The organism is Limosilactobacillus reuteri, assembly GCF_020785355.1.
In the GTDB taxonomy this organism is placed as follows: Bacteria; Bacillota; Bacilli; order Lactobacillales; family Lactobacillaceae; genus Limosilactobacillus; species Limosilactobacillus reuteri_I.
This window is the reverse complement of record NZ_JAJGVH010000084.1, coordinates 25,794-83,464: the sequence shown is the minus strand read 5'-3', so window position 1 is coordinate 83,464 and position 57,671 is coordinate 25,794. Positions and strand designations below refer to the sequence as shown.

Here is a 57,671-nt window from a genome sequence, read left to right as displayed (position 1 = left end):
ACTTCATAATTGGGGAATAATTCTTGTAAAACCGTCAAATGCTTCTTAGTTGGCCCATTCTTTGACAGCTTAGTCTCTTGAATGGCGATGACATCTGGCTTCATCGCTGCAATCTTTTTTAATACTTCCCGCGTTTCCCCTGCCCGTACGGAAGTTCCAGTTAGTGCTGCATTAATTGAATCAATGTTCCACGAAATAAATTTCACAGCTATTTCTCCTTTTTATTTCTTGATTTAAGGTCGCTTTCTTTGATGAATACCCCATCGGCAGTTGTCTTACCCGTTCGCTTTGCAATCTCTTGATAAGCTGCGGTAAGCGCTTGTTGATGGTCAACGCCCACTAATTTACAAAAGATTAGCAGTGCAATCTGTAAGTCACCGATGCTGTCGATAAGCTTGGTCCGATTTTCCTTATTATACGCACTAGAAAGTTCGCCAAGCTCTTCTGCCATCTTCATAAATTCGACACGTGGATCTGCGTGGTCAATCCCGCGTTCATGCGCCCACTCACCAATTTTTTGAAACAGCTCCTCGTAATTCATCACATGTCACCTCATCAAGTGATAATTCTAGTCTTAACTATAAAATAAAAGAACTAGCTACGCAATAAGAAAATTTCACGCAAGCCTTCTTAACAGTATTTATCAATCACCGCTGTTATAATTATTGCTAGAGAAGGGAAGTGAAACAAATGGACTTAACCAAGTATCGAATCGACCCTGCTAAGTTTGCTTTAGCTTGTGTGCAAAGTTCACCGGACCTTACTACTCAAGACAAATTAAGGGTTTACAAGGAAGCATACGAAGAAGCGCTTACTTTCTATCACCAAATTCAAACAGCCGTTATTAATAAAGGTCGTTCAAAAGAAGATCGCAGCCTTAAGGAAATGGGAGACTTTTTCGATTTAAAGAACTAAATCAATCACCGAACTCACTACCTATCAAAATCTCCCATCCCAATTGATGAAAAATGTTTTTTAAAATTAATTTACTTTGACTACTCACTGCAATCATGATTGTGGTGAGTTTTTTAATTTAAAACAAAAATAAAGGTGCCCTATTTGGACACCTTCAGTACCGGTCTTGGGACGCTTAAGGCGCTCTTTATTCATCAACTTAGTATCAGTTACGGATTAAGTAACGAACTGAATCCACTTTGCATGCCGGTAATTCTCATTCTGATATGTATATTATAGTATAAATAAATTATGGTACAATAGCTATTGCGTGTTGGGAGTAACGATCAAAACTTACGCACAAAAGGGGTTCTCCTATGAAGTTTGTACTTCTCATTCTGATCGTACCGAACGGGCTCGTTAAGCAACTGCTACATTTTGTAAAGGTTGCAATCAAAAAGGCTCTCAAACGCCTAATTGAGAAACTACTTGGTTATCCAAACGGTAAAAGCTGTAATTATTAGGGAGTAATTTTATGAGGAAAATAGGTCTTATTTGTATTACTGTTGTTGCTGGCCTATCGCTAGCAGGTTGTAGTCACTCTGCATCACAGAAAAATAATAAGCAAAACACTGAATCATCCAGCGTGAAAAAACATCATACTCACGACGAAGATCAAGATGATGATTTTTCATTAAATCTTGTAAGTTCAGATAATCAAGATACTGATTCGAATGATTTAGACATTAATGTTCCATCAGCTAACACTTCAACTAGCTCAGCGTCAAATATCCAAGTACCCCACTTTAATTCTAACGGTAGTGGTTCCTCTACTTCTGGTGGTGATCCAAAAGTTCAAGCTGAAACCGGTAGAATTCAACATGATTGGAACGTTAAACAAGGTATCGAAAATCCTGATGGCAGTGAAACACAAAACTTCCAAAATTGGGTAGCTAAGCGTGACCAAGCAGAAGCAAATGGACAAAGTATGCCCGACTATAATCAAAATCAACGATATTAAATGGGGGGAAGATTAATGAATACTGAAAGCAATAAGAAAGAACCACAATTTTGGAAAGGTGATCCTTCTGGTGGTTTTGCGACCGGATTAGTCGCTGATTCATCATTGGGCTAACCAATATTTGTTCATTCAATATTCCTTGGTTGGGAAGAATTTGTTTCATAGCGATTTGGCTCGTCATGCGGACACAACCCCGATTTAAGGACACATGTACACCAGAAGAAATCGCTAAGGATAAAGAAGAACGGGATCAAAAGTTTGAGGAAATAAGAGAACAAGCTAAAGCAAGAGAAGCTGAACGTCAAGCAACTAAAGAACAAAAACGTGAAGCAAAAATACAAAAGAATGAGCTGAAACTTCAAAAGAATCAACTTAAGATTCAAAAATATCAACTTAAAAATCGCAATAAAATAAAATGCCCCAAGTGTAGAAGTACAAACGTACAACCACTCGGGGTGCATAAAAAAAGTTTTTCGGTTGGAAAAGCCGTCGCTGGGACAGTTGTTACTGGTGGACTTAAAGTCGGTACCTTGGCCGGTTTTGCTGGCAAAGGATCAAAGAAAACAGATTTTGTATGTATGAACTGTGGGAAAACAATTTAAAAAATAACCTTGGGGATTTGATTTTATGAAAAATAAAGGATTAGGAACGATAATAGGTTTTGCTTTCGTTCTATTTATAATTATTTGGCTATTTAAAATATTAATGTTTCTAGGAATTATCGCTTCTATTGTAGCCATTATTTATTTTGGAGTTAAAGTTTATCAAGAAAATGACAACAGAAAGCACCTATTCTTAACAAGAATACTGCCATCATTAATTGCTCTTATAATCTTTAGTAGTCTATATGGTGCAGCTAATAATACAACTAAAGAAATATCACACTCTGCTAGTTCTGCTAAAGTATCGTCTAGTAGTAGCAAGAAAGATGAAGGCAGCAGTAACAAAGATGAATCAGCAGACGATGAAAGCAATATTAACTCATCAGATGATTATGATGACTCATCTACCGAGAATAATGATGATTCTGACACTAGTAATGAAGCTAGTTCAACCGCTACAAGCAACGATAGTAATGATACCGATTTTAATACAGTCAAAGGTGATATGGAAACTGACCAGCAGGGTACGATCGTTGGTAATTCACGCACGATGGTTTACCATACTCCAGACCAACAAGGCTACCGTATGAACTCAGCTAATGCAGTTTACTTTAATACAGAAGCCGAAGCACAAGCTGCTGGTTATCGTAAATCTGCAAGGTAAATAAAAGCTCTCTTCAAAGAAAGGATGAAATTTATTGCAAATAGATAAAGAATACGTTGATCAAATCGATGCCTCCCTCAATCCTCAACTAGGTATGAGTAAACCTATATCTATTTTAGCTTCAAATAATAAAAATTATTTTTTGAAAAGACAATATGTTATAGACCAAAACGGAGTTTCCCATAATGAAAATGCAGTTTTTATGCAAGAGCTCTTTGTTAGTCAAATAGCAAATTCTTTACAAATTCCTATCCCTAGTTGTGCTATTCTAAATTTAGAAAAGGAATTTCTTGAAGCAAATGAAGACTTAAGATTTCAATATCACCTTAAACCGGGTCTTTACTTTGGAAGTGAAATTTTAAATAATACCGAAAGCAATCTTGTCCCTCATTATATAGAAGCCATGCAACACGGTAAACCACAAATTATTCGCTCATGGAACTCTTTCTTTAGAAATGTTGAAAATCCCGAAGCATATGCCTCAATAATCGCGCTTGATTTATTAACTGCTAATTGTGATCGCTTTGGTAATGAAGGTAACATTATTATTACTAATCACCATAATAATAGGAAAGTATTTGCTTTAGATTTTGGACATTGCTTTTTATCTCCTTACTGGAATAAAGATAAAGTAAGATTTATGCAATCAATTCCGGATAAAGATCAGGATCCAAATAATTATATTGATTACTTTTTATGTAAGTTACTTCAGTCTACTAATAAGCCTCTTAATCCTTTAGGTACCATTTTTTCTGGAATGCAAAATAATATATTCTTTGAATCAGGTAATCCTTTTGCAAAAATAATATCTAAAATTGAATCTCTTAAATCAGAAGATTTAAGAATGTTTATAAATCAAATCCCCTCAGTTTGGGTTTCAGGAGATACTCTTCAACTAGATACTTACGTTAATTTTATAGAAAAAAGTAAATATCTAGTTAGGTATTTACTAGAAAGACTTTATGAATTAGGTGCATTTAATAATTCACTAGGAGGTAAATTAGAATGGCCAATCAGCGGCATAAATTATGGTATTCAATAATATCGTACATTCCCAATCTTATTACCTATGAAAGAGTAAATATCGGGATAATTATAGGAAATCCCAAAACTAATGAAATTACTTACAGTTTTCTTCCCGAGAAAAGTAAAAAATTTCGTTATTTCTTTTGGAATAATATTGATCGAAAAATTTACAAAAACTCAGTAGAATATCTTGAATTTCTATTAAAAAAAATCCAAGTAAATCCTACCATATTCCAAGTAGCACATTATGAAGCTGATGGAGACTGGAATAATTTTCTTGGAGGAAAGATTTCAGAAAATATTGTTTTTTCAAAAATTCATTTTGCCATCACCGATAATGATATTAATATTTTCAATAATCTAATTTCCACATATATAGGAGACGATTTTTTTCCAAAGCAAGATAGTAATATTATTACTTTAAAAAAGTATGTCTTTGAAACATTTGAATCTAAAAAATTAATTAATACTAAACTGAAATCTAATCTTAAAATAAAACCTTCTGCCGAACTACCGTTAAAATTCGAAATGGATTACACATACCTTACGCAAAATAATCAGGTATCTTTTATTCAAATTGGTCCTAAACAATCGCAAATTAATGAATGGTATAAAAATAATGTAACATTACTAAGCAAAAATTCTGACAACTTCAGTCTTAATATGATAATTAAGGAAAATGATTATGAAAAACCGAATCAAACATTTAAACCATTTCTACTTGATCTTGAATCAGATAAAAGAGTTAACCCAACCATAATTACGAATAAGGACTCACTATCAGAACTTGTAAAGAATGTTGATAAAGCTATTCCTATTAGTGAATGGAATACAGAAGATAAAAGTTATATTGCTTAACTTAAACCGGTCGAAATCGACCGGTTTAAAAAACACTACAAAAGAACGTATGTACGGAAAGGGCCACTCGCCATGAACAAAAATGAACTACTTGAATATATCAATAATACCTCTACTGCAATTACTATTTTTAAGGATAAGGTGCGAACAGAGCAAGAATCGAAAAATAAAAAGCGCCAACCTGCTAAACGCTGGAACGAAGCTAAGATTGAACGCACTGTGGATAAATTCACTGATGATTTTATTGGGAATGTTTACGATAAGCTATATAAAGGGATGAAGGCCAACAGAAACACCTCTAGTCAAAAATGGATTGCTTTTATTGAAACCAACGAAATCCTCGATGATTTAGAAGAATCTGTAAGTATGATGGAGATTGAAGGTAAATAATTATGTGGATGCAAGAACGCAATGGAAAGTTCCGCTTCTTTGAGCAATATAAAGATCCTCTAACTAATAAAACTAAAATCATCAGTATTAAAAGATCATAAAAAGAGTACTGCTAAGCAAGCTCAAATTATTCTAGATAATCGCATATCCAAAGCTTTATCAAAAGTCGGTATCGGAAAAACAATTCATGGAATTACACTCAAACAGTTACTTGATGAATATACTGAATATGAAAAGCCACGAATTAGGAGATCAACGTATTATAGCCATCAAACAATGGTTAATACCTTACTAGATATTTTTGGTAACGATGCCTTGGTTGAAAAATTTACTCCACTTATCATTACTGAAAAACTAGAAAGTCTAATGTATGGGGATAGAGAGTTGTCTAGTGGCTATGTATCACGATATAAGTACTATCTACACAAGTTATTTGATTATGCCGTAAAACACTCATATGCAAAAGATAACCCAGTTGATAACGTTAAAATTGATTATAAAGCCCCTGCTAATGGTCAACAAATTAAAGATAAGTTTCTTGAAGCTGACGAACTTAAAGCCGTACTCAAGTATCTATATAACAATACTAGGATCTACGGAGAACTTTGCGAATGGTTATATCTCACCGGGCTACGTTTTGGCGAAGCAGCCGCTTTAAGTTTTGATGATGTTTACCAAAAGGACAACCATTGGTTTGTAGATATAACCGGTACATTAGAGTATAAACGAATTAAAATCAAAGAACAAAAAAAGAGCGACACACCTAAAACATCATCCTCAGTCCGTAGCGTTGTACTACCAAAGAAAGCCGTTCAAATTTATCTTGATTTGAAGAAAAAATCTAATGGCAAAGGTTTTATCTTCGCAACTGAAAATGGTACACCGATTCAAACGGCATCAGTAAATACTGTTTTAAGATCAGCAAAAAAGAAACTTAAACTTAATAAACCATTAAGTACTCATGTATTTAGGCATACTCATATTTCAAAAATGGCTGAGTTAGGAATTCCGCTATATGTAATCCAACAAAGAGTTGGTCACTCCAGTAGTAAGATTACCTCCCAGATATATCTTCATGTGACACAAAAAGCAATTGAAAAGGAAGCGTCAAAACTTGATGAACTATAAAAAACTACCAAAAACCTACCATTTGCTTTGAAAAATTATTTTTACTCTTTCTTTTTTCTTAAAAATAATTTTAAAACAAAAAAAGAACCCTTGATACACAAGGGTTCTGCACTACTAGTTGTCGCGACGACGTTCAGCGATACGAGTAGCCTTACCAGTACGTTCACGTAAGTAGTAAAGCTTAGCACGACGTACACGACCGTAACGAAGAACATCAATCTTGTCAACACGTGGTGAGTGAACTGGGAAAGTACGTTCAACACCTACACCGTTACTGATCTTACGTACAGTGTAAGTAGCACTGATACCAGCACCGTGGCGCTTGATAACAACACCTTCGAACATCTGGATACGTTCACGTGAACCTTCAACGATACGAGCGTGAACACGAACAGTATCACCGGCACGGAATTCTGGAATATCATCCCGTAATTGACTAGCAGTAATCTTTTCGATTAACTTATTTTGACGCATAATATATTTCTTTCCTTTCGCCGACATTCATGTCCTGTATGACGGGCAGCGGAATACCGTTATTCACAGCTAAACAGCCAATAACTACTATACATTGTTTTCGGCTGTCTTTCAAGGGTAAATTAGTGGGTTTCTTTATTAATGATTGAATGACGAATTCCATAGATAAAGTAAATTAACAAGCCGATCACGAACCAACCAACCATTAAAATTTTTGCATCAGTATTTAGGCCCCAGAAGATCACAGCTGAAAAGATCGCCGAAATCGCTGGAAGTACTGGATATAATGGCATCTTAAACTGAGCTTCGGGCAAATCTACCCCTTCCCGCGGACGTAAGGCATAAATTCCCAGAGAAACAAAGATAAATGCGACCAGGGTTCCCGCAGAAACAAGGGTTGCCAAGAACGTAAATGGGAAAACAGAACCTAAGATCATGGCCAAGAAAGTAATCATCCATAATGCGTGATTAGGGACGTGCTTACCATCGATTTGTCCGAGTGATTTTGGTAGTAACCCGTCCCGTCCAAAGGCATAGATTAGTCGAGAGGAAGCTAAAAGAATTGCGATTAACGCAGAGAAAATACCAACAATCGCTACAACGGAAAGCAAGTTCGCCGTAATATAGTGTCCAGACTGTCTTAAAGCCCAGGCTGCTGGTTCTGCATTATTTGCATAACGGCTATATTTAAACATCCCCACTAATACGAGCGAAACCGCAATAAAGAAGCCTGTTCCTAGCAATAACGTCCCGATCAATCCTCGTGGCATTGTCTTTTGCGGATTAATCGTTTCAGCTGTATTAGCCGCAATCGCATCAAAGCCGACATAAGCAATAAAGATTTGCGCAGTCCCAGCTAAGATTCCCTGCCAGCCCCCAAAAGTGGTGCCTGGTTGATGAGCGGGGAGAAATGGGACATAGTTTTGGGGATGGATTGCAGTTGCCCCTACAACGATAAACATTAAAATTACTAGTAGTTTTACACTAACAATAATATTTTCAATCCGGCTAACCTGATGGACGCCGCGGGAAATTAAAATTCCAACAATTAGAATTGCAAAGGCGGCCAGAATATCAATATAAGACCCTGTATGTGGATCAAAACCACCAGTTAAGGCGTGTGGTAATTTAATCCCAAAACTCCCAAGAAATCCTTGCATATAAGCTGACCATCCAGACGCAACAAAAGCGACTGAAATAAAATACTCAGCTAAAAGCGCCCAGCCAGCAATCCAGCCAAAGAATTCACCAAACAAAACATTGATCCAGGAAAAAGCGGAACCAGCAAAAGGAAGGACTGAGGACGTTTCTGCATAGGCTAATGCCGATAATCCTGCGCCAATTGCGGCTACAATGAAGGCCAATGGAACCGCGGGACCAGTATGCTCAGCTGCCACAATCCCTGGCAAAGTAAAGATAGCCGTTCCCACGACCATCCCAGTTCCTAGTCCAATTAAGTCTCTTGTTCGCAAACTAGGGGTTAGTTGCGCATCCTTTTCTTCATAAACACGGGGGTTTTGCTTAAGAAATAATCGTTTAATTAATTTTTTCATTCACGTCACCTTAGTCTGGAACAGTTGGATCTTCATCCAGCTTAATATCTTCTAACATTAATTGCTGTTCCCGACTGAGCTTAGCGGTTTTTAAAAGGTCTGGTCGCCGGTGAAGAGTCCGCCGTAGCGATTCACGCATCCGCCATTCTTTAATTTTCTGGTGATTACCACTCGTAAGAACTTCCGGCACCTTCATCCCCCGAAAATCTGCCGGACGTGTATATTGAGGATATTCTAGCAAACCGTTACTAAATGAATCTCCCATTGGTGAAGACATGTTGCCGAGGACACCAGGAACAAAGCGGACGGTCGCATCAATCATCACCATCGCCGCTAATTCCCCGCCTGTTAACACATAGTCACCAAGAGATGCTTCATCGGTGACTAAATTACGGATTCGTTCATCATAACCTTCATAATGCCCGCAGATAAATGTTAAGTGATCTTCTTGGGCTAACTCTTTGGCGTAGGCTTGATCAAACTTTCGACCAGCGGGATCCATTAAAATAACCCGTCCCTTTGAATACTGATCTTTCGTTTGTTCATGAATTGCATCCATTGCGTCAAAAATCGGTTGCGCTTGAAGGAGCATCCCCGCTCCACCACCAAATGGAGCATCGTCAACATGATTATGCTTATCGGTAGTATATTGACGAAAATCGGTCACATTAATGTCGATAAATCCATTATCTTGTGCCTTACCGATAATGGATTCCCCCATTGTTGCTTGAAACATATTGGGGAATAAGCTTAAAATATCAATCCTCATTATTCAAGTCCTTCCATTAATTCGACTGTTACAAGATTCTTATCAAGATCAACGTTTTTAACAACATCATCAATCACCGGTAATAACAAATCTCGTTTTTCTGGGCGTTCAACAACCCACACATCATTCGCACCAGGAGACAGAATTTCCTTAATTTTCCCCAAGTGACGGCCATCTGTTGTTTCAACGTCTAATCCAATAATCTGGTGGTAGTAATATTGACCATCGTCTAAGGGTTGTTGATCATCAGCACTGACCATTAATTCATGGTCACGGAATTGTTCAACATCATTGATATTATCGTAGCCAACAAACTTAACAAGAACAAAGCCCTTATGTTGCCGTGTACTTTCAATCGTCAATGGTAAAGGCTCGCCTGATTGTTGTAGGTACAAGGTATTTCCCTTGGCAAATCGTTCATCAATAAAATCAGTAGTTGCTAATACGCGCACTTCTCCGCGAACACCATGAGTATTTACAATTTTACCAACATTATAATATTCCATAAATTCCTCCTGAAAAGACAAAAACTCCCACAGATTAGTGTGGGAGTTTTAAATTTAGTGACGATGGTCATTAATTAATAACCGGACTCGCTTAGAGTTAGCCCGTCGAGATTGAGTACCCTCGACTATTGTTCGCAATGCTGCGGCAACGTGTCCCTGTCGACCAATTAGACGGCCAACATCATTGGGAGCAACATCAATTATATAACGATGGTAACGTCCATCATCTTTTTGGGTAATTGACAATGCCTGTGGCTGCTTCAATAGCGGAATAACTAAACTACGAATTAACGACTCAATATCTGTCTCAGCCATGACTGATTATCACTACTTCTTAGCGTACTTTGCTTCGTGGTACTTCTTCATAACGCCAGCTGCTTGAAGCATGTTACGAACAGTATCTGAAGGTTGAGCACCCTTTTGTAACCATTCCATAACAGCGTCTTCATCAAACTTGACTTCCTTAGGAGTAGTCAATGGGTTGTAAGTACCTACTGAAGTAATAAAACGACCATCACGTGGGGCACGTGAGTCAGCTACAACGATCCGGTAGAATGGACGCTTCTTTGAACCCATGCGCTTTAAACGAATTTTAACAGACATTCTTTGCACCTCCCTGATTTCTTTTAACAGATAATAATATACCAGTGTTCAAATAGAATGTAAAGTATTTTTTCTTGACAGGCTTAAATTTTTTGAAATTATTTTTTCTTTCGTAATTTACGAAGCTTTTTAATGCGTTTTTGCTTGTCTTTTTTCATTTTTCGCGCCATACGGTTCATTGCCATTTGTCCCATCTTGCCACCTGGCATTTGTCCGCCAAACATATTTTGCATTCCATTGAAGTTACCGTTTGTAACCTGCTTCATCATCTTACGCATTTGATTAAATTGCTTAATCATTCGGTTAACTTCAACAATTGGGCGTCCCGCACCAGCTGCTAAACGACGACGACGACTAGGATTCATTAGATCAGGATTTTCACGTTCTTCTGGCGTCATTGAAAGAACAATGGCCCGGATATGAGCAAATTGCTTAGGATCCAAATTAAGATTCTTCAAGGCAGGGTTATTAGCCATCCCCGGCATCATCTTAATAATGTTTTCCAACGGCCCCATCTTGGTAACCTGATCCATTTGCGCCAAGAAATCATTATAGTCAAATGTGTTCTCACGCATTTTATCCATTGTTTCTTGGGCTTGTTCTTCATCAAAATTCTTTTGGGCCTTTTCAATCAGGGTCATCATGTCCCCCATACCCAAAATCCGTGAAGCCATCCGGTCAGGGTGGAAGACATCAAGATCCTCCATCTTTTCCCCTTCACCGACAAACTTAATTGGTTTACCTGTGACTGCCCGGATTGACATGGCAGCCCCACCACGAGTATCACCATCTAACTTGGTTAAGATAACCCCGGTGATATCAAGTTTATCATCGAATCCTTGAGCCGTATTAACCGCGTTTTGACCAGTCATCGAATCAATAACAAGCAAAATTTCATTTGGATTTACTAGCTCTTTAATATTCGCAAGCTCATCCATTAATTGTTCATCAATCTGAAGCCGACCAGCAGTATCAATAATGACATAATCATTATGATTTTTCTTGGCTACTTCCATCCCTTCGCGAACAATTTCCACTGGATCAACGTCTATCCCCTTTTCAAAAACAGGAACATCAATCTGGTCGGCTACTTGTTGTAACTGAGTAATAGCGGCGGGACGGTAAACGTCGGCCGCAATAAACATTGGCCGCGCGTGATTTTCATTCTTTAATCGTAAAGCCAATTTACCGGCAGTGGTCGTCTTACCTGCCCCTTGAAGACCAACCATCATGATAACAGTTGGAATGTGCGGTGCTTTGTTAAGCGGAACCGCTTCTTCCCCCATCAGCTTCGTTAATTCATCATTAACAATTTTAACGATTTGTTGGGCTGGATTTAATCCTTTTAATACTTCCGCCCCAGCTGCTTTTTCCCGAACGGTCTTTACAAAGTCTTTTACAACTTTAAAGTTAACATCAGCTTCTAAAAGGGCGAGCCGAATCTCACGCATCGTTTCCCGAAGATCAGCTTCTGTAACTTTGGGTTTGCGTCGTAATTTTTCCATCGCCTTTTGCAGACGATCTGTTAAACCTTCAAATGCCATTTTATTCTTCCTCCAAGCTTTCCAGATGATTTACTAAGTGATTGAGCGTTGCATCATCTGGATAGTTTTCTCGGACGTATCGTTGAATTCGATCCGCCTGTTGATTACGAACTTGAAATTCAGCATACAAATGCAATTTGGCCTCGTAATCTTCTAATATGCTTTCTGTGCGCTTTATATTATCATATACGGCTTGACGACTAACATGGAAATTCTCGGCAATTTCGCCCAATGAGTAGTCATCCCCGTAATAAAGCTCTAAATAATCATTTTGTTTTTTGGTTAATAAGGGTTGGTAAAACTCAAATAATGAATTTATCCGATAATTCTTTTCAATTTCCATATCGTCATACCTGCCTAGTCAACTTCGACTAACCCTTTGAACAGGCCATAAACAAAGTCGCCAGCATCAAACTTCTGGAGGTCGTCTACCTTTTCACCAAGCCCCACATACTTAACCGGTAAGTGGAGTTCATTACGGATAGCAAGAACAATTCCCCCACGAGCAGTTCCGTCTAGTTTTGTTAAAACAATCCCTGTTACATCGGTACTTTCCTTAAATAGTTTAGCCTGATTAAGAGCGTTTTGACCAGTTGTTGCATCCAAGACTAACAATACTTCATGAGGAGCATCTGGAATTTCACGAGTAAGAATGCGCTTCATCTTAGCTAACTCATTCATCAAGTTAACCTTGTTTTGGAGACGACCAGCAGTATCAACGAATAAGATATCATAGTTTTCATTTTTTGCCCGTTTTACTGCATCAAAGACAACGGCCGCTGGATCACCGTTTTCTGGTCCGGTAACGATGTCAACACCGTCACGTTTTGCCCACACATCTAGTTGTTCAATTGCCCCGGCCCGGAATGTATCAGCAGCCGCTAAAAGAACTTTCTTACCTTGTTTCTTAAAGAGGGCGGCCATCTTACCAATCGTTGTTGTCTTTCCGGCACCGTTAACACCAACAAACATAATAACAGTTGGGCCTTCCTTTGCCATGGTTAAGTCAGGATTTTCATCTTGACCAGCTTCATCGTAAAGTTCGACCATTTTTTCAATAATGACGTTGGAAACATCCTGCTTGCTCTTAGCGTTTTGCAGTTTTACTTCTTCTCGTAATTCATCACTGAGCTTCATTGCCATATCATAACCGACATCAGATTCAATCAGCATATCTTCAAGATCATCAAAGAAGTCTTCATCAACATGCCGGAAATTAGCCAAGAACTTATTTAACCGTGCCCCGAAGCCTGTCCGGGACTTCTCAAGCCCACGATCGTATTTCTTAACCGTTTCAGTTTCTTGATCCTCTTCTGGTTCAGTAGAAGGTTGTTGCTCCTGCTCCTCATCACCATCATTTTCTTCAGAATCACCAGTCTCATTTGAGTCTTCAGCAGTTGAGGAATCTTCTGCCACTTCTTCTTTAGTTGGCATTACTGATTCTTCAACCGCTTTTTCTTCTTCTGCAACGGGTTCGGTCGGTTCAACGGCTGTTTCAGTTTCAGCAGAATTAGAAGATGGTTCTTCTGCAGAAATAGTTTCTTCCGGAGTACTAGACGACGGTACTTCTTCTTCAGAAACACTTGAGGCTGCTACCTCTTCTGAGTGACTTTTCTCGCTAGTCTCTTCTTCTTTTTCTTCTTTAACCCCATTATGAAGCGTTTCGTGAGTTCCATCCGGGTTAATCTTTTCTTCATAGCTATCGGCAGGAGGAATATTTACCGGTTCCGGATGAGTTGGGGCAGAAGCCGGCGCCGCACTCGTCGCATCGGCTGATTCATCTTCATGCGCGGTTTCAGATTGAACAACTGCGCTTGAACTATCAGGCGTTTTTTCCTCTTCTTTTTTCTTATGACGGCGGAAAATATCAAATAATCCCATACTTGAAGCCTCCTAAATTTAGTTAATTATCACTCTCTTGTAAAGTATCAACAACGTCCACTGATACCATCTTTGAAACTCCTGATTCTTGCATTGTAACCCCGTACAATACATCGGCGTCCATCATCGTTCCCTTACGGTGGGTAATGACGATAAATTGTGGACCTTCAGTACCAAATTTGCTGAGGTAGTGCGCAAACCGTTGTACATTGACCTCATCCAAGGCTGCCTCTGGTTCATCAAGAATTGCAAATGGAACTGGGCGGACTTTTAAAATAGCGAATAGTAAGGTAATCGCCGTTAATGCTCGTTCCCCACCTGATAACAATGAAAGATGTTGGTTTTTCTTTCCTGGTGGCTGGGCCATAATATCGACCCCGGTTGTTAATAAGTCATGGGGATCGGTTAAGACAAGTTTAGCATGACCACCAGAGAAAATTTGTTGGAACGTCTCATCAAACTTTTGTGAAACCTGATTAAAGGTCGTAATAAAACGTTTCTTTACCTGAGCATCCATCTCACCCATCGTCTGATTAAGCTGAGCTCGAGAGGCGAGCAAGTCGTCTTGTTGACCCTTTAAGAAATCGTACCGTTCACGAACACGCTCATATTCTTCAATCGCTCCCACATTAACTTGACCAAGATCATCCAATCCCCGCTTTAATAGCTTCAACCGGGTCGTCAAGGTCTCTTCGTCCAATTCACTCATCTGCTGGCGAGCTTCATCAATGGTCATAGAATATTGCTCAGATAATCGATTAAGAGCTTGGTCAACCATTGACTCATACTTCACGCGCTCTTCATTTAAGGTATTACGATCATCAAGGGCTGCCCGCTGAAGTTCTTGCAGACGATTATAATGTGCTTCGGCTTGTGACAGCTTTTGCTCAAGTTCTTCAAGAGCAACTGAATTATCTTCCAGTTGCACCTTAGCTTTTGCCTGCTCTTCTTTAGCATCTTTTAAGGCTGTCTGTGTCGATTTTTCACTTGTTGATTGACTAGCTGATTGCGTTGTTAACTCAGCGATTGCAATCGTGACCTTTTCTAAACTCTCCTCAACTTCTCGCCGTTGCCGGTTATACTCTTGACTTTGGCGTTGATATTGTTGAAGTCGTTCTTCAGCCACTGCAATTTTTTGTTGCATTTGTGCTAATTGTCGTGCCTGAGTCGACTCATCATTCTGTAATTCATCGATCTGGGTAAGAATTTGCTTAATCTTTGCAACAACTTGCGTCAATTTCTGGTTTACTTTATCAGCTTGTTCATTATTTTGTTGAACTTGTGATTCGTAATCCTGATGTTGAGTGTCTTGCTGTTTATTTTGGGTTTCTAAAATCTGTACCCGATTAGTAAGCGTCTCATGCTTACTTGAGATCAACTGGCAACTACTTTCTTGCTCATGAAACTTATCTTGTAAAGTCTGAACTTGTTGCTGATAATCAGCTACTACTTGTTCGTTCGCTTTTTGCGCTTGTTGTAGTTTAGCAATTTCTTGCTCTAAGCTCGCTGCAAGCTGTTCCTGATTTTTCAGTTCCTCTTCTAGTTGTTTAGCCATTTGCTTTTGACTTAAAAGTCCTGTTCGTTGACTACGGGTGGCTCCCCCAGTCATCGCTCCACTAGCATTGATCAACTGACCATCAAGAGTTACCACCCGTATCATATGACGACCTGCACGAGCAATCTCAGTGGCATGATCAAGGTTGTCAGCAATAACCGTTGTTCCTAGTAAGTGGTCAGCAATAATCTGAAACTTTTGATCAAACCTAATAAGCTCTGTTGCTCGGCCCAAAAAGCCAGGGAGGCCAGTTAGTTGCGGCCAAATACTTAATGGTCGCCGGTGGCTAAGCGTATCAAGCGGCAAAATAGTTACCCGGCCAGCGCGAGTCTTAATCAAGAAGTTAATAATTGCTTTGGCAGTAGCTTGCCGATCAACAACTAATTGCTGAAGCTGACTTCCTAATACTGTTTCAACCGCTTGCGTGTACTTGGCAGGAACATCAAATAATTCGCTGACTGCTCCCGCCAATCCAGGAAATTGCTGCCGTTGCCGAAGAACCTCTTGAACGCCCCGGTAATAGCCGCTATATTCATCGGCCATTGACTGGTAAGCGTTAATTCGCGATTTAAGTGACCGCACATCTCCTAATGCTGCATACCAATCACGTTGCTTTGTTTGGTACCCGTAATTAAGTTTTTCACGGTGATCTTGAGCTGCTTTTAGTTTTTCACTGACATTCTGCAGACTTTCTTTAGTAATAGCCACTGCTTGTTGGTAGCGGTCGAATTCTTGATTAATTTCTGCAAGCTGGTTCTTAGTAGCGTCAAGTTCCTCGACATTTTGTCGTTGAAGACTCATCGCCTGTTCATGATTACGTGACAAGAAAGATTGCTGATTGTGAATCGTTGTTCTTTCCTGCATCAAGCTAACTTGTTGGTTACGTAAATCCTCTACTTGCTGTTTTAGGATCGCGATCCGCTCACTGCTACTCATCTTTCTGGCTGCTTCGAACTCAGCTTGCTGACTATTAATCAGCGCTTTTTGTTCAGCCAATCGCTCGTCATTTGCCTGTTGGCTTGCCTTAACCTCTTTTAAGCGTGCATTAAGTTCAGCCTGTTGGGCAGTTAACCGTCGCTGCTCATTTTCACGTTGCTCGCGGCGAACACTGGAAACCGACTGCTGATTCTCGTACTTAGCAATTGCCTCCGTTTGATTTAAGATGATTGCTTGAAGCCGATCCTTAGTTGCGTTTAGTTGTTGGCGCTTTTGTTTCAAATTATCAAGCTGCTGCCGATCATGGCCTGCTTGTCCTTGATAGTCCTTCACCATCGCTTCTGCTTGTTCGAGCTTGGCACCTAATTTGGTTAACTTATCATAGTACTCATCATAATGACGAACTGTTTGTGTCCGATCAAGCACATCAAATTGCTTCTTTTGTTCCAAGTAATCTTGGGCAATTGCACTTTGTTCTTCTAAAGGTTCAATCTGCTTTTCTAACTCACTAATAATGTCATTTACCCGGTTAAGGTTTTCCATCGTCGTAGTAAGTCGCTTTTCAGCTGTTTCTTTGTTCTTCTTATACTTAGCAACGCCAGCAACGGTTTCAATAATTCCCCGCCGATCAATTGGTTTACCGTTAAAGATCTCTTCAATCCGTCCCTGGGAAATAATAGAAAAGGATTCTCGACCTAAACCAGAATCAATAAACAAGTCTGTAATGTCCTTTAAGCGAACGTTTTGGTCGTTAATTAAGTACTCACTATCACCATTGCGGTATATTTTACGAGTAATGGTAAGTTCAGTAAATTCACTAGCTAAGTAATGATCACTATTATCTAGCGTAATCGAAACAAGGGCCCGGTTTAAAGGTTTACGATCTGATGACCCATTAAAGATAACGTCAGCCATCCGATCTCCCCGCAAATGATGAGCCGACTGTTCGCCCATTACCCATTGGATAGCTTCGATAATATTACTCTTTCCACTACCATTCGGGCCAACAATCCCTGTCATCCCGGGCTCAAATTTAATTGTTGTTTTTTGGGCAAAGGACTTAAAGCCGTCCAAAGTTAAAGACAATAATTGCATCAGTTATTCCTACTTACTATTTATTTTTATTTCTCATATTATCAAGTGCCTGTTGCGCTGCTTGCATTTCAGCATGCTTCTTTGATGAGCCCTTTCCTTCACCGATAACGTCACCGTTAGCCGTAACGTTTACTTTAAATTCAGGGTCGTTTTCTGTTCCGCTTTCCTCTACCAAATGATATTCAATGGCAATATCACCATCACGTTGGAGGAATTCTTGGAGACTAGTCTTGGCATCAACAGCATGATCAAACCAGCCCATATCAAGTTTAGGAAAGATAACTCGTTGGACAAATTTTTCAACTGCTGGCCGACCTTGATCTAAATAGAGGGCGCCAATAAATGATTCAAAAATATCACATAGCAAGCCTGGACGTTCTCTTGCGCCGGCCATTTCCTCACCATGACCCAAGCGAATGTATTGATCAAAGTGACATTCCTTGGCAAATTTAGAAAAACTATCCTCACATACCATCGCTGCTCTTAAGCGGGTAAGTTTTCCCTGTGGCAATTCAGGGAAACGTTTATAAATATATTCTGAAACGATCAGTTCCAACACAGCATCGCCAAGAAATTCAATCCGTTCGTAATATTTTAATCCTTGGTTAGGATGTTCATTTACATACGAAGCTTGAGTAAAAGCTTCTGCTAATAAAGCAGGATTATCAAAATGAATATTAAATTCCTTGGCCAGGTAGTCTTGTAATTCTTCGATCATAAAAAATTCCTTTCGTTTTTGACTTAAATTATAAAAAATGTCTAAGGCCTATTATACTAAACAACCCGCTATTCCGCAGGTAATTTTAATAATATTCAAAAAAATTAAAGGCTGTGAAAAAACTTTCGCCTTTTCTCAGCCCCTTACTTTTCTACCTTAATAATTAAACAGTTCGATTAGTTGGCAGTGTGTTCTGCAATGTAATCAACAACTTCACCGATTGTACTTAACTTTTCAGCATCTTCATCATTAATTTCTTCACCAAACGTATCCTCTAATTCGAGAACAAATTCAACAAAATCAATTGAATCAGCATCCAAATCTGTCTTTAAGTTCAAATCATCAGTAATCTTAGCCCGATCAACATCAAAATGGTCAGCAACAATCTCTGAAACCTTATTAAAGATTTCTGTTTTCTTATTATCAGCCATTATTATTAACCTCTCTTTACTAGTTCGCTACTTATTCTATTCGTTTTTCTGAGAATTGTCTAGATTTTCGGTGTTATCGAAAAATTCAACCGTTTTTTCAATTACACCTGTTTTGAGCATTGTTCTAATTTGACTAATTGTATTTTTCACGGCTAAAGCATCAGCAGATCCATGAGTTTTAACAACTGGTGCCTTCAGTCCTAATAAAACCGCCCCACCATAAGTTGAAGCACTCATTTTTTGCCCTATTTGATGGAAAACTGGCTTTAGCATGAGGTAACCTAGCTTAGCACGAAGACCACCATGTAAAATTCCATCTTTAATCAATGTCATCATCATCTTGGCAGTTCCTTCAGTCGCTTTCAAGGCTGCATTTGCCGTCCACCCATCACTTACAACAACATCTGCCTTGCCAAACAGGAGGTCGCCAGATTCAATATTGCCGACAAAATTTAAATCATCTTTGCTATCGAGGATTTTCCATACTTCTTTATGTAATTTGTCACCCTTATCTTCTTCTGCCCCATTGTTTAATAGCGCAATCCGAGGGTTCGCAACTCCCAATACATTTTCGGCATAAAATTTACCAAGGTAGGCATATTGTTCCAAATTTTTCTCTTTACTTTCCGCATTTGCACCAGTATCGAGGTAGACAAAATTGTGCCGACTAGCACCTGGCTTGGCAATTGGCAAAATACTAGTAAGTCCTGGACGGTCAATCCCTTTAATGCGGCCAACAATGAAGAGGCCAGCCGCCAAAATTGCCCCAGTGTTTCCCGCAGAAAAGAAGGCATCAGCTTTGCCTTCTTTAACTGCTGTTGCTGCGCGAACAATTGACGAATCTTTTTTTCGCCGAATCGCCCGGACTGGTTCTTCACCCATTGAAATTTCTTCACTGGTAGCAACAATATTAAGCCGCTCATTATTTTTTATTAAGGGTTTAACCTTGTCTGGATTTCCATAAAGGTCAAATTCTAAGTCGGGGTATAGGTCTCGGGCCTCTTCTACCCCTTCAATGATTACTTGGGGAGCATTATCTCCACCCATTGCATCAACAGCAATTTTCATAAAATTTCCTCCTCATATTAGTCAAAGTGCGTCTCCAGTTCATGACGCTTTAAATATAAAACAAGTGGCTGATTTTCATCGACCTGATCCCAATTGGGCATGCCTAATAGGTTACCAGCATCAGCACGGGCAATTTGCAGCATTTTCAAATCAGCAACCGGATCACCCACTTTAAATTCTGGCATCCCCGATTGCTTTTTTCCTAGAACATCTCCAGATCCCCGTAGTTTCAAGTCTTGCTCAGCTATCTTAAATCCATCATCGGTAGCAACCATCGTTTTCATCCGGGCTTTTCCTTCATCAGTTTTCGGATCGGCAATTAAGAGACAATAGCTTTGCCGGCTGCCTCGACCAACCCGACCACGTAATTGGTGAAGCTGTGCAAGCCCAAAACGATCAGCATCATATATAACCATTACCGTTGCATTAGGATTATCAACACCAACTTCAATAACCGTGGTTGCGACTAAAACTTGAAGCTCACCAGATTTAAACTGGCGCATCGCTTCATCTTTCTCTTCCGTTCCCATTCGTCCATGGAGTAAGCCCACTTTATAAGCTGGCTCAAGATCGGCCGACAGCTGATTATAAAGATCAGTCGCGTTTTGTACATCTAGAGCCGCTGATTCCTCAATCAAAGGACTCACAACATACGCCTGTGCTCCTTGCTTTAATTGTTCACGCAAAAAATGGATTGCTGCGGCATGTTGGTTAGACTGTAGCCACTTTGTTTGAATTGGTTTTCGACCAGCCGGTAATTGGTCAATTATCGAAACATCCATTTCACCATAATTAGTAATCGCTAGTGTCCGTGGGATAGGGGTCGCTGTCATGGCTAATACATCAGGATGTTCGCCTTTTTCACGAAGTTGCTGACGCTGGTTAACCCCAAAACGGTGCTGTTCATCAGTAATTACCAGACCAAGATTAGCATACTCGACTCCATCTTGAATTAGCGCATGGGTTCCGACAATGAGGTTGACATCCCCCCGCTTCATCGCCGTCAATAGTTCCCGATGTTGCTTAGCAGTCAATGAACCAGTCAGAAGAGCAACCTGGACATGGGTTCCTTCAAAAATTTTCGCTAATTTCTCAGCATGTTGTCCTGCCAGAATTTCTGTCGGCGCCATTAAAGCTGCTTGATAACCGGCAGTAATAGCTGCATAAATGGCAATAGCAGCAACAATTGTCTTTCCAGAACCAACATCTCCCTGTAACAATCGATTCATCTGGTATGGTTGACGCATATCACGGCAAATTTCATTAACAACCCGTTTTTGGGCATCAGTTAATTCAAATGGGAGTTCGCCAATAAATTCTTTTAACTCGTCATTATGGTATAAAATCCGTTCGCCATCTTCTTGACGGTGGGCACGGCGAATCGCTTGCAGCCGTAACTGAAACAGGAAAAACTCTTCGTAAGCTGCTGTTCGGCGGGCGGCTTTTGCTGTTGCCTGAGTTTGTGGAAAGTGAATTTCCTTAATCATTTGTCGCCGATCCATTAACCGGTATCGTTGACGAATCGTTTCTGGCAAATACGTTGGAATGATATTGGCATATTCCTCGTAAGCTTGACGAATAAAACTTTGGAGGACGTTTTGCCGGATATGCTTATTCACCGCATAGACCGCACCAAACTCATTTCGATCATCAGCTTTTTCCTTAAGAAGCTTGTTTCCTGTTACTTGACGGCGAGGTGCATCCCATTTCCCCATTACAGTTACTTGCTGATTTAGTTCGATTTGCTTTTTTATATAGGGCTGATTAAAAAAAGTTGCGATCACCACTTCATTACCTACCTGCATTCGAAAGGTAAGCCGGTTGCGCCGATAACCATAGCGGACCAAGAGTGGTTCTGACACCACTACTCCTTGAAGAGTAATTTTCTGTTTATCCTTGGCGCTTTCAATGTCTGTAGGCGTGAAATCGTTATAGCGAGTGGGATAATACGTCAACAAATCTTCAATAGTATCTATTCCCAGAGTAGCTAGATCTGCTACCCGCTTAGGACCAACTCCTTTTAAATTGGCGACGGAATCCGTTAAACTCCGCAAATCTTTCACCTCTTTTTTAACACAACCAGTAACCAAAATAGGAGTGGGAATAAAAGTAGTCCTTTATTAACCCACCCCTATAGGAATTAATTTAATGTGCCGCTATTCAACCGAAATCAGGTATGGATAAACTGGCTGACCACCATCGTAAATCTGAATATCTAATTCATCATCTACTTCTTCAACTGCTGCTTTAATCTCTTCAGCAGTTTTTTGATCACCACCAGCTCCATATAAAATCGTTACAATTTCACTATCCTCGTCAAGCATGGCTTTAACCATCTTAATAGCGGCTTCTTTCAGATCCAGATCAGTAGTGACGATTTTACCATCAACAATTCCCATGTAGTCATCTTTCTTGATTTCACGGCCATCAATTGTTGTATCACGAACAGCATTAGTAACCGCTCCACTGGCAACCGTATTTGTATTGGCTTCCATATTCGCTTGATTTTCGTCTAAAGATGCTTCTGGGTTGTACTCAAGCAACGCACTCATCGCTTGGGCAATCGTCTTACTGTGGACAATTTTTGTTGGAATATCAGCGACTTCAGCAGCTTGATCAGCAGTCATAAAGATGTTGCCGTTATTTGGCAGAACAATAGCTTGCTTGGCACCACTATTATTAATGGCATCGAGAATATCTTGAGTGCTTGGGTTCATTGTTTGACCACCTGTAATGATATGGGTAACACCCAAGCTCTTTAATAATTTCGCTATTCCTTCTCCTGATGCGACGGCAATAACAGCTGTCTGGAGGTCCTTTTTAGCTTCTGCAACTGCTTTTGCCTTCTCAATTGGCGACTCACTGTCAGCGTCTTCTTCATCTTTTTCCATGATTTCTTCTTGTTGCCAAACCATGTTATGAATTTCAATTGTCTGTAAATCACCGAATTGTTGACCCCAAGATAAAACTTTACCGGGATGCTCGGTATGAACATGGACCCGCACAACTTGATCATCGTTTAGAACAAGTAAACTATCGCCTAAGTCAGCTAAGTAGTTATAGAAAGTATCATAGTCAAACTTTTGAGTCACTTGTTTACCCTTACCAAGTCGTACCAACATTTGAGTACAGTAAGTATACTTGATATCTTCAGGATTAAGCTTTCCTTGAACGCTTTGGTGATCCATGGCGTGAACCATCTCATCAATTTCAGCATTGTCAGGTTTATAGTCATCACTTTTATCTACGCGGCCACTCAAGGCTTCGTCAAAGGCTTGAAGTACAAAGACGAGTCCTTGCCCACCAGAATCTACCACGCCAACTTCTTTCAGGACTGGCAATAAATCCGGCGTCTTTTTAAGCGCTTCTTCACCTGCTTCATAAATAGTATGCATAATCTCAACAAGATCATCAGTCTCTTTAATCTTATTGAGGCCTGCTTGAGCTGATTCACGAACAACGGTTAAAATGGTACCTTCTGTTGGCTTCATCACAGCCTTATAAGCTGTCTTTGCACCATTAGCATAAGCATTAACAAAGTCAGCAGTAGATAAAACATCCATGCCTTCTGTTGCCTTTGCAAAGCCACGGAAAATCTGCGATAAAATAACCCCAGAATTTCCGCGTGCTCCCATCAAAAGGCCCTTTGCTAACGCTGCACTCAGGTCGCCAACCTTCTTACTGGTTTCGTTGCGTTCGTACTTGGCACCGCTTGCCATTGAAGAAGTCATGTTTGTCCCGGTGTCTCCATCTGGAACTGGAAAAACATTTAATGAATTAATAAATTCAGCGTTCTTACCAAGTTTATCGGCGGCCGCCTGGACCATTTTACCGAATTCAAGGTTTGTAATTTTTGTTACAGCCAATTCGAAATTCCTCCCCAATGCTCGCTTAATCTTCTAGTGTCCGTACACCTTGGACACATACATTAACTGAATTTGCCGTAATACCGAGCATTGTTTCAAGATTATACTTTACCTTTGCTTGGACACTTTTTGATACTTCTGAGATCTTTGTGCCATAGCCTACAATAATATTTACGTCAACAGCTACACCATTATCTTGCTGCCGAACAACAACGCCGCGCGCAAAATTTTCACGACGAAGAATTTGGTTAACCCCATCACGGAGGGGGTTTCGGCTTGCCATTCCAACAACACCGTAGTTATCAGTAGCAGCCCCACCAACAACTGATGAAATCACATCATTATCAATGTCAATTGTACCTGACTTAGTTTTGATTTTTACTGCCATCGTCATGGCCTCCTTATAAAATTACCAATTGATTTTAGAATCCAATGATACTAAAATTCACAATTAAATCAATACCATCATACCATAGCATATTTCACTAAAAAAGTAACTGATGGATATTTTTATAATCGATCAATGGGGTTAATCAATTAGCGTAAAAAATAAGCCGCCCAAACTGGACGGCATCATTTTAATTAAACCCGAGTCACTTTACCTGACTTCAGTGTACGTGCTGAAACGTATACCTTCTTAGGCTTACCATTAACTAAAATGGTTACCTTTTGCAAGTTAGGCTTCCAGCTACGCCGACTTGAGTTAAGGGCGTGAGAACGCTTGTTACCAAATTGCGTCCGTTTACCGTTGATAAAATCTTTAGCCATTGGTGATACCCTCCTCTTTGCTTCATAATTTTTTCGTTTACGCAAAACTGCGATGTAACTCACCTAATTAATCTACCATAGGCATCGCAACAATGCAATAGTTTTCTTTCAAGTAATTTTCCTTGACAGGGTATTTTTCTTCCAAAAGCTTATTTTAATTGGTCACTACACTGAATTACAGAAACAATTCCACTTTCAAATGAAAAATGATTTTCTTTAGCAGTAAATTCATTGCTTGTCCACGAAAACGGGATTTGACTGCTCCAGTTTTGTAGTGGATATTTTTCGTCTTTCAATGTAAGGCCCCGAACAGGAGTAAGATTTACAAAAGCCAGGTACTTTTTATGTGGTAGACGAGAAATAGTGTAATTTCCTGGCAAGTAATAAGTAACAACATTTTGACAATCAATAATCTTAATCCGCGTTAAATATGGTTTAAATTCACTCTGCAGCGGAAGAAAGAGATTAGCTAATAAATGGTCTAAGCGTCCTCCCGTTGCACCAAAAATCTCAATTTCATCAGCCTGTTCTTGGATTGCAAATTTCACGCCCAATTGCGTATCGGTATAATCTTTTTCAGGAGGATAAGTTTCTATACGAGTAATTTTACCTTCCAAACCTTGCAATTCATCCCCGGTAACGGAATCAAAGTCACCAATTGCTAAAACCGGTTTAATTCCCCATCTTAATAATCTTAAAGCACCCCGGTCAACCCCAATCCATTTTTCATCTTTACGTTGCAAAATCGACTCGATTGGGACCATTTCAAGCGGACCGCCAACTAGTACATTTACTCTCATTTTTCACTCCTAAAAAAATAGATCTTCAATATTCAGATAAACCCGAACTAGAAGATCCATTTTATTTTTCTTAATGTGACTAATTACTTAGTAGCATCTTCAAGCGCCTTGATTCGTTCAGAAGGATCTTCAGCGTTAAAGACATATGAACCAGCAACTGCTACCGTAGCACCAGCTTTGTAGCAATCGACAACTGTCTTGTCGTTAACTCCACCGTCTACTTCAATATCGAAATTGTAGCCCTTTTCTTCCTTAATTGCGTTTAATTGGGCAATCTTGTCAACTGTTTCTGGCAAGAACTTTTGACCACCAAAACCAGGGTTAACCGTCATTACTAAGACTTGATCAACCATGTGTAATACCGGTTCAATCATCGTAACTGGTGTACCCGGGTTAATAACAACTTCGGCTTTTACTCCACCGTTTTTGATAATTTGAAGAGCACGGTGAATGTGTTGAGTAGCTTCTACTTGAACACCAATAATATCAGCGCCAGCATCAATGAACATTGGCAAAATATGTTCTGGACTTTCAACCATCAAGTGCACATCCAATACCATGTTTGTAATTGGACGAATGGCCTTAACAAAGCCTGGTCCATAAGAAATACTTGGAACAAAGGTGCCATCCATAACATCAATGTGTAAGTATGGTGCACCGGCCTTTTCTACCTTTTCAATGTCCTTTTGTAAATTTACATAATCTGCACTTAAAATTGATGGTGCAACTTTAATCATCCTGATTCCCTCATTTCTTATAATTTGGTTTTTGATTAGCAATCAATTCATGGAACTGAAGATAATCATCATACCGACTCTTCATGATTATACCATTGTTTACCGCTTCCTTCACAGCACATTGTGGTTCTTTTATGTGAAGGCATCCCCGAAACTTACAATTTCCTGAAATTTTAGCCATTTCAGGAAATAAATGTGGCAAATCATTCACCGTCATATCAAATGTCTCATACGACGAAAAACCAGGGGTATCGGCTATCAGAGCCCCGTTAACATCTAGTAAGCTTACTTTTCGTGTTGTATGCCGTCCCCGTTGAAGTGCTTGGGAAATTTCGCCAGTCGCTAATTTTAATTGGGGAGCCAAATGGTTAAGCAAAGTTGACTTCCCTGCTCCTGTTTGCCCCATCATCGTTACAATATTTCCCTTTAATTCTTCCATCAAACTTGCTAATTGATCGGAATCGAAAGGCTCACGGGCCGCATAAACTTGGTAGCCGATTTTACGATAGCCCTCGATCGTTGGCAAAAGTTGTTGGTATTCATCATCTGTCAGTAAGTCAGTCTTTGAAAAATAAATTAAAGGGGTAACATCTTGTGCTTCTAAAGCAATCAATTGCCGGTCTAAAAGGTTAGCGGAAAATGCTGGTTCTTTAGCTGAGGTTACGACAACTGCCATATCAACATTAGCAACAGGTGGCCGAACCAACTGATTGCGGCGGGGCAAGATTTTTAATAAATACCCTTCCTGTTGATTTTCAGCACTGAACTCGACATGATCGCCAACTACTGGCTTAATCTTTCGTTGACGGAAATTTCCACGTGCCCTTGTCCGATAGATCTTTTCATCTGCAATCACATCATAAAAGCCACTTAATGACTGTTGGATTATTCCTGTTTTCAAACTGCACCTCCATTATCCAGTAATATTTGTTGCACTCATAATCGTTCGTCCATTGCGAACAACACGGTATGCACCTGTTTGTCCTTGTTTAAGGGTAAATGGCACATTAATTGTTGTTTCCTGATTAATTGTAATATCTTGATACTCCATCGTTAAATTATGGTTGGCATCTCTGATATATACCTGTACACGGTTTTCACGCTGGCCACCATTTCCATCGAATGGAATGTTAATCTGAATATTCGTCGTCTTTGTTTGATTACCAGAATTAGCAATGGAAACCGTTAACGTATCACCATGATTTAATGTCGATCCGGCTCGCGGCGTCTGATTAATCACATGGTTAGTCGCGATTGTTTTTGATTTTTTCTCTTGAGTTGTCAATTGCAAATTATTTTTATTTGCAAACTGTTGCACAGCACTAATATCTTGATTCTTAAAGTTTGGAATCTTGATTGGTTCTTTACCTGCACTTACCCGAAAAATAATTGTATTAGAAGCAGGCTTAACAATCGTACCTTTTTTGTGGTTTTGTTTGATAATCTGTCCCTTATCAATATCATCCGAATACACTGGTTCTTGATGAACTTGGAATCCCTTGCGACGAAGGTTAGCGGCTACTGAAGAATAGTCTTCACCGACATAATCAGCCATTTGCAATTGCTTAACTCCTGTACTAACCGTTAGATTAATCGGGGTGCTGACACGGGTCTTATGGCTGACATCTGGATTGGTTGAAACAATTCGATTTTTATCAACCGCCTGGCTATTTACCCGAGTAATCTTACCAATCCGTAAGTTTTGCTGGTGCAATCGTTGTTCTGCCTTTAGCACTGTCATTCCTTCTACATCGGGGATGATTACTTGACGGATCAAGAACCACCAGCTACAGACTGCAATCAGCACAATCATGCCAAGCGTTCCACTAACAATCCCATATTTTTTCCACTTTTGCGGTTTAGTTGATGAATCAACGGTTGGTGAATCAGTTGACTTCTTTGGTTGGTAATCATCAGCTTTTAGGTGTTTAATATCTAACACCTTAGTTTCTCCATTATCATCTTGTTGGATCTTTAACCGCGGCTCATTAGCTCTTTGGGGATCAAGGACGGTTTTCAAATCAGCCGCCATTTCATTAACTGAACTATACCGCTCAGCTGGTTCCTTTGCTGTCGCTTTAATGATTACGTTTTCGAGTGCTTGAGGAATTTTTTTATTTTGTTCACGAACAGAAGGAATTTCTTCACGGAAATGCTTCAAGGCAATTGAGACAGCCGTTTCTCCTTCAAACGGAACCTTTCCTGTTAGAAGTTCAAACAAGATAATTCCTAGTGAATAGATATCTGATTGTTTAGTAGCAATGCTTCCTCGCGCTTGTTCTGGGGATAGATAGTGAACTGACCCCATCAAGGTATTAGTCTGCGTTAATGAGTCTTGCGATACAGCAACCGCAATTCCAAAATCAGTAATTTTAACGTTTTTATTTTCATCAATTAAGATATTTTGTGGTTTTAAGTCCCGGTGGATAATCCCATGAGCATGGGCGGTCGCAACTGCTGAAAGCACCTGTTCCATAATATCAATAACTTGTGGAAGTGGAATCGGATAGTGCTTTTTTATATATGCTTTAAGGTCTGTCCCCTTTACATATTGCATTACCATGTATTGCAAGCCATGATCCTCACCAACGTCATAAATTCCAACAATATGAGGATCATTTAACTGCGTTGCGGCCATTGCCTCCCGGTGAAATCGCCGTTTAGTACTTGGATCGTCCCGTAAGTCAAGACGCAATAGTTTAACAGAAACGTCCCGATCAAGAACCATATCATGTGCCAAGTAGACATTAGCCATTCCACCTTCACCCAGTGACCGAATTATCCGATATCGGTGACCAATTTCATATCCAGGATTCATTTCCTATCCCTCCTGGTTACTATTAATCCCAATTAAAACGGTAATATTATCTGGTCCGCCGGCATCATTTGCCATTTTTATAAGTTGAGCACATTTCTTTTCAAGCGGTATCGGCAATTCAAGCACCTTGATAATCTGCTCCTTAGAAACAGTCTTAAACAAGCCATCAGAACACATTAACAGTTGATCACCTTCGTTTAATTCAAAGCGGTTTACATCAACTTGTGCATCAGGAGAGATTCCAATTGCCCGTGTAATTATATTGCTCTGGGGGAGCTTTAGTGCTTCATCTTCTGATATATCTCCCGTTTTTACGAGTTCATTAACCAATGAATGATCTACTGTAATCTGCGTTAATAGGTTTTGATGAAGGATATATCCTCGACTATCACCAATGTTAGCAACCACAACCGCATCCTTAAATGTAATAGCGGCGACCATTGTTGTTCCCATCCCCTGCAAGCGAAGATTACGTTTGGATTGCGCTAAGATTTTATTATTGATTAATTGGGTTTCACGAGCAAACCAGCGGATCCCTTCCATCGAAGTCTGCGGGGGCCGTTTTTTAAACTGACTCCCCAAAGTCGCAACTGTTTGCTCTGCAGCGATATCTCCGCTACGATTGCCACCAATTCCATCAGCAATAACCATTAATTGATTGCCTAGCTTGTTAGTAAACACAGCAACTCGGTCTTGATTTTGCTTTCGTTGATGGCCGATATCTGTTTGATAAGCAGCTTTCATTAATTTATTATATTCCCTTCTTAAGGCTACTGATGAAGAAGCCATCAGAATCAAAGTCACTCGGTAATATAGTTAAGGTTGGTGAGTGACGAGTATCCTTAACTTTTCGTGCAGTTGTTGTTTTTACTAACTCAAACTCCGGATGTTCAGCTAGAAACGCTTGAACAGTATCATCATTTTCTTGTCGTAAAATTGTGCACGTGCTGTATGTGATTATACCGCCTTTTTTAACTTTTGCGGCAACCGCATTTAAAATTGCTAACTGAATCTTATGTAATTGCTTGCTATCATTTAGCGTCTTTGTATAACGAATTTCTGGCTTCCGGCGTAAAAGTCCGATCCCACTACAAGGTGCGTCAACTAAAATCTTATCGAAACTTTCATCATCAAAAAGTTGATCAACCTCCCGTGCATCAAGGGCATGAGCGGTAACTCGCTTTTCAACCCCTAGTCGACGAGCATTTTTTTCGATCAATCTAACCTTGTGTTGGTGAATATCAAGCGCATCAACGTGACCATCTTCATCAGCGAGAGTTTCTGCTATTTGAACAGTCTTCCCACCAGGAGCTGCACAAGCGTCCAGGACTTTATCCCCCGGCTCAATATGCATGCTTTCCACGGCTAACATGGCACTTTCATCTTGAATAGTGATTTCGCCATTTTTGAAGAGATCGGAACTGATAATTTCACCTTTAGTAATTACTAAGGCATTTTGGGCAACTTGACTTTCTTGATATTCAATTCCAGCAGCATCCAAAGCTTGCTTGACGGTTGGAAGGTCAGTTTTGGCGGTGTTAACCCGAATTACTTGATGAGCTGGCTCATTAATTGATTGGAGTATTTTTTCAGTATCTTCTTCGCCATATTCCCTAGTCAGCTCATTGACTAGCCACCGTGGCACACTGTTTTCAATACTTAACCGCAAATCACGTTCATTAATTTGTCGCAGGTCAGGTAATCCCTTCCGCAAAATGGCATGTAAAACACCAGTGACAAACTTTCGAATACCTGGATTTCCTCGGCGTTTAGCTATTTCAATACTTTCGTCAGTTACCGCCCAATCTGGGACTCGTTCTAAATAATGGTACTGGTAAAGTGCAGACAAGAGAAGCGTCTTTACCCAAGGATCAAGTCGTTTTCCCTGGACAAACCCATTTAGCCAATATTCGAGGGTAAGTTTATGCTGCAAAACACCATAAATGATATTGGTTGCCAACCGGCGATCTTTATCTGCCAACGGGTACTTTTTTAATAACTGGTCAACCTGCAAGTTTGAGTATGCACCATTTTCGACAACCCCTTCAAGCGCCACTAAAGCTAATTCACGCGCATTTTGCGGTTGAAATTTAGTCTTCACTTACAACTTGGCCTCCCTCTGTAATATCTTTATGTCCATTAAGGTAGGATGTAATGTCCATCGCCTTTTTCCCTGCTGGCTTTAACTTATTAATCTGGTATGTCGTTCCATCTCCAGCAGCAATTACTAATTGATGTTTCGTGACCCGCACTACTTTTCCTGGTTCAAGGTCTGTTTTTTCTTCTAATGGGGTCACATCGTAAATTTTTGTACGTAATCCATCAATAACCATGTTACCAAGAGGCGCCGGCCGTAATCCCCGCACCTTCGCATCAATTAAACGTGCTGGAAGTCGGAAATCAATCTGTTCTTGTTCACTAGTAATATTGGGTGAAAAGACTACTTTATCTGGATCTTGAGCGACCGGATTAACATCCCCGCTAATAAGTTTAGGCAGCGTTTCTAACAGCAAGTCTCTTCCTAGCAAACTAAGCTTCTTAAACATAGTGCCACTATCATCAGTGTCTTCAATCGGAATAGACCTTTGTGAAATAATATCTCCCGCATCCATCTTTTTAACCATGTACATAATGGAGACCCCGGTTTCTTTATCACCATTAATAATGGAATATTGAATTGGGGCCCCTCCACGATATTTTGGCAGTAATGAACCGTGAACATTGATTGCCGCAATTTTAGCAGCCGCCAATAACTTTGTTGGAAGGAATTGCCCATAAGCAGCAGTAATCATTAAGTCAGGCTGTAAACTAATAATTTTCTCCATTTCAGGACTTTTGCTGAGTTTAGCTGGCTGTAAGACTTCGATATTATATTGTTCAGCTAATTCTTTAACTGGCGATTGATGAAGAGTACGTTTCCGGCCGATATGGTGGTCTGGCTGGGTAAGAACTGCTTGAACATCGTATCCTGGATTATCAATTAAACTTTGTAAAATCGGAACAGCAAACTCCGGTGTTCCCATAAAAACGACTGATGTTGACATTAATAACATCCTTTCTTTTACATAAAATACTGTGGATCTGGATCGATACTTACTTGGACATCCTTAAAACCGCGACTTTGCGTATCCTGAAGAATATCAAACAATAGCTGATGCAAGTAAGGATCCTTCTTATATTTGATGACAATTTGGTAATAGTAACGACGCTTCATTCGGGCAATCGCTCGCGGGGTGGGGCCAAGAATAACTGTCGAAGATAATAATCCCTGCTTTAGGCGGCCATAGATATCTGCCATTGCCCGGGCTGCTTTGGCTTCTTCAGGATGACTAGCCATCAAACGAACGGTGTAATAGTATGGCGGATAACTGGCTTGTCTTCGCAGCATCATTTCCTGCTTAAAGAATTTTTCGTAATCGTGCGTTTTGGCATCTTGAATAGCGTAATGATCAGGGTTATATGTCTGGATAATAACTTTCCCCTGCTTATTTGCCCGACCAGCCCGACCACTAACTTGACTTAGCAAATCAAAAGTCCGTTCACTAGCACGAAAATCTGGTAAGCCCAGACCAGTATCAGCATTTAAGACCCCTACTAAGGTAACATTAGGGAAATCAAGCCCCTTTGCAATCATCTGGGTTCCTAATAAGATATCCGCTTGGTGTTGACCGAACTGTCGCAATAATTTTGCATGCATTCCCTTCCGCCGGGTGGTATCAACATCCATGCGAATAATCCGGGCCTGGGGTAATAATTGATGCAATTCTTGTTCAACTTTCTCTGTTCCGGTCCCATAATAGCGAATCTGATGACTATGGCAATTTGGGCATTCACGGGGGATTGGTTCTTCATGACCACAATAGTGACATTTCATTGTCCGCGTATCCATATGGAGCGTCAAAGAAATATCACAATTAGGACATTTTAAAACATTTCCACAATCACGACACATCATAAAGGATGAAAATCCCCGTCGATTTAGCATTAAAATACTTTGCTCGTTCTTTTGCAGGCGGTCATTTAATTCGGTTAATAGTTTTTGAGAAAAGTTACTCTCCCCGTACTTTTTAATTTCATCTCGCATATCAACCACTTCGATCGGTGGCAGTTCCTGTTTATTTACCCGGTGCGGAAGACGCAACAAGTGATAAACATTTTTTACTGCTCGCGCACGACTCTCCAGACTAGGAGTAGCCGAGCCGAGAACTACAGGTGCTTGATTATATTTCCCCCGCCATTTAGCTACTTCACGCGCTTGATAACGGGGTGATTCATCTTGTTTATAACTAGATTCATGCTCTTCATCAAGAATGATTAGCCCTAAATTAGTCAACGGAGCAAAGACTGCTGAACGGGCGCCCACAACTACTTGCGCTTCTCCTCGCTCAATCCGTCGCCATTCATCATACCGTTCCCCGTTCGATAAACTACTATGTAAAACAGCAACCTTGGAACCAAATCGTCGCCGCACACGGTTAACAATCTGGGGAGTTAATGAAATCTCAGGTACAAGCATTAATGCTGTCTTTCCCTGTTGAAGAGCATTAGCAATCGATTGCAAGTATACTTCTGTCTTGCCACTCCCCGTAACTCCTTGTAAGAGAAAAACTTTAGGGTCATGATTGTCGATTGCTTGATTAATCTGGTTAACGGCATTTTGTTGATCGCCGTTGAGCTGCAGGGGGGCTGCTAAATGAGCATCATCAGGAGTGCCCTGCATAGCTAAGGGTTGTCGATATATTTCAACTGGTGTTTTTTCTAGCCATCCCTTCTGTTGTCCCTGATTGAAAGTGGCTGCTTTTAAACCAGTTTTATGTTCAGCATCCTTTTGCTTAACAACTTGACTGCCAATTGATTGTAAATATGAAAGAAGGCGGTTTTGAGCATGAGCATTGGCATGAAGGGATGCGCGCTCATCTTCCAGTTGTTCAAAATTAAGTAAAGAGCGAATACCAGTCACCGTTTTAGCTTTGGCCCGATCCTCCACTTGGTATTCAATCGTTATCTTTCCTTCCTTTTGCAGTTTGAACAATTCACTTAAGATTGCCGGTTTATCTTGTACCTCCGTCATCGCTATTTCGTCTCGACCATGAAAAATGTCAAAGGCAACATGCTCGTCTACTTCATCTACAATTCGAATAATTCTGGTAGTCTTAGCCTTCAATAAGTTAGGCAACATCGTATATAAGCAAGAAATCCAAAAAGAATAAGTAGTATCAGCCAACCATTTGCTAAGATTCATTAATTCAGGATTAATTACCGGTTGAAGATCCATTATCGCCTGAATCGGTTTAAGTTCTCCCTCATATTGGGATGCATGGTCAAGGGCAACAACGAATCCTTGAATAGTCCGTTTTCCCTTTCCAAAAGGCACAATCACTCTTACCCCGACCTGGATTTGTTTTTCAAGCTTTGGCGGAATCTGATAAGTATATGGTTGATTTGTTTGCATTGTTGGAACATCAACAACTACCTGTGCCAACTCTGGCATTTAATCACCTGACTTTAATTTTGCACTAACTAGCTCAATAATCTCGTTTGCAATTTTAGCTTTAGATTGCCGGGCTAATTTAATTGGCGTTTGATCTTTTTGTAAGATGGTCACTTGATTCTGGTCACTGCCAAATGCCCCTGTCTCCCCTGCCACGCTGTTTGCAATAATCATATCCGCATTTTTGCTAGCAAGTTTACGGTTAGCATTTTCTAAGAGATCATTTGTCTCCGCTGCAAACCCAACAACGTATTGACCGGTTTGCTTCATCTTCGCAATATTCTTTAAAATATCAATCGTTTCAGTGAGCGTAATGGTAAGATGCGGGTCACCATCTTTTTTCTTAATCTTATGACCAACTGTTTCAACTGGTCGATAATCAGCAACCGCGGCCGCCATGATTAAAATGTCTGCTTGCGAAAATCGTTCTTTTAAACTGGTATATAAATCTTCAGTTGCGGTTACGCGCACAACTTCAATCGCTGGTGTTTGTGGAAGCGGGACGGTAACTTGACCGGCAATCAAGGTTACCTTAGCTCCTGCTTGAACCGCGGCGTTGGCAAGTGCAATCCCCATTTTACCAGAGGACCGGTTACCAATAAAACGAACAGGATCAATATTTTCACGGGTTCCGCCCGCAGTAACAATCACGTGCTTGCCCTTTAAAGCTTGACTGCTTGTTAAAAAGTCCTCTATATATTGGCAGATTGCTGCTGGTTCTGGTAAACGCCCGCGGCCAGCATATCCTTCAGCTAATCTTCCGCTAACTGGCGGCATAATATTGACCCCGTCTTGTTTAAGTTGAGTAATGTTTCGTTGAGTTGCGGGAGCCAACCACATATGGCTATTCATTGCCGGAACTACAATTTTAGGGGCACTAGTTGCTAATAAGGTGGTAGAAACAGCATCATCAGCCAGTCCCGTTGCCATTTTAGCGATGATATTTGCTGATGCTGGTACCACCACAGCTAGTTCTGACCAATCAGCTAGCTCAATATGAGGAATAGGTGTTGAATGCTCATCCCATAGGTCAGTAAGAACTGGTGCTTTCGTCAAGGCAAAAGGAGTAGCAGGAGTGACTAACTTAGTAGCGGCGTCAGTCATTCCTACGCGAACCTCATGTCCCATTTTTTGCAGGCCACGCACTACTTCGATCCCTTTGTACGCAGCGATACTGCCTGTAAGATACACTGCAATTCGTGTCATTATGTCACCTCAACTTATTTTTTCTTAATTGATTATAGCATTTTTAGAAGCAAAAAAGGGGCCAGTGACAATCCTGCCCTAGTCCCTTACTTTTGTTTATCCAGCTTATTTTAATCCTGTAAGTCTTCAGTATGATCAGGATCGATCGTAACTTTTCCAGCCAAAATCTCTTCAAGGGCCTTCCCAACTGACTTGCTTGAATCATAATGTTCAAGCAATGGGGCAGCTCCTGCATCTAATTCGTTGGCACGCTTACTAGCAAGCATAACTAATGAATAACGAGAATCAATATGTTTTAATAATTCATCAACTGATGGAAAAAGGATCATTTTTCGGCATCTCCTAACATTTCAAGATAACGTGGCATTACACGGGTAACACGAAGCCGTTCAGTACGAATAATGTCTTTAATCTTCTCAACTGCATTTGGTACTTCGTCATTAACTACTGCATAATCATAGTTTTGCATCATTTGAATTTCGCCAAATGCTTTATGAATTCGTTTATTAATGACTTCCATACTATCAGTTCCCCGGTGAATCAATCGTTGTTTTAATTCATCCAAATCAGGAGGGGTTAAGAAAATAAACACGCCATCTGGGCACTTAGACCGTACTTGCATTGCTCCGTTAACTTCAATCTCAAGGAAAACATCTTTCCCTGAATCCAAGGTCTCATTAACATATTTTAATGGGGTACCGTAATAGTTGTCAACATACTTAGCATATTCCAACATCCCACCAGTTTGAATTTGGTGTTCAAACTCTTCTTTGCTTACAAAGAAATAATCAACACCATTAACTTCTCCAGGACGTGGTTTTCGAGTTGTCATCGAAATTGAATATTGAAAATCATTATCATTTGAATCAAAGATAGCTTTTCGAACAGTTCCCTTCCCAACCCCGGAAGGACCTGAAAGAACAATTAACATTCCACGATTTGCCATTATAACGCTCCTATTTATTTAATCGTATTAATACTATAATGCACTAGATTAGTACTGAAATCAAGCACCTGAATAACAAAAAATTATTGAGCTTTTTGCTTGCATTTCTGAATGTATGTTCGTATACTATAATCAAACGAATGTTCGGAGGCGCGATTATGCAAATTGAACAAAAGTCTATTTTTAAATTTACGCCACAAATTATTAGTAAGAAGCTTCGCCATATTTTTGAAGAAACACCTGCTGACGATCAGCAAGCAGGGTTACTTACTCCCCAACCTGCTAAACAACGACAATTATTTTTAAAACGAGCTATCAAAGATAAGATTAAAGCAACATTTCAGCTAATGCCGATCAACAATGATGGCTATCCCGTAAACGTTACCGGTAATATCGCCCAATTAGCTAATAGCAATCGATACCTTATTACGAATCAAAATGTGAGTTACGTTGTTAACTTTGATCAAATTAGATACATTGCGAATTTATAATATTGGATTTAAAGAGAGACTGGGAATTAACTCAGTCTCTTTATTGTTTTAAAGATATTTATACAGTAGCGCAGTAGCTGCCTGGATTCCGATCGTTGATAAATCAACATCCGGGTCCGGCCCCCCACGAGGATAGCTTCGCGTCGTAGCTATCCTTGCGGGGGTGAGAAGACGAAGTCGCAAGCGACTTCTTTCCCACTTCTCTCTCCCTTTTATTTTGCCATATTAAGCAATTCTTGCGCATGCTCTTTTGTCAATTGGGTAATCTTTTCACCCGATAGCATTCGCGCAAGTTCTTCAACCCGATCGTTTTCTTTCAATGGCGTAACTCGAGTAGTTGTCCGGTCATCATGGACAGATTTCTTAATAAGGAAATGGTGTTGCGCAACCGCTGCTACCTGTGGCAGGTGCGTGATACATAAGACCTGCGAATGCTGAGCAATCAAGCGAATCTTATCAGCAATTGCTTGGGCAACCCGTCCGCTCACCCCAGTATCAACCTCATCAAAAATGATACTAGTAACGCCTTCCTTTTGCGCAAAGATTGTCTTTAGGGCCAACATTACCCGTGATAATTCACCACCAGAAGCAATCTTTGCTAATGGTCCCATCGATTCTCCTGGATTAGTCCGGATATAAAATTCAACCTGGTCAATTCCCGTCGGTGTAAACTGTTCCCGACTTTGATTGGCAAAGTGAACTTCAAATTCTGCTTTTTCCATATAAAGCTCTTTAAGCTGCTGGTGAACTTTTTTACCGAGTTCATGAGCAGCTTTTTGTCTTACCTGGCTCAATTTACGACCGGTCTCGCGAATCCTATCTTCAGCTTCTGCTAACCGTTGCTCTAGATCACTGCTAGAATCAGCCGCGGCTTCCATCGAATCGAGCTCTTTTTTGATCTTATCATAATACTTCAAAACGTCTGTCAACGTATCGCCATATTTATGTTCAAGATCGCCGATAGTAGTTAGCCGTTGCTCGATCTGAGCTAACCGTTCATCATCAAATTCAAGCATGTCTAATTGCTGACTGGCCTCATTTGCTACATCTTGAAGAGCGTAATAAGCATCATTAAGAGCCTTACTAAGATTATCATAAGCATCATCAAATTCAGCAATTGCATTAATCGAATCCATCACCGTGGCAACCTGATCTAAAACTGGCGCCTGATCACCTTCATTAAAGGTCGTCACAGCTAGTTGAAGGGCATTATTAATTTGTTGAAAATGTTCTAACCGGTCACGTTCACTAATTAATTCATCTTCTTCATTTTCTTTTAGATCAGCTTCTGCAATTTCATTAACTTGGTACCGAAGCATATCCAATCGCTGTGCCCATTGTTGTTCATTTGCTTGTTTTTTATTTACAGCAGCTTTGAGTTTAGAATAAGCTTGATACTCTTCCTGATAGTCTTGAAGCAATGGCTGAACCTCTTTAGCCGCAAATTGGTCGAGCATTCCTAAATGAGTCTCAGGCTGCATTAATTGCTGGTGCTCATTTTGCCCTTGAATATCAACTAATCCCGCCCCGATTTGACGAAGCGTCGCCGTGTTAATCAGTTGCCCATTGATCCGGATAATATTACGACCATTACGATGAATTTCCCGAGAGACAATTAAGATTCCATCTTCATGGTCAATTCCTAGCGATTCAAGTAGATTATCAAATTCAGGATCATCAGGAATCGCAAATTGCCCTTGAAGGCTTAATTTTTCTTCTCCACGGCGAATAAATTCCTGCGACCCACGACCACCGGCCAACAACCCGACTGCATCAATAATAATTGACTTTCCGGCACCAGTTTCCCCTGTTAGAACAGTCATTTGGTCAGCAAAAGTTAAGGTTAAGTGCTTAATAATTGCTAAATTATCAATCGTCAATTCTTGTAACAAAAATTTTCACCTCGCCTAGTCGAGCATTGCATTAAGCTTTTCTTCTAATTTAATTGCTGCTTCTGGAGACATACAAACTACAAGGACATTTCCATCATCACCAATTGTTGTGAAAACCGTTGGAAAATCCATTTTGCGAATTAAGGTAGCTACTACCGGGCCATTCCCGGGATGAACCGTTAACGCTAAGAAACAGTCATTACGTTTTAATTGTTCCAAACTGTCTTGAAGGGTTTGTGCTAATTGATTTTCATGTCCTTGGTGATGATATGCTGGCAAGCCATAACGATAGCCCCCGTTATCAGCAGGAATCTTTATCAGTTGCATTTCTTTAATGTCGCGCGAAATAGTCGCTTGAGTAACTGTCAATCCCATTTCACGCAGGCGCGCAACAAGATCTTCTTGCCGCTCAATGCTCTCATTAGTAATGATTTCCCGAATTTTTTGTTGTCGTTCTGCTTTTTTCATGGATTAAGTCACCTTTATTTATTCCTTATGATTCAAATCATCATCCGCGGCTGCAATAACCTTATCGATATTTACTTCTTCGGCAACGATCCCCGGATTTTCACTTAGGCGCAGGTGAACTAAAAATTCCATATTTCCTTGTCCCCCTTTGATTGGTGAATAGTCTAATCCAAGGATGTCAAAATGATCTTCACGGGCAAAAGTCAGTACTTCTTCCAAAACGGCCCGGTGAACTTTATGATCATGAATGATCCCATTTTTGCCAACATGCTCTTTGCCCGCTTCGAATTGCGGCTTAATTAGGGCTACTACTTCACCACCCATTTTTAGTATCTGAGCCAAAGGTGGCAAGATCAAGCGAAGGGAAATAAACGAAACATCAATCGAAGCAAATTCTGGTTGACCACTGGTAAAATCTGCTAACTTGCTGTAACGAAAATTAGTCTGCTCCATAACAACTACCCGGGGATCCTCCCGCAATTGCCAAACTAACTGATTAGTTCCAACATCAAGAGCGTAACTTAACTTCGCCCCATTTTGTAACATTACATCAGTAAAACCACCAGTTGATGAACCAATATCTAAAACCGTCTTATCCTTAACTGAAATATCAAAAACCTTTAATGCCTTCGCTAACTTCAAGCCGCCCCGACTAACGTATGGCATTTTATGACCTTTCATGTGAAGGGTTGTAGTAATTGGAATTTTTTGTCCTGGTTTATCTAATCGTTCATTATTTTTGCCAAGAATTTCTCCTGCCATCACTGCCCGCTTTGCTTGTTCGCGAGAGTCAAACAGCCCTTGTTGGACTAACAATACATCTACACGTTCTTTTTTCATAATCCCTTTCCTTATTTAAAATATGCTAAAAAGTCATCATAACCAGCAAATGACTTACCAGTAAGCTTTTCAAGATTCTTTTGATTTTGGCTAGCAGCCGTTAAAGCTATCTGTAACTGCTCCTTTGCGCCATCTACACCGAGCAATCCTGGATAAGTATTTTTTTGCTCATCAGCATCTTTATGAACGGCTTTTCCCATCTCTTCAGTAGTACTGAGAACATCCATTAAATCATCATAGATCTGAAATGCTAACCCGTAATTTTCACCAAATGCTGCTAGCTCTTGTTCGATTTCAGCAGATTGATCCATCATAATCCCACCTGCCAAAACAGCATAGCGAATCAATTCCCCCGTTTTTTGACGGTGCAAGTATCTCAATTGGTTTAAAGTTAAATGTTGGTGTTCGCCTTCAATATCCCGCGCCTGACCAGCAACCATTCCAGAAGGTCCCGCGGCTTTTGCAAGTTCAAGGGTTAATTGGCTCCGAACATTAGCTGGAAGGTGGTTATCGGCAACCCACTGAAAGGCCAACGTCAATAATCCATCTCCTGCTAAAGTTGCCATGCCCGCTCCAAATTTACAGTGATTAGTTGGTTTTCCGCGGCGTAGATCATCATTATCCATCGCCGGAAGATCATCGTGGATTAATGAATATGTATGAAGTAATTCCAACGCAGAAGCTGCACGTAGCAGATCATCATTAAGCGTGCCACCCAACATCTCAATCGTTGCAAGCGTCAATGCTGGCCGCAGCCGTTTACCCCCAGCCATTAGGGAATAATTCATAGCATCCCTTAAAGTTGCCTGATCAACATCTGCGGCCATTGACTTGCTAAGATAGTTTTCAATCCGTTCTTTTAAAATCGGCAATGGTGTACTCATCTTTTTCTGCTCCGTTGCTTATTGTTCATCAGCGCTACCAAATCCACGGTTACCACCGCCATTATTGCTTGGGTCATCGGTTTGTTTTTCGTAGACTTTTTCATCGCCATTATCGTCAATTAAGTGACCAAGCGTTTTTTCAGCATTTGTTAGCTTCGTTTGTAATTCTTTAGAAAGCTTGATTCCTTCTTGAAACTGTTGAAGGGCTTCTTCTAGTGGCACATTTCCCTGTTCAAGGTGATTAACGATCTGTTGTAATTGTGCTAATTGTTCTTCAAATGTTGGTTTTGCTGTTGCCATCTTAGTGCTCCTTTACCTTTTTTATTTCTGCTTGAACTTCCCCGTCATCAAAATGCAGGTGAACATTTTGCCCAACCGTTAATTGACTGGCATGATTAATAACCTTTTCATCACTCGTTACATACGTATATCCCCGACTCATAATTTTAAGGGGACTCAGTGAATCTAATTGTTTAATAAGAGTCGTCACTTGTTGCTTCTTTTCATTTTGGTTGGCAAGGGAGGCTGTAACTAATTGTTTTTGCAACTGATTAACTAACTGTTCTTGTTGTTGAACCCGGTGCAGTGGAGAAGCCGCCGTCAAACGCCCGCTTAATCTTTCCACATTTATCCGCATGTCTTGCATTTTATTTTGCGCTGCTTGACCTAACTGTTGAGTTAATTGGTCAACCTTTTGCGCATAATTTTCGTACAGTCTTTCCGGTTGCTGAAAAATATAGCTTTGCAGCTGCTTATTCAATTGTTGGCGGTCAAAATTAATTTTGGTTCGCATCGTATTTAATAAACGACTCTGATCATCTTTAAGCGTCAGTAACACATCGTTTAATTTTACCGGCGTTGCTAACTCAGCAGCAGCAGTTGGGGTTGCTGCGCGTTGATCAGCTACGAGATCGGCAATTGTTGTATCTGTCTCGTGACCAACTGATGAAATTACCGGAATTTTGCTATTGGCAATTGCACGGGCAACTACTTCTTCATTAAAAGGCCATAAGTCTTCCATTGATCCCCCACCACGACCGATAATAAGGGTATCAAAATCTCCGCGGTCATTGGCACGGTTAATTTGCCTAGCAATATCAGCCGCTGCCTTATCCCCTTGAACAACAGTGGGGTATAAAACAACTTGGGCAATTGGATAGCGTCGCCGAACAGTCGTATTAATATCCCGGATAACAGCCCCATCAATACTAGTAACAACTGCAATTCGTTTTGGAAACACTGGGACCTGTTTTTTAGGCAAATTAAATAGACCTTCAGCACTCAATTTCTTTTTTAGTTGCTCAAACGCTAAGTATAAAGATCCCAGACCATCTGGCTCCATCCGGTCAATATAAATCTGGTAACGGCCACTTTTTTCATACAAGCTTACATGACCAACTACACAAACCTTCATCCCCTGTTCAGGAGTAAATTTAATTTTCCGAAATTGATGCTCAAACATTACAGCATCAATCACGGCATTATCGTCTTTTAAACTAAAATACTGATGCTTTTGCCGTAAACGAAAATTAGAAAGCTCGCCGGTTAAATAAACCGTATGTAAGTAGGGATCCCGGTCAAACTTCATTTTCAAATACTTAGTTAGTTCACTAACTGTTAAATACTGGCTTCTATCCATGGTGCCTCCACTGCGCTAAATCAACTGTTTGTTCCATCAACGTTGCAATCGTCATCGGTCCTACGCCACCTGGAACAGGAGTGATTGCCTGAGCTTTTGCCTTTACCGCTGCAAAGTCAACATCCCCCGTCAATTTACCATCGCTTAAACGATTAATTCCTACATCGATTACTACTGCTCCTGATTTCACATCTGTCGCCTTGATAAGGTTAGGCACACCGGTAGCCACAATCAAGATATCTGCTGTTTTCGTTAAAGCAGAAAGGTCCCTAGTACTTCTTCCAGCCATTGTCACAGTTGCGTTGGCGTTATTTAAAAGAGCTAAAAGAGGCTTGCCAACTAAAATACTCCGGCCAACAATAACCGCATTTTTTCCTTGTAAATCAATATTGTATTCTGCTAACATCCGCATAATTCCGCGAGGTGTACAAGCCACGGGATAATTACCATGCTGATTAGCAAATAATTTCCCTAAGTTTAGGGGATTAAGGCCATCAACATCCTTAGCTGGCAATATAGCATTGGTGATTACTTCTGGATCCAATTGAGGAGGAAGAGGTTGTTGAACGAGAATGGCATCAATTGTGTCATCATTATTCAGCTTTTCAATTTCAGCAAGCAGCTCATCTTGGCTAACATCAGCAGGAAATTTTTTTAAAACTGAATTGATTCCTAACTTAATAGCCTTATTATGCTTGTTTCGGGTATAGATTAAGCTCGCTGCATCATCACCAGCAATCACGACTGCAATTCCCGGGATTATATTTTGTTTTTCTTTTAACTGTGCTACTAGTTCTTTCGTCTGGGCGTTGATCTTTTTAGCAAGGGCCTTGCCATCAATAATTGTCGTCACAGTGATTCCTCCTCGTTAAATTTCCATTTTATATTCTACCATAATAATATTGCGCTTAAGCAAAAAAGGAGTGGAATCAGAAGTTTATCACTTCAGCTTTTCCACCCCATAATTATTGTTAACAGTAATATTAATTATTTTCGTTGACTTGTTTTTCAAATTTACCAAGGGCTCCATTGATAAATTTACGTGACTTATCGCTACTGAATGTTTTCGTAAGTTCCAATGCTTCATTAATTGCTACTACTGTTGGAACATTTTCAGCGTATTGAATTTCAAATAGAGCAAGCCGTAAAATCACTAAATCTGGCTTTGCTAAACGGTTAATCGTCCATCCGCTTGCCAAGAGATCATTGATTTGTTCGTCAAGCTGATCTTGATGTTCCCGCACCCCATTTACCAAAGTTAATAAATAAGGCGGAATTTGCTTTTCATCATGATGAGGAATCGCCTCGTATACAGTTTGAACATCAGCTTCAGGATCTGATTGCAAAGCAAAGAGAACTTGGAAAGCCTCCTCACGAATCATGTGTCGGTTCAAACTCATTTTATTCACCAGCCTCGTCGTTAAGATGTTCGCCAAACAAGTCATTAGGGTCTACTTGTTGGTCTTCTTTAGATGTTACGATTCCCTTAATATGAACATTAACTTCTTTTACTTTTAGATCAGTCATTAATGTAATTTGTTGTTTGACCTTATCTTGAATCATTGCCGCTACTTTAGGAACAGAGACACCATATTCAACATAAACATCCACATCAAGTGATAATTTTTCATCATTGCTGGAAAGCTTTACCCCACGCCGGCGATCAGAGCGTCCCAAAAGTTCACTTACGCTATTTGCAAATGAACCATACATCTTTGAAACACCATCGATTTCACTTGCGGCAATCCCCGCAATAATTTCTAAAACTCGTGGCGAAATTTGAATTGTCCCGAGTGACTTGTCCTCACTACTTAAAACAATCTTTGATTCTTCAGCCATCGTCAGCCCTCCAATTTATTTCTTCTCTTAATTATAGTAATCATTTCTATTCTGCACTATGTTTGAACAAATTGCAACAACTTGGTCAATTAGGAACCTAGCGACAGTTTAGAAATTAACCGCGAATTATGATTATACCAATCATGAACGACTAAATCGAGACTAGATGTGGTAAATTGCCCGAAATTAATTGATTTAAATTCTTCTAACGTCTTCAAGAAACGATCTGCCTGCTGAATAGGACTAGTATACCGTGCAACCGTCACATGTCCTGAAATTGTTGGATATCGTTCTTTTAGCAACAAGTCATGTAACGGCAGTTCTTTCCTAAGCGTATTGCGTAAAGTTGATAATTCTGCTGAATAATACCCTTTTACAAGAAGCGCTCCTGAACTAGTGAGCATTCCTGCTAAGCGCCAGTGAATCGGTCCAATTTGTGAAATAATCTGCCCTACTACGTTTTTATATTTTTCCTCTTCAAATGTTAAGAGCGAAAAGTCAGAGCTAGCTGCAATAAGGTCAATAATCGTAATATGCAGGTCAGACGGAGGATAGAAGTATTGGTTGGGTTCAATTGCAGCCAATTTTTGCAGACAAAACATAATATTGCGGCTAACATGCGCAGGAAGTGAAGCAGTAAGCGTCAGTCCTCGCCGCATATCTTTATCAGGATTTAGCAAGTTACGATCTAGCTGTTCTTGATGATTTCTAATTGCTGTCATTCCCTGTTGATTAATATTATTATACAGAGTAATAAGTTGCATACTATTTTCCTACGATTATTAGGTCAGTTGGCGCCTTCGTCAGCACTTCAACTCCACCGTGAGTAACCAGAATATCATCTTCTATCCGGACCCCGCCAATTTCAGGAATATAGATACCAGGTTCAACAGTGATAACTTCATTGTTCCGCAATTTAATATTTTGAGCACTGGGTCCATAGCTAGCAGGCAATTCATGAACTGATAAGCCTATTCCATGCCCCATTCCATGGTTGAATTCATCCCCATAACCTGCTATTTCGATTAATTGCCGTCCCGCAAAGTCAAGTTGATCTCCTCGTTGCCCAACATGAGCAGCTTGAATTACAGCTTCACGCGCCTCATTGACAATTTGATAAACATCACGTAATTCTGGATCAATTGAACCAACGGCAAATGTTCTGGTCATGTCTGCCGTATAGCCATTAAAGTAGTAGCCAAAATCAACAGTAACAATATCGCCGTCTTCAATCACCTTTTTTGAAGCCGTCGCATGCGGTTTAGCCGCATTTTTGCCACTAGCGATAATTGTTGGAAAAGAGGCCCCGCTTGCTCCATGTTCCTTCATCCAAAAATCAAGCAAGTTCGCAACATGGCGCTCTGTCATCCCAGCGTGAACATTTTCTAAAAGGTACTGGTATCCTGCTGAATGTAAGTCTGCAGAAGCCCGCAAAGCATTTACTTCATCACTATCTTTAATCATTCGCATCCGTTCAAGTTGTTGGTGGAAGGGAACAAGATCTGCCGTCATCTGCTCATCAAGCACATCAAATAAGGCGTAAGTAACTGTGTCTTCATATCCAAGAACTGTCACTTTCATCCCCTGACATATCTTATTAAGTGAACCGTAATAGTCACGGGTAATCATTCCCACAACTTCATCATTTTCAAATTCTTCTAATGCAAGTTGGTACCGGTCATCAGTAATAATAATTGCATTATCTTTTGTTACTAAGAGGCATCCATCGCCTTCCATAAGGTTAAAACCAGTAAGGTAATAAATGTTTTTTTCATCCGTTACCAAAAATGCATCGATATATAATTTTTCAAATTTTTTCTGTAGACGTTTAATTCTAGACATAGTACATTTCCTTTAATACTGCCGGTTAGAGTAATCACGAGGGCCAAAGATAGCTGTCCCAACCCGCACACAGGTTGACCCTTCTTCTACCGCTATTTCATAATCATGAGTCATCCCCATACTAAGAACATCTAATTTTAATTGATCATTTTGGTTGTTCATTTCATCGCGCAATTCACGTAGTCGGCGAAAAATCGGCCGTGTTTTTTCTAGGTCATCATAATAGGGAGCACTAGTCATTAATCCCCGCAACTTTACATGTGACAATTGAAGACTGGCCTCAGCTAATTCCATGCAATCTTGCAAAGTTGGCTTAACCCCAAATTTACTCTCTTCTTCTCCAACATTAACTTCAATTAGAATCGGAATTATTCGATCGTGCTTTCTTCCTTCTTTTTCGATCGTATTCATTAGCTTAAGGGAGTCAACCGATTGAATCATTGTAACGTAATCAGCAATGTATTTAACCTTATTACGTTGAAGGTGGCCAATCATATACCAGTTAATGTCTGCTGGTAATTCATCATGCTTTTTGGCTAATTCCTGAACATAATTCTCACCAAAATTGTTCCATCCTGCTTTGTAGAGTTCTGCAATGTCTGCCGCCGGATGATTTTTACTAACTGGTAACAGTTGAACGTCTTGGGGATCTCGACCGCTTCGCTTGCATGCAGCAATAATTTTTTCTTGGACTTCTTTAGCTTTATCAACAATCGTCATTAAACATTATGCTCCCTTCAATTGTGGGTTAATTATATTCTTACATTATAGATTAACATATAATGTAAAATTATTTTAAAAATAAAAAGACTACTATTTCACGGAGAAAAGTAGTCTTTTTATAATTATTCGGCAACTGGGTAAACTGATACCTTACGCTTACTGCGACCCATGCGTTCAAATTTAACAACACCGGCTACCTTAGCGTATAATGTATCGTCTCCACCACGACCCACGTTTTCACCTGGGTTGATGTGAGTACCACGTTGACGGTAGATGATTGATCCAGCAGTTACGATTGAACCATCAGCAGCCTTAGTACCAAGACGACGACCAGCTGAGTTCCGACCGTTAGCAGTGGAACCACCCCCCTTGTGGTGGGAGAAGAATTGCAAATTCATAATCATAGTTGTTCACCTCCAGCAATGAACTTTAATTAAACATTTTTACTTCAATGTTTTGTGGATAGCTCTCCTGGATATCACATAATCCATTTAACAAAGTTTTGAGAAGGATCTGACTATCATGACCAAGGTCTAATCCTGTAACTTCTAGAAAGCCACCATTATCATTATCTTGTTTAAGGTGAGGCTTTGTATGAACAACTTGTTCAAGCCCGTTCACCGTTGAAATAGATAATGCAGAAACTGCGGCACAAACAATATCCTGCCCATATGGACCAGAGTCAGCATGCCCAGTCATTTTAAAAGAAGTGATCCGCTGATTCGAATCTAAAGTAAACTGTGCTCGAATCATGATCTCACCTCCACATTAAGCGTTGATCTTGTTGATAGTAACCTTAGTGTAAGGTTGACGGTGACCTTGCTTAGTGTGAGTGTGCTTCTTAGGCTTGTACTTGAAGGTAACAACCTTCTTTTCCTTACCTTGCTTATCAACAGTACCTTCAACAGAAGCACCGTCAACTACAGGAGTACCGATCTTAGTGTCGTCTCCACCGACAAAGATAACTTGATCGAAAGTTACCTTGTCACCTTCCTTAGCATCAAGCTTTTCAACATAGATAGAAGCACCTTCTTCTACCTTGTATTGCTTACCACCAGTAACGATAATTGCGTACATACTTTGTGCACCTCCTTAATATCTCAGACTCGCCGTACTAAGCAGCTAAATAAGCTTTAGACTTAATAACGCGCGGTTGTAGTTGTTGGTTCACAAATACAACGTTTGTATAATATCAAATATTATTCTCTTCGTCAACCATAATCTCTACTTTATATAACGAAAAAAGACCTTGAAAAAAGTTTTTTCAAAGCCTCTTTTCTTATAGTAGCTATTAAATCTTTTCTAAAGTTCCTTCTAATTCACCATCAAAAAAATTAACCAAAGAAACATTCTCGCTACTAAACTGATCCAACATTTTTGCCACGCTTTGTGTCATGTAACGTGGAGTATAAATCATGCCATCTTCTAGCCATCGACTTACTAGGCCAAGAAATGCTGAGTCAATAAAGGAAATCTGCAAATTAAGCGGGACTTTCAACTGTTGGTTCTTATTCACTTGCTCATTAAAGTGTGTCATCTCATTTGCTAACCGATTGTAGAGTTGTTCATAAAAGAAGTTATTCTTTTCATTATTTAATAGAACATCAAAAATATCGGCGTTATTTTCGATATACTGAAATGCTTTGCGGAGTGAAAACACCTTTACCGTCCGTTCTTTCGAAAAATTACTATCGATCATTACTTGGTTGAAGAAATCGTCAATAATCTCTTGGATTGCTGACTGAATAAAATCTTGTTTATCCTTATAGTGAAGATAGAAAGTTCCTCGGGTGATGTTGGCAGTTTCAGTAATCTTTTGGACGCTAATATCTTCAAGCTTTTCACGTCTCATCAGATATACAAGAGCTTTGCGCAGACTATTACGTGTTTTAATTACACGCGGGTCTGTCTTATTAGCAGCCATTTAATCATCATCCTTCCATCATACAGCTTAAGTCCTTTCTACTTTCGTACTTCTACTATATTTAAAGTATAGTTGTCATGAAAGCGTTTTGTCAACGAAAGTGCCGACTTTATCTTAATAAAATAATTATATCAGATTATTACCATTGACAACTTTGTAGTGAAAATTATATACTTAAATCTGTTTGGAGCGGTAGCTCAACTGGATAGAGCATCGGTCTTCTAAACCGAGGGTTGCGAGTTCAAGTCTCGCTCGCTCCATATAAACGCTATTTTAAAAAGAGGATAGAGAAACATTTTTGTTTCCTTATCCTCTTTTTTAGTTGTCTCAATATAAAATTAGGGATAATTTTCTAATTTTCCACTTTTATTTTTTAAGTATTTCTTAAATACGTCCTCATATATTACACTTTCGTTGCAAAAATAAACATTTTTAATAATAATGAATATAGAGATTGCTTTTTGAGGTGATTATTATGCTACCATTTCTTATTATTGTTTTAATTTTGGTTGCGTCGGTAATTGGTGAATTTATGTTTGGCAGTCTTAGTAACCAAGAAACTGGTAAACATAGTGCAACTACCAATCGCTTACGAGATCGAAAAGCTTAATCTTATATTCCGTTCAACACGAGAGGCCGGGGAAAATTCCTCGACCTCTCGCTTTTTTATTCTAATATTGATTAATCATTGCTTGATAAGCACTAGAAATCTGGTCAGGCGTTAATTGCCAATCGTTAATTCCCATTTTTAATAAAAGATGCCAAGCATGCCGAAAGCTTTCTTGTTGATGATTGAAATAGGCATCACTCAAGAAGTGTTTAATTGCCAGATATGATTTATTAAGGTCTGCTAACTTTGTAGAGCTTTTTGCATCCGTAATCCGTTGCCAGGCTTGATCATCGAGTACAACCAGGTGTGTCCATTGCATCTTTGCACTATACAATAAAAGTAGCGCTACCGATTGAACATACGATTTTAGCAAATCTTCTTTGTCTGCTTCTCTAGGATTAACTACCTTATACCACCCTGCTGCTTCAGCTATATTTGATAAAGAAATATCAAGGTCAACAAAAATTGTTTGCTTTCTTGTTTCTGGCCCAATCATTAATTCCTTTTCATCATCAATCTTTAATTCTAAATCGATAATTTGGTGAAGCATTTTAGTAATATCTAACATTGCTGTGCCTCCACAATAAAATCTGCTTCTTATTCTTCCTCATCAGGAGCTGGATCTTCTGATGGTTCAGCAGAAGATGGTTCATTTGAAGATTCATCTTCTACTACCTCTGTCATTGCTGGTGGTTCTTCATCAACGATCTCCATATGATCCGTTCTGACAGCCAGGGCTGAGCGGTTTGCCAAATACCACTCGCGAACCAGGTCGTAATGAAGCAATACATCAAAGAATGAAATTTGCTCATCAGAATCTTTCACCAAGAAGGCCCACTCTTGACTATAATCGTCCGGGTCAAAAGCAATGTCAAGTTTTGTACCTTGATCTAATAGTAACTCAGCCCCATTGTTCCGTGGCAAATTCATCAACATATAATCTTCATCAGCAGTCGCAACAAATAAACGATCAATTACTGTCAGTGGAAGTTCAGGCTTATTCAACATAAAGCGGCGATCATTTGCAGTTGCTAAAATGCCTAGATCAATCGTGAAATCAAGATCTTTTTGCAAGTATTTAGCAAAATCAATCAGAGGTTTAACCGCATCACGTAATTCAAGGTCAGTATGCTGTTTAAGCGCATAAACGATAAAATAATTTACTAATGCGCGGTTATTAAATTGCATTAATTTATCTTCTAAACTCAGGTAGAAAAGTGGTTCGTGCTGACTTTGCTCTGTAAAAGCCGCTTCTCCTCGACTATCAACTTCAAATTTAAAAACAGCTTCACTGCCAATAGCCGCAACAGTCGCTTCAAATTCATGATTTAATTCATTTTCTGCAACGTTAACAGCTGTATCACCATGCATTTTTAATAGGCGATCCATAAAAATCAGATAATAGTCAGCCGCTTTATAATGTGGTGGGAAATCAATAAATGCATTCGCCAAGTCCAATTTTGCTAGTTTATTAGTAGCTGATAATAAATTCTTAGCATCCTTGGTCTGGGCTAACTGGTCTAAAAGGTCAACATACCTTTGTCCAAGACTTAAAACATCCTTAAATGAATCAGAAAGAGCTTGGACCCGTTCACTAGGAGAAGTTACGATTCGATTATTGCTCATCGTCGTCCACCTGCTTTCCTTCTGATCCATTTAAACTGGCTAAATAATTAGCATATAAATTGCGATTAGCTAATTCGAAATCTTCAAAGCTGCCAAAAGTATCGATAATGCTCTTTTGTTCATAACTTAAAATCGTATTTTCTTTTGATAAGGATAGGACAACGCGTTCATTATCCTTAATAGTTTGGGCTGCATTACGAGATTCTTCTTCTTGGTCCTCTAACTTTTGCAGCTGCTCAACCAGTTCCTGGCGACTTTCCTTGTTACGACTTGATTCCCAAATGCCAGACCGTGAACTAATTTCTTTTAATTGTTCTTGAAGAGCTTCTTTACGTTCCTCACGTTCTCGTTGATGATCAATCAAATCTTGGAGACGGTCATTTTCACTAGAGATTTTACTAATCCGGTCACTATTGTAACGTTTATTGTCACGCGCTAATTCAAAAGCCGTCCGTAATTTATCATATTCTGTTTGATCAAAAGAAAAGCGAACATTCAAAACGTCTAATTCACCAAATTGACGGCGATCCCACCAGTTACCAAAATAAATCCGGTAGTGACCAGTTTGATATTCTTCATAATAGAAGAAAGGATAGGTTTTACCCAAATATTTAATTAAGTTTTCACTAAGGTAATTACTTAATTGATCAGCCAAATCATCGACTAGGTTCATTACACCTTTATCATTTGGTTGTTGTTCTCGATGCTCAATCTCTTTAGCATAGCGTTGGTTATCTAGTAATTGGTAGATTTCCCGATCACGATGGTTTGAGATTGCATCATTAAAGCGTCGCAAATACTTTATCTTTGTAATAATTTGTTGATTGATGACTTGAGTAACATCAAGTGAATCACTATTAGTTTCTACACTCGCCATAAGCATGCTCCTTGTCTAAATAACTACCTATTATAATAAATAACTTTACTACCTTTTTTCCACTCTTTTTAAATTTTTTTCAAAAACTTTATATTTTTAGCACAGATCTGTTTTTTGAAGGTAAAAATAAAAGACTTTCCGTAATGAAAAGCCTTTATTCCCTTATCCAATTATTCAAATATCAATGAACCCCTAACGATAATTTAGCAAAACGGCTCATCCGATCAATCGTCCAAGCTGGTTCCCAGACAAATTCCACATCAACGTTTTTCACCTCTGGAACCTCTCTTACCGCTTTAACTACCATGTCAGCCAGCACATTTGTCAACGGACATCCCATTGTCGTTAGCGTCATTTCAATCAAACATATTCCATCGTTATCGAGATCAATTGTATAAACGAGGCCCAAATTAACAATATCAATATGAAGTTCAGGATCAATAACTGTTGCTAATTGTTGGACAATATCGTCCTTAATTGATTGTTTGTCTCTCATAATTAATTATTTTTCCAATACTTCTCAATAAATTGTTGCCGGCCACCAGCTTCTTCTAAGGCAAAACGTTGCGGATCTTTCTTATAAAAGTCTTGATGATAGTCTTCTGCGGGATAGAAAGGTTGTGCATCCTCAATTGTTGTTACAATCTTTGCATCGCCAAAACGGCCGCTTTCCTGTAAAGCCTTTTTCGATTCTTCTGCAATTTTACGCTGCTCATCATTTTTAACGAAAATTACAGGACGATAATTATCTCCCCGATCCTGGAATTGACCACTTGCATCAGTCGGATCAGTTTGGTGCCAATAAATCTCTACTAAGTCTTTGTATGAAATTTTATCAGGATCAAAAGTAATCTTTACTGCTTCTGTATGGCCTGTTGTTCCAGAACATACCTGCTCATAGGTTGGATTGGCAACATGTCCACCAGTGTAACCCGATTCAACTTTGTCAATTCCCGGATAAGTATCAAATGGCTGAACCATGCACCAAAAGCACCCGCCTGCAAATATCGCTGTGTCTAAACTCATATATATATCATCCTTTCTTAATTACGACCATAGATTAGCCATGCCGCTTCTTGTGCACCCTTATATGTCTTGTTAATAGCTTTTTCAGTTTGCTCTGTCTGATATGCTTTTACAATCTCCTTATATACTTTATTATCCTTATTCTTTTCTTGAACCGCAATAATATTAACATATGGTTTTGCAGCTTTATTAACTGGTTCAAGATAAATTGAATCCTTCTTTGGGTTTAACTTTGCCGCTACTGCATAATTTCCATTTATAATTGAGGCATCAACCGAATTTAATGCTCGCGCAGTCGTTGCAGGATCAACCTCTTTAAATTGTAAATGCTTAGGATTACTTACAATATCTTTTAAGGATGGCTTAATTCCACTTCCTTTCTTTACTTTAATTAAGCCAGCCGACTGCAAGACATTTAACCCTCGTCCAAGCGTTGTGGGTTCATTAGGAATTGCGATCGTTGCTCCTTCCGGAAGATCTTGAATTTTTTGATACTTGTGGGAATAAACTCCTAATGGTGAAATCACAGTATTTCCAATTGATGTTAAGTGTGCGTTTTGCTCTTTGTTATATGATTCAAAATAATAACGCGTTAAACATGAATGCATATCAATTTTACCTTCCTTTAACGCAACGTCTGGCTGAACATAGTCATTGAAAACCACATACTCAATATTGATTCCTTGTTTCTTCAATCTTTTACGAACATTATCCCAGACTGGTTCCGAATCTGTCCCTACTAATCCTAAACGAACAGTTTTAGTTGAGGTTTTATCAAAACGCTGGTGAATAATACCACCAATCCCAACTGCTACAATAATTACTAAAATACTAAAAATAATTAATCCTGTTCTTCTCTTTCGTTTCATTTTCTTCCTCCTTTGCCAGAAAAGAAAAACGTCCCTAAGAACACCTCAATCGTGCTCTTAGGGACGCTAATAACGTGTTACCACCCTGTCTTCAGTACAAAAGTACCCTCCATTCTAATCTCAGCTTGAAATTAGAAGCATAGATAACGGTTGCTACCCCGTAGAGAATTTGCTTTTAATCTAAGTTCATCCTCTCAATTAACCAAAGACCATCTTCATTATTTCGTTTCCTACCATTTCTCAGCTCCTATGGCTCTCTGTATTGGACGTAAAATAATTACTCATCTTTTCTAACTCAATTTTAATTTATTTTTAATCATACTAACAACAGATGTTACACAAGTCAACATATTTCTGGAAGTTTTCCTGTACATAATTATGAAATTTACTTTTTTAACTCTCTAACTTCAAAATCCAGACTATGATTTTTGAATCAATCAGAAACCGTAGTCCGGATTTTAGATTATTTATAACAATCGATTCCCCATCGGTTAATTAAACCAATTTTGTTAGGTTTAATGACATCAACACTACCCCGATATTATTTTCAATTTTACCCACCCACAAAAATTGCTGAGTCTAAATTTATCTTAATCACATTTTTTGATGTTATTTTTTAATTTTGGCCGTAATTTTTAAATATATCATCATTTTCCTATAATTGAAAGCGCTTTTAAAAGTTAATTATTCTCATATTTATCGTTTGCTTTTTTAATCAAATTACCCCAATACATTTAGTTAATGGCGTTAATTTTGTTTTATAATTAAGCGCCAAAAGCATTGTTAGAATAATAAGTTATTGATATATTATTTGTAATCTTATTGGTAGTTATTTTACATTTTTATGTAAATCTGTATATTAAGGGGAGATGGCAAATGACTAATAAGAAAATGATAATCAGTGCATGTTCAATTGCATTAAGTGGGGTAATTTTACTTAATGCTCAGACTGCACATGCATCAGACACAAATGTAACTAGTGAAAGCATTCAAACTACGAATAGTCTTTCTAATTCAAGCACAGGAACTAGTAGTGATGCCCAAAGCACAACTGCATCAAATGATAATACTACTGAAACAGCAAGCCAAAATACACAAACCAGTAACGAAACTAACGCAGCTGGTAAAACAGTTGAAGATATCTTTAAGCAAACATTAGATTATAATGATAGTTTTATTGATTATAATAATATTAAAGAAATAAACCAAACGATTAATTATAAGGATCGAACAACTGGCGAAGAAATTGCTCCTTCTAATAATCAAACCTCATTCTTAGTGCCATGGTACGACACTAGGAAAGTCACACTGAAATATATCGTTGATGATTCTTCAAAGAATAAAAATAATCCTAATGCTGGTCAAGTAATTCAAACCTATGATATTTATCAAGGTGCTGGATCAACCTTACAATTTGATTTTGCAGCAGTCGCAAAAAGCTTTCAAGACGCGGTAAGCACTACTCCAGGGATTGAGGGCGCAAATCACTGGCATGTCCAGGATACTTCACACCTAGCCACATATAAAATCGATGGTAATATCTATAGTGATATCTCATTTACAATTAAAGTTACTCCAGACACTTATGATGATGGGAATAGCACTACCTATGCTAACTTGCCAACATCAATGTATAAAACTGAAAAAATAGTGAATTTAGATAATGCAAAAAAATATTATGCACGAGTAGATGGGGACAATATCCTACGAGAAGTTAGACTCAGTGGTAATGATATTAACTTCTACTTTAATGAAGTCAAATCACCGTATATCAAAAATTACAAATTGGAAGATCCTAATCAACTAATAATTCCCGCGAATAGCCAATCATTAGCTGATGGTCAATCCCAGATAATTGATGTTTATTATCAACCTGTTTCTACTAGCAGCATAGTTGAAGAGGCACTTCCAGATACCATGGTTGATTTTAATAGCATTAAGGAAGTCACCCAAACGATTAATTATAAGGATAAAACAACAGGGAAAGAACTTGCTAGTGCTAATATCCAAACACAATCATTAGTTCCTTACTATCAAACAAGTACAGTTACTATTGAAATTCGTTCTGTAGATTTCACAAAAATCGCCAGTGGAGTTGGCAATATAAATAATCTTTATGAATATGCAGAAAATTATCCACTTAAAGATAAGGTTATTCAAACATACCATATTACACAGCCAGTAGGATCTACATTACAATTTGATGAACAAGCCCTAGGCCAAGAATTACAATCTACTTCTATACACTGGAGTGATCCTGAAATAGGGGGGATAACTTATCATTGGCAGTTAAACTCTTCTTTTTCTGATGATATAGGGAACGTCAAGTTTACTGACTCTAACCAAACAGTGCGTCTATATATTAGCCCAAACGTATATTCGACTGTCGGTCCCGATCCTGAAGGAGGGAAATATGCGGATGGTTTTTTATACTACCCAGAAGTACCTAATTCACTTTATAAAACTGAAAACATCACCAACCATGTATTTGCTGGTGGTACGCCATCATATGCTATTGTAAAAGATAATCAAATTATCAAATCTGGAATAACAAATCCCGCTGATACCAATTTTGAATTTGAGGCAGTCGCTTCACCTAATATTAAAAATTATCAACTAGTGGATACGAACCAACACACTATTCCTGAAACTAGTGAAAATGCGGCTAACGCTGCCTCACGCACAATTGATGTTTTATATACTCAAAGTGGTCAATCAGATACTGGTACCCCGCTTACCGATGAAGTTAAGCCTGTCGCTAATATCATCAACTTTGTTGACCCAGATGGCAACCCGGTTAAAGATCCTGATGGTAACCCTGTTACTAAGAAGGTTTCTGGTAATCCTGGTGACCCAATCACCCTTGACTTGCCTAAAGGCTTCCACTTCCCTAACGGTAAGACGCCAGACATCTCTATTGATCCCGACAAGCCGGTTGTAAATATCCCAGTTATTAAGGATCTTACTGATACTGGCGATCCACTTACCGAGCAAGTTAAGCCTGTCGCTAATATCATCAACTTCGTTGATCCAGATGGCAATCCAGTTAAAGATCCTGACGGTAACCCCGTTACTAAGAGAGTTTCTGGCAACCCGGGTGACCCGATCTCCCTTGACTTGCCTAAAGGTTTCCACTTCCCTAATGGTAAGACCCCTGATATTACCATTGACCCCGACAAGCCGGTTGTAAATGTCCCAGTTATCAAGGATCTTACTGATACTGGCGACCCGCTTTCCGAAGGAACTAAGCCCGTCGCTAACGTCATCAACTACGTTGACCCAGACGGCAACCCGATTAAGGATCCTGATGGTAACCCCGTTACTAAGAAGGTTTCTGGTAATCCTGGTGACCCAATCACCCTTGACTTACCTAAAGGCTTCCACTTCCCTAATGGCAAGACGCCAGACATCTCTATTGATCCCGACAAGCCGGTTGTAAATATCCCAGTTATCAAGGATCTTACTGATACTGGCGATCCACTTACCAAGCAAACTAAGCCTGTCGCTAACGTCATCAACTACGTTGACCCAGACGGTAATCCGGTTAAAGACCCCGATGGCAACCCCGTTACTAAGAGAGTTTCTGGCAACCCGGGTGACCCGATCTCCCTTGACTTGCCTAAAGGTTTCCACTTCCCTAACGGTAAGACCCCTGATATTACCATTGACCCCGACAAGCCGGTTGTAAATATCCCAGTTATCAAGGATCTTACTGATACTGGCGATCCACTTACCGAGCAAGTTAAGCCTGTCGCTAATATCATCAACTTCGT

General features: G+C 39.5%; 63 protein-coding genes, 1 tRNA gene and 1 other annotated feature (1 of these 65 only partly in view). Of the genes, 12 read left to right on the top strand and 52 right to left on the bottom strand.

Features of this window, described 5'->3' with window-relative positions; genetic code table 11:
- Both LMB56_RS10330 and LMB56_RS10325 read right to left on the bottom strand, forming a co-directional pair.
- Window positions 1-206, bottom strand: the 5' end (the start) of a protein-coding gene (locus LMB56_RS10330; protein WP_003671552.1) for an exodeoxyribonuclease III. The gene continues 622 nt to the left of window position 1, outside the view; 206 of the gene's 828 nt are visible here — the first part of the coding sequence; the start codon lies at window positions 204-206; its stop codon lies beyond the left edge, outside the window.
- A 2-nt stretch (window positions 207-208) separates the two neighbouring features.
- The gene (locus LMB56_RS10325; protein ID WP_229277920.1) at window positions 209-541 is read right to left on the bottom strand and encodes a MazG-like family protein; all 333 of its coding nucleotides are present in this window, start codon (window positions 539-541) and stop codon (window positions 209-211) included.
- Window positions 542-690: 149 nt separating this feature from the next.
- On the opposite strand from LMB56_RS10325, the gene LMB56_RS10320 reads away from it, so the two are divergent.
- The 8 genes from LMB56_RS10320 to LMB56_RS10285 all read left to right on the top strand — a co-directional run bounded on the left by LMB56_RS10320 (window position 691) and on the right by LMB56_RS10285 (window position 6,583).
- Entirely contained in the window at window positions 691-915 is a 225-nt protein-coding gene (locus LMB56_RS10320) for a hypothetical protein (protein ID WP_042746283.1), read from the top strand.
- A gap of 514 nt (window positions 916-1,429) precedes the next feature.
- On the top strand, window positions 1,430-1,915 hold the full coding sequence (locus LMB56_RS10315; protein ID WP_229283993.1) for a hypothetical protein: 486 nt from the start codon (window positions 1,430-1,432) through the stop codon (window positions 1,913-1,915).
- 179 nt (window positions 1,916-2,094) lie between these two features.
- Entirely contained in the window at window positions 2,095-2,517 is a 423-nt protein-coding gene (locus LMB56_RS10310; RefSeq protein ID WP_229283992.1) for a hypothetical protein, read from the top strand.
- A 25-nt stretch (window positions 2,518-2,542) separates the two neighbouring features.
- Complete coding sequence (locus tag LMB56_RS10305) at window positions 2,543-3,181, top strand: sunset domain-containing protein (RefSeq protein ID WP_229283991.1); 639 nt, start codon at window positions 2,543-2,545, stop codon at window positions 3,179-3,181.
- Window positions 3,182-3,215: 34 nt separating this feature from the next.
- Complete coding sequence (locus LMB56_RS10300; RefSeq protein WP_229283990.1) at window positions 3,216-4,223, top strand: protein kinase family protein; 1,008 nt, start codon at window positions 3,216-3,218, stop codon at window positions 4,221-4,223.
- A complete protein-coding gene (locus tag LMB56_RS10295) occupies window positions 4,187-5,065 on the top strand; it encodes a DUF3037 domain-containing protein (protein WP_229283989.1) in 879 nt (292 codons plus the stop codon). Before LMB56_RS10300 ends, LMB56_RS10295 begins: the two co-directional genes overlap by 37 nt.
- Window positions 5,066-5,137: 72 nt before the next feature.
- Window positions 5,138-5,455: a hypothetical protein gene (locus LMB56_RS10290; RefSeq protein WP_229283988.1), complete on the top strand. Its 318-nt coding sequence runs from the start codon at window positions 5,138-5,140 to the stop codon at window positions 5,453-5,455.
- 66 nt (window positions 5,456-5,521) lie between these two features.
- A complete protein-coding gene (locus LMB56_RS10285; protein ID WP_324294825.1) occupies window positions 5,522-6,583 on the top strand; it encodes a tyrosine-type recombinase/integrase in 1,062 nt (353 codons plus the stop codon).
- 114 nt (window positions 6,584-6,697) lie between these two features.
- Here the strand turns inward: LMB56_RS10285 and rplS are convergent, their stop codons facing one another.
- The 28 genes from rplS to gmk all read right to left on the bottom strand — a co-directional run bounded on the left by rplS (window position 6,698) and on the right by gmk (window position 36,348).
- Window positions 6,698-7,057: a 50S ribosomal protein L19 gene (rplS, locus tag LMB56_RS10280; protein WP_003675625.1), complete on the bottom strand. Its 360-nt coding sequence runs from the start codon at window positions 7,055-7,057 to the stop codon at window positions 6,698-6,700.
- Window positions 7,058-7,179: 122 nt separating this feature from the next.
- Window positions 7,180-8,610: an APC family permease gene (locus LMB56_RS10275; RefSeq protein WP_229273279.1), complete on the bottom strand. Its 1,431-nt coding sequence runs from the start codon at window positions 8,608-8,610 to the stop codon at window positions 7,180-7,182.
- Window positions 8,611-8,620: 10 nt separating this feature from the next.
- The gene (gene trmD, locus LMB56_RS10270; RefSeq protein ID WP_003663813.1) at window positions 8,621-9,379 is read right to left on the bottom strand and encodes a tRNA (guanosine(37)-N1)-methyltransferase TrmD; all 759 of its coding nucleotides are present in this window, start codon (window positions 9,377-9,379) and stop codon (window positions 8,621-8,623) included.
- Window positions 9,379-9,885: a ribosome maturation factor RimM gene (gene rimM / locus LMB56_RS10265; protein ID WP_003663814.1), complete on the bottom strand. Its 507-nt coding sequence runs from the start codon at window positions 9,883-9,885 to the stop codon at window positions 9,379-9,381. The genes trmD and rimM overlap by 1 nt, the downstream gene beginning before the upstream one ends.
- A gap of 54 nt (window positions 9,886-9,939) precedes the next feature.
- Window positions 9,940-10,200, bottom strand: a complete 261-nt coding sequence (locus LMB56_RS10260; protein ID WP_003668367.1) for a KH domain-containing protein — start codon at window positions 10,198-10,200, stop codon at window positions 9,940-9,942.
- A gap of 12 nt (window positions 10,201-10,212) precedes the next feature.
- A complete protein-coding gene (rpsP, locus tag LMB56_RS10255; RefSeq protein ID WP_003663816.1) occupies window positions 10,213-10,488 on the bottom strand; it encodes a 30S ribosomal protein S16 in 276 nt (91 codons plus the stop codon).
- Window positions 10,489-10,586: 98 nt separating this feature from the next.
- On the bottom strand, window positions 10,587-12,032 hold the full coding sequence (gene ffh, locus LMB56_RS10250; protein WP_229283987.1) for a signal recognition particle protein: 1,446 nt from the start codon (window positions 12,030-12,032) through the stop codon (window positions 10,587-10,589).
- Between the two features lies 1 nt (window position 12,033).
- The gene (locus LMB56_RS10245) at window positions 12,034-12,375 is read right to left on the bottom strand and encodes a putative DNA-binding protein (RefSeq protein WP_003663818.1); all 342 of its coding nucleotides are present in this window, start codon (window positions 12,373-12,375) and stop codon (window positions 12,034-12,036) included.
- A gap of 14 nt (window positions 12,376-12,389) precedes the next feature.
- Window positions 12,390-13,913 carry a signal recognition particle-docking protein FtsY gene (ftsY, locus tag LMB56_RS10240; RefSeq protein ID WP_229283986.1) on the bottom strand — a complete coding sequence of 508 codons (1,524 nt, stop codon included), beginning with the start codon at window positions 13,911-13,913 and terminating at the stop codon, window positions 12,390-12,392.
- Between the two features lie 22 nt (window positions 13,914-13,935).
- Window positions 13,936-17,499 (bottom strand): chromosome segregation protein SMC, encoded by a 3,564-nt coding sequence (gene smc / locus LMB56_RS10235; protein WP_229283985.1) that lies wholly within the window; start codon window positions 17,497-17,499, stop codon window positions 13,936-13,938.
- Between the two features lie 16 nt (window positions 17,500-17,515).
- On the bottom strand, window positions 17,516-18,217 hold the full coding sequence (rnc, locus tag LMB56_RS10230; RefSeq protein ID WP_003663822.1) for a ribonuclease III: 702 nt from the start codon (window positions 18,215-18,217) through the stop codon (window positions 17,516-17,518).
- Between the two features lie 176 nt (window positions 18,218-18,393).
- On the bottom strand, window positions 18,394-18,648 hold the full coding sequence (gene acpP / locus LMB56_RS10225; protein WP_003663823.1) for an acyl carrier protein: 255 nt from the start codon (window positions 18,646-18,648) through the stop codon (window positions 18,394-18,396).
- Window positions 18,649-18,684: 36 nt separating this feature from the next.
- On the bottom strand, window positions 18,685-19,716 hold the full coding sequence (plsX, locus tag LMB56_RS10220) for a phosphate acyltransferase PlsX (RefSeq protein WP_035156838.1): 1,032 nt from the start codon (window positions 19,714-19,716) through the stop codon (window positions 18,685-18,687).
- A gap of 17 nt (window positions 19,717-19,733) precedes the next feature.
- A complete protein-coding gene (gene recG / locus LMB56_RS10215) occupies window positions 19,734-21,806 on the bottom strand; it encodes an ATP-dependent DNA helicase RecG (RefSeq protein WP_267865221.1) in 2,073 nt (690 codons plus the stop codon).
- 66 nt (window positions 21,807-21,872) lie between these two features.
- On the bottom strand, window positions 21,873-23,582 hold the full coding sequence (locus LMB56_RS10210; RefSeq protein ID WP_153703410.1) for a DAK2 domain-containing protein: 1,710 nt from the start codon (window positions 23,580-23,582) through the stop codon (window positions 21,873-21,875).
- A 25-nt stretch (window positions 23,583-23,607) separates the two neighbouring features.
- Window positions 23,608-23,970, bottom strand: coding sequence for an Asp23/Gls24 family envelope stress response protein (locus LMB56_RS10205; protein WP_003663831.1), 363 nt, complete (start codon window positions 23,968-23,970; stop codon window positions 23,608-23,610).
- A 194-nt stretch (window positions 23,971-24,164) separates the two neighbouring features.
- A complete protein-coding gene (rpmB, locus tag LMB56_RS10200) occupies window positions 24,165-24,350 on the bottom strand; it encodes a 50S ribosomal protein L28 (RefSeq protein WP_003663833.1) in 186 nt (61 codons plus the stop codon).
- Between the two features lie 149 nt (window positions 24,351-24,499).
- On the bottom strand, window positions 24,500-25,150 hold the full coding sequence (locus LMB56_RS10195) for a thiamine diphosphokinase (protein ID WP_229283983.1): 651 nt from the start codon (window positions 25,148-25,150) through the stop codon (window positions 24,500-24,502).
- A gap of 83 nt (window positions 25,151-25,233) precedes the next feature.
- Window positions 25,234-25,887 (bottom strand): ribulose-phosphate 3-epimerase, encoded by a 654-nt coding sequence (gene rpe / locus LMB56_RS10190; RefSeq protein WP_229279889.1) that lies wholly within the window; start codon window positions 25,885-25,887, stop codon window positions 25,234-25,236.
- Between the two features lie 10 nt (window positions 25,888-25,897).
- Window positions 25,898-26,788, bottom strand: a complete 891-nt coding sequence (gene rsgA / locus LMB56_RS10185; protein WP_229283982.1) for a ribosome small subunit-dependent GTPase A — start codon at window positions 26,786-26,788, stop codon at window positions 25,898-25,900.
- 12 nt (window positions 26,789-26,800) lie between these two features.
- Window positions 26,801-28,705 (bottom strand): Stk1 family PASTA domain-containing Ser/Thr kinase, encoded by a 1,905-nt coding sequence (gene pknB / locus LMB56_RS10180; protein ID WP_229283981.1) that lies wholly within the window; start codon window positions 28,703-28,705, stop codon window positions 26,801-26,803.
- 3 nt (window positions 28,706-28,708) lie between these two features.
- Window positions 28,709-29,449, bottom strand: a complete 741-nt coding sequence (locus LMB56_RS10175) for a Stp1/IreP family PP2C-type Ser/Thr phosphatase (RefSeq protein ID WP_229283980.1) — start codon at window positions 29,447-29,449, stop codon at window positions 28,709-28,711.
- 7 nt (window positions 29,450-29,456) lie between these two features.
- Entirely contained in the window at window positions 29,457-30,806 is a 1,350-nt protein-coding gene (rsmB, locus tag LMB56_RS10170) for a 16S rRNA (cytosine(967)-C(5))-methyltransferase RsmB (RefSeq protein WP_229283979.1), read from the bottom strand.
- Window positions 30,796-31,749 carry a methionyl-tRNA formyltransferase gene (gene fmt, locus LMB56_RS10165; protein WP_229283978.1) on the bottom strand — a complete coding sequence of 318 codons (954 nt, stop codon included), beginning with the start codon at window positions 31,747-31,749 and terminating at the stop codon, window positions 30,796-30,798. The genes rsmB and fmt overlap by 11 nt, the downstream gene beginning before the upstream one ends.
- A gap of 17 nt (window positions 31,750-31,766) precedes the next feature.
- Complete coding sequence (gene priA, locus LMB56_RS10160; RefSeq protein WP_229283977.1) at window positions 31,767-34,196, bottom strand: primosomal protein N'; 2,430 nt, start codon at window positions 34,194-34,196, stop codon at window positions 31,767-31,769.
- Window positions 34,197-35,402 (bottom strand): bifunctional phosphopantothenoylcysteine decarboxylase/phosphopantothenate--cysteine ligase CoaBC, encoded by a 1,206-nt coding sequence (gene coaBC / locus LMB56_RS10155; RefSeq protein ID WP_229283976.1) that lies wholly within the window; start codon window positions 35,400-35,402, stop codon window positions 34,197-34,199. It abuts the gene before it with no gap.
- A 110-nt stretch (window positions 35,403-35,512) separates the two neighbouring features.
- Complete coding sequence (gene rpoZ, locus LMB56_RS10150) at window positions 35,513-35,731, bottom strand: DNA-directed RNA polymerase subunit omega (protein WP_003663855.1); 219 nt, start codon at window positions 35,729-35,731, stop codon at window positions 35,513-35,515.
- A complete protein-coding gene (gene gmk / locus LMB56_RS10145) occupies window positions 35,728-36,348 on the bottom strand; it encodes a guanylate kinase (RefSeq protein WP_003663856.1) in 621 nt (206 codons plus the stop codon). The genes rpoZ and gmk overlap by 4 nt, the downstream gene beginning before the upstream one ends.
- Window positions 36,349-36,488: 140 nt before the next feature.
- Here gmk and LMB56_RS10140 point away from each other — a divergent pair, with 140 nt between their 5' ends.
- The gene (locus LMB56_RS10140) at window positions 36,489-36,839 is read left to right on the top strand and encodes a hypothetical protein (protein WP_003668397.1); all 351 of its coding nucleotides are present in this window, start codon (window positions 36,489-36,491) and stop codon (window positions 36,837-36,839) included.
- A gap of 212 nt (window positions 36,840-37,051) precedes the next feature.
- Here LMB56_RS10140 and recN read toward each other — a convergent pair whose 3' ends face one another.
- The 16 genes from recN to LMB56_RS10060 all read right to left on the bottom strand — a co-directional run bounded on the left by recN (window position 37,052) and on the right by LMB56_RS10060 (window position 48,890).
- Window positions 37,052-38,731: a DNA repair protein RecN gene (gene recN / locus LMB56_RS10135; protein WP_229273270.1), complete on the bottom strand. Its 1,680-nt coding sequence runs from the start codon at window positions 38,729-38,731 to the stop codon at window positions 37,052-37,054.
- Window positions 38,732-38,746: 15 nt separating this feature from the next.
- The gene (locus LMB56_RS10130) at window positions 38,747-39,199 is read right to left on the bottom strand and encodes an arginine repressor (RefSeq protein ID WP_099979660.1); all 453 of its coding nucleotides are present in this window, start codon (window positions 39,197-39,199) and stop codon (window positions 38,747-38,749) included.
- A gap of 18 nt (window positions 39,200-39,217) precedes the next feature.
- Entirely contained in the window at window positions 39,218-40,039 is an 822-nt protein-coding gene (locus tag LMB56_RS10125; protein ID WP_019254000.1) for a TlyA family RNA methyltransferase, read from the bottom strand.
- Between the two features lie 11 nt (window positions 40,040-40,050).
- Window positions 40,051-40,923 (bottom strand): polyprenyl synthetase family protein, encoded by an 873-nt coding sequence (locus LMB56_RS10120; protein ID WP_229283975.1) that lies wholly within the window; start codon window positions 40,921-40,923, stop codon window positions 40,051-40,053.
- An 18-nt stretch (window positions 40,924-40,941) separates the two neighbouring features.
- Window positions 40,942-41,223, bottom strand: a complete 282-nt coding sequence (locus LMB56_RS10115; RefSeq protein ID WP_003663862.1) for an exodeoxyribonuclease VII small subunit — start codon at window positions 41,221-41,223, stop codon at window positions 40,942-40,944.
- A 1-nt stretch (window position 41,224) separates the two neighbouring features.
- Complete coding sequence (gene xseA / locus LMB56_RS10110; RefSeq protein WP_229283974.1) at window positions 41,225-42,562, bottom strand: exodeoxyribonuclease VII large subunit; 1,338 nt, start codon at window positions 42,560-42,562, stop codon at window positions 41,225-41,227.
- Window positions 42,555-43,415, bottom strand: coding sequence for a bifunctional 5,10-methylenetetrahydrofolate dehydrogenase/5,10-methenyltetrahydrofolate cyclohydrolase (locus LMB56_RS10105; protein WP_229283973.1), 861 nt, complete (start codon window positions 43,413-43,415; stop codon window positions 42,555-42,557). The genes xseA and LMB56_RS10105 overlap by 8 nt, the downstream gene beginning before the upstream one ends.
- 130 nt (window positions 43,416-43,545) lie before the next feature.
- The gene (gene nusB, locus LMB56_RS10100; RefSeq protein WP_229283972.1) at window positions 43,546-43,962 is read right to left on the bottom strand and encodes a transcription antitermination factor NusB; all 417 of its coding nucleotides are present in this window, start codon (window positions 43,960-43,962) and stop codon (window positions 43,546-43,548) included.
- Between the two features lies 1 nt (window position 43,963).
- Window positions 43,964-44,401, bottom strand: a complete 438-nt coding sequence (locus LMB56_RS10095; protein WP_003663867.1) for an Asp23/Gls24 family envelope stress response protein — start codon at window positions 44,399-44,401, stop codon at window positions 43,964-43,966.
- An 89-nt stretch (window positions 44,402-44,490) separates the two neighbouring features.
- On the bottom strand, window positions 44,491-45,165 hold the full coding sequence (locus tag LMB56_RS10090) for a 2'-5' RNA ligase family protein (RefSeq protein WP_153703400.1): 675 nt from the start codon (window positions 45,163-45,165) through the stop codon (window positions 44,491-44,493).
- A 1-nt stretch (window position 45,166) separates the two neighbouring features.
- Entirely contained in the window at window positions 45,167-46,243 is a 1,077-nt protein-coding gene (locus tag LMB56_RS10085; RefSeq protein WP_229283971.1) for a M24 family metallopeptidase, read from the bottom strand.
- A gap of 12 nt (window positions 46,244-46,255) precedes the next feature.
- On the bottom strand, window positions 46,256-46,963 hold the full coding sequence (locus LMB56_RS10080) for a YggS family pyridoxal phosphate-dependent enzyme (RefSeq protein ID WP_229283970.1): 708 nt from the start codon (window positions 46,961-46,963) through the stop codon (window positions 46,256-46,258).
- Window positions 46,964-47,088: 125 nt separating this feature from the next.
- On the bottom strand, window positions 47,089-47,370 hold the full coding sequence (rpmA, locus tag LMB56_RS10075) for a 50S ribosomal protein L27 (protein WP_019254008.1): 282 nt from the start codon (window positions 47,368-47,370) through the stop codon (window positions 47,089-47,091).
- 25 nt (window positions 47,371-47,395) lie between these two features.
- Window positions 47,396-47,719 carry a ribosomal-processing cysteine protease Prp gene (locus tag LMB56_RS10070; RefSeq protein WP_153700804.1) on the bottom strand — a complete coding sequence of 108 codons (324 nt, stop codon included), beginning with the start codon at window positions 47,717-47,719 and terminating at the stop codon, window positions 47,396-47,398.
- A gap of 15 nt (window positions 47,720-47,734) precedes the next feature.
- On the bottom strand, window positions 47,735-48,043 hold the full coding sequence (rplU, locus tag LMB56_RS10065) for a 50S ribosomal protein L21 (RefSeq protein ID WP_003664009.1): 309 nt from the start codon (window positions 48,041-48,043) through the stop codon (window positions 47,735-47,737).
- Between the two features lie 15 nt (window positions 48,044-48,058).
- Window positions 48,059-48,131: a sequence feature (ribosomal protein L21 leader region), on the bottom strand.
- 126 nt (window positions 48,132-48,257) lie between these two features.
- Window positions 48,258-48,890, bottom strand: a complete 633-nt coding sequence (locus LMB56_RS10060; RefSeq protein WP_003668419.1) for a TetR/AcrR family transcriptional regulator — start codon at window positions 48,888-48,890, stop codon at window positions 48,258-48,260.
- 186 nt (window positions 48,891-49,076) lie between these two features.
- Between LMB56_RS10060 and LMB56_RS10055 the strand changes: the two genes are divergently transcribed.
- Both LMB56_RS10055 and LMB56_RS10445 read left to right on the top strand, forming a co-directional pair.
- Window positions 49,077-49,150: transfer RNA gene (locus tag LMB56_RS10055), tRNA-Arg, on the top strand.
- A 215-nt stretch (window positions 49,151-49,365) separates the two neighbouring features.
- Window positions 49,366-49,500: a hypothetical protein gene (locus tag LMB56_RS10445; protein WP_003664012.1), complete on the top strand. Its 135-nt coding sequence runs from the start codon at window positions 49,366-49,368 to the stop codon at window positions 49,498-49,500.
- Window positions 49,501-49,561: 61 nt separating this feature from the next.
- Here the strand turns inward: LMB56_RS10445 and LMB56_RS10050 are convergent, their stop codons facing one another.
- The 6 genes from LMB56_RS10050 to LMB56_RS10025 form a co-directional block, all read right to left on the bottom strand.
- Complete coding sequence (locus tag LMB56_RS10050) at window positions 49,562-50,068, bottom strand: hypothetical protein (protein ID WP_229283969.1); 507 nt, start codon at window positions 50,066-50,068, stop codon at window positions 49,562-49,564.
- Between the two features lie 29 nt (window positions 50,069-50,097).
- A complete protein-coding gene (locus tag LMB56_RS10045; RefSeq protein WP_228341727.1) occupies window positions 50,098-51,126 on the bottom strand; it encodes a hypothetical protein in 1,029 nt (342 codons plus the stop codon).
- A complete protein-coding gene (locus LMB56_RS10040; RefSeq protein ID WP_016496718.1) occupies window positions 51,116-52,003 on the bottom strand; it encodes a hypothetical protein in 888 nt (295 codons plus the stop codon). The genes LMB56_RS10045 and LMB56_RS10040 overlap by 11 nt, the downstream gene beginning before the upstream one ends.
- A 181-nt stretch (window positions 52,004-52,184) precedes the next feature.
- Complete coding sequence (locus LMB56_RS10035; RefSeq protein ID WP_042746122.1) at window positions 52,185-52,499, bottom strand: metal-sulfur cluster assembly factor; 315 nt, start codon at window positions 52,497-52,499, stop codon at window positions 52,185-52,187.
- A 2-nt stretch (window positions 52,500-52,501) separates the two neighbouring features.
- Window positions 52,502-53,029 carry a peptide-methionine (S)-S-oxide reductase MsrA gene (gene msrA / locus LMB56_RS10030; RefSeq protein ID WP_229283968.1) on the bottom strand — a complete coding sequence of 176 codons (528 nt, stop codon included), beginning with the start codon at window positions 53,027-53,029 and terminating at the stop codon, window positions 52,502-52,504.
- 17 nt (window positions 53,030-53,046) lie between these two features.
- Complete coding sequence (locus tag LMB56_RS10025) at window positions 53,047-53,898, bottom strand: MetQ/NlpA family ABC transporter substrate-binding protein (RefSeq protein ID WP_229283967.1); 852 nt, start codon at window positions 53,896-53,898, stop codon at window positions 53,047-53,049.
- 876 nt (window positions 53,899-54,774) lie between these two features.
- On the opposite strand from LMB56_RS10025, the gene LMB56_RS10020 reads away from it, so the two are divergent.
- Window positions 54,775-57,671, top strand: a 2,897-nt coding sequence (locus tag LMB56_RS10020) for a MucBP domain-containing protein (protein WP_229287864.1), incomplete at its 3' end; no start/stop codon positions are given.

What these genes read in the sequence shown, in the direction of transcription:
- coaBC (WP_229283976.1), bottom strand. Translation starts at nt 35,402, where the DNA reads ATGACACGAATTGCAGTGTATCTTACAGGCAGTATCGCTGCGTACAAA.
- LMB56_RS10175 (WP_229283980.1), bottom strand. Translation starts at nt 29,449, where the DNA reads ATGAAAGCTGCTTATCAAACAGATATCGGCCATCAACGAAAGCAAAAT.
- xseA (WP_229283974.1), bottom strand. Translation starts at nt 42,562, where the DNA reads ATGGATAGAAGCCAGTATTTAACAGTTAGTGAACTAACTAAGTATTTG.
- LMB56_RS10070 (WP_153700804.1), bottom strand. Translation starts at nt 47,719, where the DNA reads ATGATTCGAGCACAGTTTACTTTAGATTCGAATCAGCGGATCACTTCT.
- LMB56_RS10080 (WP_229283970.1), bottom strand. Translation starts at nt 46,963, where the DNA reads ATGACGATTGTTGATAAAGCTAAAGAAGTCCAAGAAAAAATTATTGCT.
- rplS (WP_003675625.1), bottom strand. Translation starts at nt 7,057, where the DNA reads ATGCGTCAAAATAAGTTAATCGAAAAGATTACTGCTAGTCAATTACGG.
- rpmA (WP_019254008.1), bottom strand. Translation starts at nt 47,370, where the DNA reads ATGATTATGAATTTGCAATTCTTCTCCCACCACAAGGGGGGTGGTTCC.
- ffh (WP_229283987.1), bottom strand. Translation starts at nt 12,032, where the DNA reads ATGGCATTTGAAGGTTTAACAGATCGTCTGCAAAAGGCGATGGAAAAA.
- LMB56_RS10040 (WP_016496718.1), bottom strand. Translation starts at nt 52,003, where the DNA reads ATGGCGAGTGTAGAAACTAATAGTGATTCACTTGATGTTACTCAAGTC.
- ftsY (WP_229283986.1), bottom strand. Translation starts at nt 13,913, where the DNA reads ATGGGATTATTTGATATTTTCCGCCGTCATAAGAAAAAAGAAGAGGAA.
- msrA (WP_229283968.1), bottom strand. Translation starts at nt 53,029, where the DNA reads ATGAGTTTAGACACAGCGATATTTGCAGGCGGGTGCTTTTGGTGCATG.
- LMB56_RS10315 (WP_229283993.1), top strand. Translation starts at nt 1,430, where the DNA reads ATGAGGAAAATAGGTCTTATTTGTATTACTGTTGTTGCTGGCCTATCG.
- LMB56_RS10195 (WP_229283983.1), bottom strand. Translation starts at nt 25,150, where the DNA reads ATGAGAGTAAATGTACTAGTTGGCGGTCCGCTTGAAATGGTCCCAATC.
- plsX (WP_035156838.1), bottom strand. Translation starts at nt 19,716, where the DNA reads ATGAAAATTGCTGTTGATGCAATGGGTGGAGATAATGCTCCCCAAGTA.
- priA (WP_229283977.1), bottom strand. Translation starts at nt 34,196, where the DNA reads ATGCCAGAGTTGGCACAGGTAGTTGTTGATGTTCCAACAATGCAAACA.
- LMB56_RS10310 (WP_229283992.1), top strand. Translation starts at nt 2,095, where the DNA reads ATGCGGACACAACCCCGATTTAAGGACACATGTACACCAGAAGAAATC.
- LMB56_RS10120 (WP_229283975.1), bottom strand. Translation starts at nt 40,923, where the DNA reads ATGAGTACACCATTGCCGATTTTAAAAGAACGGATTGAAAACTATCTT.
- LMB56_RS10245 (WP_003663818.1), bottom strand. Translation starts at nt 12,375, where the DNA reads ATGGAAATTGAAAAGAATTATCGGATAAATTCATTATTTGAGTTTTAC.
- LMB56_RS10445 (WP_003664012.1), top strand. Translation starts at nt 49,366, where the DNA reads ATGCTACCATTTCTTATTATTGTTTTAATTTTGGTTGCGTCGGTAATT.
- rpe (WP_229279889.1), bottom strand. Translation starts at nt 25,887, where the DNA reads ATGATTAAAGTTGCACCATCAATTTTAAGTGCAGATTATGTAAATTTA.
- LMB56_RS10090 (WP_153703400.1), bottom strand. Translation starts at nt 45,165, where the DNA reads ATGCAACTTATTACTCTGTATAATAATATTAATCAACAGGGAATGACA.
- LMB56_RS10130 (WP_099979660.1), bottom strand. Translation starts at nt 39,199, where the DNA reads ATGAAAAAAGCAGAACGACAACAAAAAATTCGGGAAATCATTACTAAT.
- rpmB (WP_003663833.1), bottom strand. Translation starts at nt 24,350, where the DNA reads ATGGCTAAAGATTTTATCAACGGTAAACGGACGCAATTTGGTAACAAG.
- LMB56_RS10320 (WP_042746283.1), top strand. Translation starts at nt 691, where the DNA reads ATGGACTTAACCAAGTATCGAATCGACCCTGCTAAGTTTGCTTTAGCT.
- trmD (WP_003663813.1), bottom strand. Translation starts at nt 9,379, where the DNA reads ATGAGGATTGATATTTTAAGCTTATTCCCCAATATGTTTCAAGCAACA.
- rpoZ (WP_003663855.1), bottom strand. Translation starts at nt 35,731, where the DNA reads ATGATCCTTTTTCCATCAGTTGATGAATTATTAAAACATATTGATTCT.
- LMB56_RS10295 (WP_229283989.1), top strand. Translation starts at nt 4,187, where the DNA reads ATGGCCAATCAGCGGCATAAATTATGGTATTCAATAATATCGTACATT.
- LMB56_RS10305 (WP_229283991.1), top strand. Translation starts at nt 2,543, where the DNA reads ATGAAAAATAAAGGATTAGGAACGATAATAGGTTTTGCTTTCGTTCTA.
- LMB56_RS10095 (WP_003663867.1), bottom strand. Translation starts at nt 44,401, where the DNA reads ATGGCTGAAGAATCAAAGATTGTTTTAAGTAGTGAGGACAAGTCACTC.
- LMB56_RS10325 (WP_229277920.1), bottom strand. Translation starts at nt 541, where the DNA reads ATGAATTACGAGGAGCTGTTTCAAAAAATTGGTGAGTGGGCGCATGAA.
- LMB56_RS10045 (WP_228341727.1), bottom strand. Translation starts at nt 51,126, where the DNA reads ATGAGCAATAATCGAATCGTAACTTCTCCTAGTGAACGGGTCCAAGCT.
- rplU (WP_003664009.1), bottom strand. Translation starts at nt 48,043, where the DNA reads ATGTACGCAATTATCGTTACTGGTGGTAAGCAATACAAGGTAGAAGAA.
- LMB56_RS10035 (WP_042746122.1), bottom strand. Translation starts at nt 52,499, where the DNA reads ATGAGAGACAAACAATCAATTAAGGACGATATTGTCCAACAATTAGCA.
- LMB56_RS10275 (WP_229273279.1), bottom strand. Translation starts at nt 8,610, where the DNA reads ATGAAAAAATTAATTAAACGATTATTTCTTAAGCAAAACCCCCGTGTT.
- smc (WP_229283985.1), bottom strand. Translation starts at nt 17,499, where the DNA reads ATGCAATTATTGTCTTTAACTTTGGACGGCTTTAAGTCCTTTGCCCAA.
- LMB56_RS10125 (WP_019254000.1), bottom strand. Translation starts at nt 40,039, where the DNA reads ATGAAAAAAGAACGTGTAGATGTATTGTTAGTCCAACAAGGGCTGTTT.
- LMB56_RS10115 (WP_003663862.1), bottom strand. Translation starts at nt 41,223, where the DNA reads ATGGCAACAGCAAAACCAACATTTGAAGAACAATTAGCACAATTACAA.
- LMB56_RS10260 (WP_003668367.1), bottom strand. Translation starts at nt 10,200, where the DNA reads ATGGCTGAGACAGATATTGAGTCGTTAATTCGTAGTTTAGTTATTCCG.
- LMB56_RS10050 (WP_229283969.1), bottom strand. Translation starts at nt 50,068, where the DNA reads ATGTTAGATATTACTAAAATGCTTCACCAAATTATCGATTTAGAATTA.
- LMB56_RS10085 (WP_229283971.1), bottom strand. Translation starts at nt 46,243, where the DNA reads ATGTCTAGAATTAAACGTCTACAGAAAAAATTTGAAAAATTATATATC.
- rpsP (WP_003663816.1), bottom strand. Translation starts at nt 10,488, where the DNA reads ATGTCTGTTAAAATTCGTTTAAAGCGCATGGGTTCAAAGAAGCGTCCA.
- acpP (WP_003663823.1), bottom strand. Translation starts at nt 18,648, where the DNA reads ATGGCTGATAATAAGAAAACAGAAATCTTTAATAAGGTTTCAGAGATT.
- rnc (WP_003663822.1), bottom strand. Translation starts at nt 18,217, where the DNA reads ATGATCGAAGAATTACAAGACTACCTGGCCAAGGAATTTAATATTCAT.
- fmt (WP_229283978.1), bottom strand. Translation starts at nt 31,749, where the DNA reads ATGTCAACATCAGTCGTTTTTATGGGAACACCGGAGTTTGCTGTTCCG.
- gmk (WP_003663856.1), bottom strand. Translation starts at nt 36,348, where the DNA reads ATGGCAAATCGTGGAATGTTAATTGTTCTTTCAGGTCCTTCCGGGGTT.
- LMB56_RS10205 (WP_003663831.1), bottom strand. Translation starts at nt 23,970, where the DNA reads ATGGCAGTAAAAATCAAAACTAAGTCAGGTACAATTGACATTGATAAT.
- LMB56_RS10060 (WP_003668419.1), bottom strand. Translation starts at nt 48,890, where the DNA reads ATGGCTGCTAATAAGACAGACCCGCGTGTAATTAAAACACGTAATAGT.
- LMB56_RS10140 (WP_003668397.1), top strand. Translation starts at nt 36,489, where the DNA reads ATGTTCGGAGGCGCGATTATGCAAATTGAACAAAAGTCTATTTTTAAA.
- pknB (WP_229283981.1), bottom strand. Translation starts at nt 28,705, where the DNA reads ATGAATCCTGGATATGAAATTGGTCACCGATATCGGATAATTCGGTCA.
- LMB56_RS10025 (WP_229283967.1), bottom strand. Translation starts at nt 53,898, where the DNA reads ATGAAACGAAAGAGAAGAACAGGATTAATTATTTTTAGTATTTTAGTA.
- nusB (WP_229283972.1), bottom strand. Translation starts at nt 43,962, where the DNA reads ATGAGTTTGAACCGACACATGATTCGTGAGGAGGCTTTCCAAGTTCTC.
- LMB56_RS10290 (WP_229283988.1), top strand. Translation starts at nt 5,138, where the DNA reads ATGAACAAAAATGAACTACTTGAATATATCAATAATACCTCTACTGCA.
- rimM (WP_003663814.1), bottom strand. Translation starts at nt 9,885, where the DNA reads ATGGAATATTATAATGTTGGTAAAATTGTAAATACTCATGGTGTTCGC.